The organism is Streptococcus sp. AS20 (assembly GCF_000524255.1).
Classification (GTDB): Bacteria; Bacillota; Bacilli; order Lactobacillales; family Streptococcaceae; genus Streptococcus; species Streptococcus constellatus.
On record NZ_JANS01000012.1, the window covers coordinates 57,672 to 115,342 of the forward strand.

General features: G+C 36.5%; 55 protein-coding genes (2 of these 55 cut by a window edge). 29 read left to right on the forward strand and 26 right to left on the reverse strand.

Translation table 11 applies throughout. The features are described 5' to 3' along the window. A protein-coding gene (locus HMPREF1514_RS07030; RefSeq protein WP_037598301.1) for a helix-turn-helix domain-containing protein crosses the window boundary here: on the reverse strand, nucleotides 1–176 show its 5' portion. It extends 709 nt beyond the left edge of the window; only the first 176 of its 885 coding nucleotides appear in the window; the start codon lies at nucleotides 174–176; the stop codon falls past the left edge of the window. A gap of 306 nt (nucleotides 177–482) precedes the next feature. Here HMPREF1514_RS07030 and HMPREF1514_RS07035 point away from each other — a divergent pair, with 306 nt between their 5' ends. The 6 genes from HMPREF1514_RS07035 (at nucleotide 483) to HMPREF1514_RS07070 (ending at nucleotide 6,118) form a co-directional block, all read left to right on the forward strand. Continuing rightward, nucleotides 483–818: a hypothetical protein gene (locus HMPREF1514_RS07035; protein WP_003071588.1), complete on the forward strand. Its 336-nt coding sequence runs from the start codon at nucleotides 483–485 to the stop codon at nucleotides 816–818. A 241-nt stretch (nucleotides 819–1,059) separates the two neighbouring features. Next, on the forward strand, nucleotides 1,060–1,578 hold the full coding sequence (locus HMPREF1514_RS07045) for a thioredoxin family protein (RefSeq protein WP_006270343.1): 519 nt from the start codon (nucleotides 1,060–1,062) through the stop codon (nucleotides 1,576–1,578). A 277-nt stretch (nucleotides 1,579–1,855) separates the two neighbouring features. After that, entirely contained in the window at nucleotides 1,856–2,614 is a 759-nt protein-coding gene (locus HMPREF1514_RS07050) for a DUF6261 family protein (protein ID WP_037598487.1), read from the forward strand. Nucleotides 2,615–3,254: 640 nt separating this feature from the next. Beyond that, nucleotides 3,255–3,989, forward strand: coding sequence for a polyphosphate polymerase domain-containing protein (locus HMPREF1514_RS07060; RefSeq protein ID WP_037598306.1), 735 nt, complete (start codon nucleotides 3,255–3,257; stop codon nucleotides 3,987–3,989). Next, nucleotides 3,970–4,650, forward strand: a complete 681-nt coding sequence (locus tag HMPREF1514_RS07065; RefSeq protein WP_037598310.1) for a DUF4956 domain-containing protein — start codon at nucleotides 3,970–3,972, stop codon at nucleotides 4,648–4,650. Before HMPREF1514_RS07060 ends, HMPREF1514_RS07065 begins: the two co-directional genes overlap by 20 nt. 13 nt (nucleotides 4,651–4,663) lie before the next feature. Beyond that, the gene (locus HMPREF1514_RS07070) at nucleotides 4,664–6,118 is read left to right on the forward strand and encodes a carbohydrate-binding domain-containing protein (RefSeq protein ID WP_037598312.1); all 1,455 of its coding nucleotides are present in this window, start codon (nucleotides 4,664–4,666) and stop codon (nucleotides 6,116–6,118) included. Nucleotides 6,119–6,346: 228 nt separating this feature from the next. Here the strand turns inward: HMPREF1514_RS07070 and HMPREF1514_RS07075 are convergent, their stop codons facing one another. Genes HMPREF1514_RS07075 through HMPREF1514_RS07085 form a run of 3 tightly spaced genes read right to left on the reverse strand, consistent with a single transcriptional unit; the run spans nucleotide 6,347 to nucleotide 8,288 of the window. Next, the gene (locus tag HMPREF1514_RS07075; protein WP_037598314.1) at nucleotides 6,347–6,964 is read right to left on the reverse strand and encodes an HAD family hydrolase; all 618 of its coding nucleotides are present in this window, start codon (nucleotides 6,962–6,964) and stop codon (nucleotides 6,347–6,349) included. 9 nt (nucleotides 6,965–6,973) lie between these two features. Beyond that, nucleotides 6,974–7,975 carry a DUF4097 family beta strand repeat-containing protein gene (locus tag HMPREF1514_RS07080; RefSeq protein ID WP_037598315.1) on the reverse strand — a complete coding sequence of 334 codons (1,002 nt, stop codon included), beginning with the start codon at nucleotides 7,973–7,975 and terminating at the stop codon, nucleotides 6,974–6,976. Then, the gene (locus HMPREF1514_RS07085) at nucleotides 7,962–8,288 is read right to left on the reverse strand and encodes a PadR family transcriptional regulator (protein WP_037598317.1); all 327 of its coding nucleotides are present in this window, start codon (nucleotides 8,286–8,288) and stop codon (nucleotides 7,962–7,964) included. Before HMPREF1514_RS07085 ends, HMPREF1514_RS07080 begins: the two co-directional genes overlap by 14 nt. A 303-nt stretch (nucleotides 8,289–8,591) precedes the next feature. Here HMPREF1514_RS07085 and HMPREF1514_RS07090 point away from each other — a divergent pair, with 303 nt between their 5' ends. Genes HMPREF1514_RS07090 through dltD form a run of 5 tightly spaced genes read left to right on the forward strand, consistent with a single transcriptional unit; the run spans nucleotide 8,592 to nucleotide 13,039 of the window. Beyond that, nucleotides 8,592–8,723 (forward strand): teichoic acid D-Ala incorporation-associated protein DltX, encoded by a 132-nt coding sequence (locus HMPREF1514_RS07090; RefSeq protein ID WP_003026731.1) that lies wholly within the window; start codon nucleotides 8,592–8,594, stop codon nucleotides 8,721–8,723. A gap of 33 nt (nucleotides 8,724–8,756) precedes the next feature. Further along, on the forward strand, nucleotides 8,757–10,283 hold the full coding sequence (gene dltA, locus HMPREF1514_RS07095; RefSeq protein WP_443030965.1) for a D-alanine--poly(phosphoribitol) ligase subunit DltA: 1,527 nt from the start codon (nucleotides 8,757–8,759) through the stop codon (nucleotides 10,281–10,283). Beyond that, entirely contained in the window at nucleotides 10,280–11,524 is a 1,245-nt protein-coding gene (gene dltB, locus HMPREF1514_RS07100; protein ID WP_003071567.1) for a D-alanyl-lipoteichoic acid biosynthesis protein DltB, read from the forward strand. Before dltA ends, dltB begins: the two co-directional genes overlap by 4 nt. A 14-nt stretch (nucleotides 11,525–11,538) precedes the next feature. After that, nucleotides 11,539–11,778, forward strand: a complete 240-nt coding sequence (gene dltC, locus HMPREF1514_RS07105; protein ID WP_003071566.1) for a D-alanine--poly(phosphoribitol) ligase subunit DltC — start codon at nucleotides 11,539–11,541, stop codon at nucleotides 11,776–11,778. Beyond that, on the forward strand, nucleotides 11,771–13,039 hold the full coding sequence (gene dltD / locus HMPREF1514_RS07110; protein ID WP_037598321.1) for a D-alanyl-lipoteichoic acid biosynthesis protein DltD: 1,269 nt from the start codon (nucleotides 11,771–11,773) through the stop codon (nucleotides 13,037–13,039). The genes dltC and dltD overlap by 8 nt, the downstream gene beginning before the upstream one ends. Nucleotides 13,040–13,167: 128 nt before the next feature. Here dltD and HMPREF1514_RS07115 read toward each other — a convergent pair whose 3' ends face one another. Beyond that, nucleotides 13,168–14,004, reverse strand: a complete 837-nt coding sequence (locus HMPREF1514_RS07115; RefSeq protein ID WP_037598325.1) for a Cof-type HAD-IIB family hydrolase — start codon at nucleotides 14,002–14,004, stop codon at nucleotides 13,168–13,170. 19 nt (nucleotides 14,005–14,023) lie between these two features. After that, on the reverse strand, nucleotides 14,024–14,770 hold the full coding sequence (locus HMPREF1514_RS07120) for a DeoR/GlpR family DNA-binding transcription regulator (RefSeq protein ID WP_037598328.1): 747 nt from the start codon (nucleotides 14,768–14,770) through the stop codon (nucleotides 14,024–14,026). A 259-nt stretch (nucleotides 14,771–15,029) separates the two neighbouring features. Between HMPREF1514_RS07120 and HMPREF1514_RS07125 the strand changes: the two genes are divergently transcribed. Both HMPREF1514_RS07125 and HMPREF1514_RS07130 read left to right on the forward strand, forming a co-directional pair. Further along, entirely contained in the window at nucleotides 15,030–15,626 is a 597-nt protein-coding gene (locus tag HMPREF1514_RS07125; RefSeq protein WP_037598331.1) for a DNA-3-methyladenine glycosylase, read from the forward strand. Beyond that, entirely contained in the window at nucleotides 15,613–16,857 is a 1,245-nt protein-coding gene (locus HMPREF1514_RS07130; RefSeq protein ID WP_037598488.1) for a S41 family peptidase, read from the forward strand. The genes HMPREF1514_RS07125 and HMPREF1514_RS07130 overlap by 14 nt, the downstream gene beginning before the upstream one ends. Before the next feature lie 69 nt (nucleotides 16,858–16,926). Here the strand turns inward: HMPREF1514_RS07130 and HMPREF1514_RS07135 are convergent, their stop codons facing one another. After that, the gene (locus HMPREF1514_RS07135) at nucleotides 16,927–18,096 is read right to left on the reverse strand and encodes a CynX/NimT family MFS transporter (RefSeq protein ID WP_037598334.1); all 1,170 of its coding nucleotides are present in this window, start codon (nucleotides 18,094–18,096) and stop codon (nucleotides 16,927–16,929) included. A gap of 63 nt (nucleotides 18,097–18,159) precedes the next feature. Next, a complete protein-coding gene (locus tag HMPREF1514_RS07140) occupies nucleotides 18,160–18,681 on the reverse strand; it encodes a TetR/AcrR family transcriptional regulator (protein WP_037598336.1) in 522 nt (173 codons plus the stop codon). Between the two features lie 170 nt (nucleotides 18,682–18,851). Between HMPREF1514_RS07140 and HMPREF1514_RS07145 the strand changes: the two genes are divergently transcribed. Continuing rightward, the gene (locus tag HMPREF1514_RS07145; protein ID WP_006269331.1) at nucleotides 18,852–19,721 is read left to right on the forward strand and encodes a cation diffusion facilitator family transporter; all 870 of its coding nucleotides are present in this window, start codon (nucleotides 18,852–18,854) and stop codon (nucleotides 19,719–19,721) included. A gap of 92 nt (nucleotides 19,722–19,813) precedes the next feature. Here HMPREF1514_RS07145 and HMPREF1514_RS07150 read toward each other — a convergent pair whose 3' ends face one another. The 8 genes from HMPREF1514_RS07150 to HMPREF1514_RS07185 form a co-directional block, all read right to left on the reverse strand. Then, on the reverse strand, nucleotides 19,814–21,196 hold the full coding sequence (locus tag HMPREF1514_RS07150) for a hypothetical protein (protein WP_037598338.1): 1,383 nt from the start codon (nucleotides 21,194–21,196) through the stop codon (nucleotides 19,814–19,816). Between the two features lie 257 nt (nucleotides 21,197–21,453). Next, complete coding sequence (locus HMPREF1514_RS07155; protein ID WP_037598341.1) at nucleotides 21,454–22,719, reverse strand: tyrosine-type recombinase/integrase; 1,266 nt, start codon at nucleotides 22,717–22,719, stop codon at nucleotides 21,454–21,456. Between the two features lie 88 nt (nucleotides 22,720–22,807). Continuing rightward, a complete protein-coding gene (locus tag HMPREF1514_RS07160; protein ID WP_037598342.1) occupies nucleotides 22,808–23,059 on the reverse strand; it encodes a MerR family transcriptional regulator in 252 nt (83 codons plus the stop codon). Next, complete coding sequence (locus tag HMPREF1514_RS07165; protein ID WP_037598344.1) at nucleotides 23,046–23,660, reverse strand: replication protein; 615 nt, start codon at nucleotides 23,658–23,660, stop codon at nucleotides 23,046–23,048. The genes HMPREF1514_RS07160 and HMPREF1514_RS07165 overlap by 14 nt, the downstream gene beginning before the upstream one ends. A gap of 210 nt (nucleotides 23,661–23,870) precedes the next feature. After that, complete coding sequence (locus HMPREF1514_RS07170; protein WP_232216485.1) at nucleotides 23,871–24,308, reverse strand: hypothetical protein; 438 nt, start codon at nucleotides 24,306–24,308, stop codon at nucleotides 23,871–23,873. 165 nt (nucleotides 24,309–24,473) lie between these two features. Beyond that, the gene (locus tag HMPREF1514_RS07175; RefSeq protein WP_037598349.1) at nucleotides 24,474–25,562 is read right to left on the reverse strand and encodes a cell division protein FtsK; all 1,089 of its coding nucleotides are present in this window, start codon (nucleotides 25,560–25,562) and stop codon (nucleotides 24,474–24,476) included. After that, complete coding sequence (locus HMPREF1514_RS07180; RefSeq protein ID WP_037598491.1) at nucleotides 25,562–25,876, reverse strand: hypothetical protein; 315 nt, start codon at nucleotides 25,874–25,876, stop codon at nucleotides 25,562–25,564. Before HMPREF1514_RS07180 ends, HMPREF1514_RS07175 begins: the two co-directional genes overlap by 1 nt. 264 nt (nucleotides 25,877–26,140) lie before the next feature. Further along, on the reverse strand, nucleotides 26,141–26,572 hold the full coding sequence (locus HMPREF1514_RS07185; RefSeq protein WP_037598352.1) for a hypothetical protein: 432 nt from the start codon (nucleotides 26,570–26,572) through the stop codon (nucleotides 26,141–26,143). A gap of 302 nt (nucleotides 26,573–26,874) precedes the next feature. Between HMPREF1514_RS07185 and HMPREF1514_RS07190 the strand changes: the two genes are divergently transcribed. The 3 genes from HMPREF1514_RS07190 to HMPREF1514_RS07200 are packed head-to-tail and all read left to right on the forward strand — an operon-like array spanning nucleotide 26,875 to nucleotide 31,079. Next, nucleotides 26,875–27,813: a hypothetical protein gene (locus HMPREF1514_RS07190; protein WP_037598354.1), complete on the forward strand. Its 939-nt coding sequence runs from the start codon at nucleotides 26,875–26,877 to the stop codon at nucleotides 27,811–27,813. A 51-nt stretch (nucleotides 27,814–27,864) separates the two neighbouring features. Further along, on the forward strand, nucleotides 27,865–29,937 hold the full coding sequence (locus HMPREF1514_RS07195; RefSeq protein ID WP_037598357.1) for an HsdM family class I SAM-dependent methyltransferase: 2,073 nt from the start codon (nucleotides 27,865–27,867) through the stop codon (nucleotides 29,935–29,937). 47 nt (nucleotides 29,938–29,984) lie between these two features. After that, nucleotides 29,985–31,079 (forward strand): restriction endonuclease subunit S, encoded by a 1,095-nt coding sequence (locus tag HMPREF1514_RS07200; protein ID WP_232216486.1) that lies wholly within the window; start codon nucleotides 29,985–29,987, stop codon nucleotides 31,077–31,079. A gap of 95 nt (nucleotides 31,080–31,174) precedes the next feature. Here the strand turns inward: HMPREF1514_RS07200 and HMPREF1514_RS07205 are convergent, their stop codons facing one another. The 3 genes from HMPREF1514_RS07205 to rpmF all read right to left on the reverse strand — a co-directional run bounded on the left by HMPREF1514_RS07205 (nucleotide 31,175) and on the right by rpmF (nucleotide 33,509). Further along, nucleotides 31,175–32,659 (reverse strand): RNA-binding domain-containing protein, encoded by a 1,485-nt coding sequence (locus HMPREF1514_RS07205; protein ID WP_037598360.1) that lies wholly within the window; start codon nucleotides 32,657–32,659, stop codon nucleotides 31,175–31,177. A 502-nt stretch (nucleotides 32,660–33,161) separates the two neighbouring features. Then, on the reverse strand, nucleotides 33,162–33,311 hold the full coding sequence (gene rpmG, locus HMPREF1514_RS07210; protein WP_003026692.1) for a 50S ribosomal protein L33: 150 nt from the start codon (nucleotides 33,309–33,311) through the stop codon (nucleotides 33,162–33,164). A gap of 15 nt (nucleotides 33,312–33,326) precedes the next feature. Next, entirely contained in the window at nucleotides 33,327–33,509 is a 183-nt protein-coding gene (rpmF, locus tag HMPREF1514_RS07215; RefSeq protein ID WP_003071531.1) for a 50S ribosomal protein L32, read from the reverse strand. A 226-nt stretch (nucleotides 33,510–33,735) separates the two neighbouring features. On the opposite strand from rpmF, the gene hisS reads away from it, so the two are divergent. The 4 genes from hisS to HMPREF1514_RS07235 all read left to right on the forward strand — a co-directional run bounded on the left by hisS (nucleotide 33,736) and on the right by HMPREF1514_RS07235 (nucleotide 38,090). Further along, complete coding sequence (gene hisS, locus HMPREF1514_RS07220) at nucleotides 33,736–35,016, forward strand: histidine--tRNA ligase (protein WP_037598363.1); 1,281 nt, start codon at nucleotides 33,736–33,738, stop codon at nucleotides 35,014–35,016. A 72-nt stretch (nucleotides 35,017–35,088) separates the two neighbouring features. Then, a complete protein-coding gene (locus HMPREF1514_RS07225) occupies nucleotides 35,089–35,295 on the forward strand; it encodes a hypothetical protein (protein ID WP_003071529.1) in 207 nt (68 codons plus the stop codon). Between the two features lie 118 nt (nucleotides 35,296–35,413). Then, entirely contained in the window at nucleotides 35,414–37,168 is a 1,755-nt protein-coding gene (gene aspS, locus HMPREF1514_RS07230) for an aspartate--tRNA ligase (RefSeq protein WP_037598366.1), read from the forward strand. Continuing rightward, nucleotides 37,155–38,090, forward strand: coding sequence for a YitT family protein (locus HMPREF1514_RS07235; protein WP_003071527.1), 936 nt, complete (start codon nucleotides 37,155–37,157; stop codon nucleotides 38,088–38,090). Before aspS ends, HMPREF1514_RS07235 begins: the two co-directional genes overlap by 14 nt. A gap of 217 nt (nucleotides 38,091–38,307) precedes the next feature. Here HMPREF1514_RS07235 and pulA read toward each other — a convergent pair whose 3' ends face one another. The 6 genes from pulA to HMPREF1514_RS07265 form a co-directional block, all read right to left on the reverse strand. Then, on the reverse strand, nucleotides 38,308–40,383 hold the full coding sequence (gene pulA / locus HMPREF1514_RS07240; RefSeq protein ID WP_037598367.1) for a type I pullulanase: 2,076 nt from the start codon (nucleotides 40,381–40,383) through the stop codon (nucleotides 38,308–38,310). A 13-nt stretch (nucleotides 40,384–40,396) separates the two neighbouring features. Beyond that, complete coding sequence (locus tag HMPREF1514_RS07245) at nucleotides 40,397–41,383, reverse strand: LacI family DNA-binding transcriptional regulator (protein WP_037598370.1); 987 nt, start codon at nucleotides 41,381–41,383, stop codon at nucleotides 40,397–40,399. Between the two features lie 10 nt (nucleotides 41,384–41,393). Next, a complete protein-coding gene (locus tag HMPREF1514_RS07250) occupies nucleotides 41,394–42,206 on the reverse strand; it encodes a maltodextrose utilization protein MalA (protein WP_037598372.1) in 813 nt (270 codons plus the stop codon). A gap of 97 nt (nucleotides 42,207–42,303) precedes the next feature. Then, on the reverse strand, nucleotides 42,304–43,146 hold the full coding sequence (locus HMPREF1514_RS07255) for a sugar ABC transporter permease (RefSeq protein ID WP_003040759.1): 843 nt from the start codon (nucleotides 43,144–43,146) through the stop codon (nucleotides 42,304–42,306). A 1-nt stretch (nucleotide 43,147) separates the two neighbouring features. Continuing rightward, on the reverse strand, nucleotides 43,148–44,443 hold the full coding sequence (locus HMPREF1514_RS07260) for a sugar ABC transporter permease (RefSeq protein ID WP_003026675.1): 1,296 nt from the start codon (nucleotides 44,441–44,443) through the stop codon (nucleotides 43,148–43,150). A gap of 73 nt (nucleotides 44,444–44,516) precedes the next feature. Beyond that, nucleotides 44,517–45,779 (reverse strand): extracellular solute-binding protein, encoded by a 1,263-nt coding sequence (locus tag HMPREF1514_RS07265; protein WP_037598374.1) that lies wholly within the window; start codon nucleotides 45,777–45,779, stop codon nucleotides 44,517–44,519. 327 nt (nucleotides 45,780–46,106) lie between these two features. On the opposite strand from HMPREF1514_RS07265, the gene malQ reads away from it, so the two are divergent. From malQ to nrdI, 4 genes are all read left to right on the forward strand, one after another. Further along, nucleotides 46,107–47,630, forward strand: coding sequence for a 4-alpha-glucanotransferase (gene malQ, locus HMPREF1514_RS07270; RefSeq protein WP_003071522.1), 1,524 nt, complete (start codon nucleotides 46,107–46,109; stop codon nucleotides 47,628–47,630). A 27-nt stretch (nucleotides 47,631–47,657) separates the two neighbouring features. Beyond that, complete coding sequence (gene glgP, locus HMPREF1514_RS07275) at nucleotides 47,658–49,919, forward strand: glycogen/starch/alpha-glucan family phosphorylase (protein ID WP_037598375.1); 2,262 nt, start codon at nucleotides 47,658–47,660, stop codon at nucleotides 49,917–49,919. A 297-nt stretch (nucleotides 49,920–50,216) separates the two neighbouring features. Further along, complete coding sequence (locus tag HMPREF1514_RS07280; protein WP_037598377.1) at nucleotides 50,217–50,726, forward strand: ABC transporter permease; 510 nt, start codon at nucleotides 50,217–50,219, stop codon at nucleotides 50,724–50,726. A 75-nt stretch (nucleotides 50,727–50,801) separates the two neighbouring features. Then, nucleotides 50,802–51,257, forward strand: a complete 456-nt coding sequence (nrdI, locus tag HMPREF1514_RS07285) for a class Ib ribonucleoside-diphosphate reductase assembly flavoprotein NrdI (protein ID WP_003071516.1) — start codon at nucleotides 50,802–50,804, stop codon at nucleotides 51,255–51,257. Between the two features lie 51 nt (nucleotides 51,258–51,308). On the opposite strand, the gene argS is transcribed toward nrdI, so the two are convergent. Then, nucleotides 51,309–52,997, reverse strand: coding sequence for an arginine--tRNA ligase (gene argS, locus HMPREF1514_RS07290; RefSeq protein WP_037598379.1), 1,689 nt, complete (start codon nucleotides 52,995–52,997; stop codon nucleotides 51,309–51,311). Between the two features lie 103 nt (nucleotides 52,998–53,100). On the opposite strand from argS, the gene argR reads away from it, so the two are divergent. The 4 genes from argR to HMPREF1514_RS07310 form a co-directional block, all read left to right on the forward strand. After that, a complete protein-coding gene (gene argR, locus HMPREF1514_RS07295; RefSeq protein ID WP_003071513.1) occupies nucleotides 53,101–53,541 on the forward strand; it encodes an arginine repressor in 441 nt (146 codons plus the stop codon). A 162-nt stretch (nucleotides 53,542–53,703) separates the two neighbouring features. After that, nucleotides 53,704–56,262, forward strand: a complete 2,559-nt coding sequence (mutS, locus tag HMPREF1514_RS07300; RefSeq protein WP_037598381.1) for a DNA mismatch repair protein MutS — start codon at nucleotides 53,704–53,706, stop codon at nucleotides 56,260–56,262. A gap of 424 nt (nucleotides 56,263–56,686) precedes the next feature. After that, nucleotides 56,687–57,418 carry a zinc ribbon domain-containing protein gene (locus tag HMPREF1514_RS09065; protein ID WP_232216487.1) on the forward strand — a complete coding sequence of 244 codons (732 nt, stop codon included), beginning with the start codon at nucleotides 56,687–56,689 and terminating at the stop codon, nucleotides 57,416–57,418. A 39-nt stretch (nucleotides 57,419–57,457) separates the two neighbouring features. Further along, nucleotides 57,458–57,671: the 5' portion of an SPFH domain-containing protein gene (locus tag HMPREF1514_RS07310; protein ID WP_037598384.1), read on the forward strand. It continues 1,094 nt past the right edge of the window; only the first 214 of its 1,308 coding nucleotides appear in the window; the start codon lies at nucleotides 57,458–57,460; its stop codon lies off the right edge, out of view.

Consider the following 57,671-nt stretch of genomic DNA (forward strand, 5'->3'; position numbering starts at 1 on the left):
AAGCTCATGTCAATTTGATTGAGAAGAAATTCCATAGTTTCATAGCTGGGAACGGATTGGTTGCTTTCAAACTTGGAAAGATTGGAGCGCGAAATCCAATCCCCGCAAATCTCTTGCTGGGTGATTCCCTTTGCTTTTCGAATCGTCTTGTAAACTGTGCCAATATCCCAATGCATAGGCGACTCCTTGTGTTAAATATGAAATGTGAAAATAGTGGGCATTTTGTGAATGCCTTTTCATAATATTATATCATAAGGATAAATAAAGACAAGGAGATGAAAATATATGAAAAAATTTAGATTTTTCTCAATACTATCTTTTATTACTGCAATAATTGGTACATTTCCATGGTGGCCACCATTTGGTATATAGTGCTACAATTTAAAGAAAGGGAGGAGTGAAACCAATGTACTATAAGTGTTGATGTAATTAGTATTGTTTTTTTAAAAGAATTTGTCTTTATAAAGAAAAAGGTATATACTATGAAAAAATTATATAAAATTTTCCTTACGATTGCAGCAGCTTTTATGATCGGTGCAACAGTTATACCGTCCTCAACTTCTGTTATTTATGCGAATAGTATGAAATATGAAGAAGTAGTTCCTTTCCGGGATCGAGGTGTATGTGGAGATATGAACAAGAATAGCTATACTTACAAAAGATATTGTTTGAAAGATGGGAGTGCTTCGGCTACTCTTACACCAGCGCAAAGAGATTGTTTATGGGCTTTAGGGCTTGGTGTATTTAGCTTTTCAACCACATGGTATTCTCTGCTTATGGCGTATGGACCAGTAGTATATCAATGCTTAAAAGCATAGCGAAATAGACTTATTATTTCTGTGTTAAAAAAGGAGTGAAAATAATGAAGAAAAAATATTCTTTTGACAAATACTTTTATAAGAAATATCATTTCTATTTTTATACAATTGTATTGATACTGTACTTTTTATATTTCTCACATGATGATGTGATAGGTGATATTCTATTTTTGGGAGCATATATAATTCTGCTTTTAACGACAATAATAAAAAAAATCCCAAAAGATTAAGGAGAATTTTTATGAAATGTATTCGCATGAGTCTATACTTCATTATTATTTGCACAACTCTCTTTTTCCTCTCTGCATGCACCTCTTCATCACAAGCTTCTGAAAGCTCTACAGTTTCAAGTGTTTCTCAGGTTTCAACAAGTGAAAATGAGGTAGAACACGATTTAAAATTGACAAAATTATACAAAGAAATTGTAAAGAGCTTTCAAGAGACGAATGCAGAAAATGTTTTAAACAATAAATTAACAAAGGGAAATTTGCTCTATTTTGGTCGTGAGACGTGCCCGTTTTGTAGAGAATTTCTTCCGGTCTTGAAAGAAACATCAGACTTGTATCATACGCCTTTTAAAATTTATTACTTAAATACAGAAGATTCTCATAAGAATTCTCAAATAAAGAAAGCTATGGAAAAATATAATGTGACTGGTGTACCTACGCTGATTTATTTAAAAAAAGACAATGGTTTTGAAGTCTTGAATGAAGAGCAGACGACTTTACCAGAATGGTTTAATATAATAATGAAATATTGAACTTTTTCAAAAAACACTCCTCTTTTTCAGAAAATTTCCCATTCATGTTATACTAAATGAGATGATTTTTCTGGATTTCGTTGGCTAATGAGGTGAGGCGAGACAATTTTATTTCGTCCGCGGAGCTGACAAGGCAAACTGATTGTCGTTCACTCCGTCCGCCCGGCGGACGAAGTGAACGAAAAGTAGTTGAGGTTATCCGCCGCGCTGACGGAAAAAGGAGAAGTCATTGAAACGGTCGCTTTAAGTGACAAGTAAAAAAGGAAAGAAGGAATTTATGAAGCAAGAAAAGCTCATTGGACTTAAAATTAGTAATCTCCGTCATGCGGAATTCACGCAGTTTATCACTCGTTTTTTATATGATGTGGAGAAAGAAGCGCTCGACTTTAAAAATGAGGATGTCATTACCGCTCTCGTCAAGAAGATAAAGGCAGCTTTGCCTGCTTATCAAGCCTCTCTCGGTCAGATTCGGGCGAGTGAAAAGTCAGCTTCGATTAGTGCGGCTGACGAATTGCGCGACGCTGATTTGCAAGCTCTTCGCGATGCGCTGAAACCTTATCGGGCAGCCAAGCGGGAAGAGGAAAAGGCAGCTTATGCCAGCTTGAAACGCTTGTTTGACCAATACAAAGACGCTCATCAGAAGCATTACGAGGAAGAAACTGCCCTCGTTGTCAGCTTGCTGGACAAGCTAAAGACAGCCCCATATAAGGAGCAAGTGGGGACTTTAGCGCTTGGGAAATTCGTTGAAAATCTGACCGAAAGCCACTCAGCTTTTGAACAACTCTTTGCCTCTCGTTCCCAAGAGAAATTGCAAAAAGTGAGCTATGATGTCAAGCGATTGCGCAAAGAAGTGGCGACGCCTTACCAACAGTTGGCGGACTATGTGGTGATTTTGCACCAAGTCAAAGACGATAGCTTTTATGCGACCTTCCTTTCCGTACTCAATAACAGCCGCAAACACTATGCGGATATCCTTGCCCGTCGCAAGGGCAAAGAGCCTAAAGCAGAAGCAGGAAAAGTAGCAGAAATCAACTAACATTTCTCCTTCATCTTACTTGAAGGTTTTCTGTCAGAGCGGTAGGATAAAGACGAAGAAGAGGAAGAGCAGAGGATTAGAAAGTGTGATGGGATGATAAGATTTCATTTTAATAACGAATTTTGGTTTCGGTGGCGGTTTTATCTGTTGAGCATGATGATATTCTTTTCCTCGGTCGATCCTTATGCGAAATGGGACGTATTCAATGTGATTTATTTTACTGTACTGGGAATATTTTTGCTCTTACAGATCTTTGTGCCAGAGTGTTCTCATAAGCGATCTTATCCAGTAGGTAGCTATCATTTTAACTGGGAATTTTATGATGATATTTCCTTGTATATGATGTTTTATTTTTTACGTACTTTCTCTTCTGGTCCAATAAGCGGTGATACCGTGTGGTACTGGATTTTGCTGATAGCAGATATTCTCGTTATTTGTACTTTTCTTATCAAAAGAGAAAAAGCAGAGAAGAGTGAAGAATAAGATGTTACAACTTCTATTTTCTATTTCATTCTACAGACATCTATTAAACACCTCCAGAAAATGGGGGTGTTTTGTTTTCTTTAAGTTTTCTTTAGCTTTCTTTTAAGGATTTGCCCGTAAACTACGTAGATAAAGAACGACAAAGGAGAGCAATCTCATGGCTAAAAAAACATTTAAAGATAAATTTCAACGGATAGAAACCAAGTATGTCATCTCAAAGGAAACGTTGGCAGATTTGCTAAAGGAGTTTGAAGCGTATATGGCAGAAGACGAGCATGCCTATTCTACGATTGGCAATCTCTACTATGACACGCCGACCTATCAGATGATTCGGGAGTCTTTGGAGAAGCCTTATTTCAAGGAAAAATTGCGCGTGCGGACTTATGACGCTAGCCCTCAGGCTGATAGCCAAGTTTTTTTGGAAATCAAGAAAAAAGTGCGTAAGGTTGTGTACAAGCGCCGGATTGCGACTGAGTTGTTGACAGCAGAGCGATACCTCGCGGGGGAATGCCAGCTTGAGGATTCGCAGATTAAGAAAGAAATCGAATGGCTCTGCAAGCGGTATGGAGGTGTGCAGCCCATGATGTATATTTACTACAACCGCTACTCTTTAAAAGGTTTGGAAGATTTAAATGTGCGGATCACCATTGATGATGATGTCGCTTATCGAACGAAAAAATTAAGTTTGTTAGCAGGAAAAGATGGCAAGAACCTGCTACCTGATAACCATGTTATCATGGAAATTAAGGTACCTGGGGCGTATCCACTCTGGCTGGCAGAAATTTTGGACTGCTACCACGTTTTTCCAAAATCTTTCTCAAAATATGGAGTCGCCTATGAGAAAACAACAGACTATAAAGGAGTAATCAGACATGTTCGATCAGTTATTTAATGACGTTTTTACAGGAACAACAATCAATCCAGCCAGTATGTTTGGTGCGATTGGTGTCGGCCTCGTGCTGGGACTGATATTAGCCAAGGTTTATCAGTACAAAACCGTTTACAGCAAGTCCTTTATGATGACTTTGGTTATGCTGCCGACTTTGATTGCAATTGTCATTTTTTTAGTAAATGGCAGCTTAGGGGCAGGAGTTGCAGTCATGGGAGCTTTCAGCTTGATTCGCTTTCGTTCAGCACCGGGTGGTGCTAAGGAATTGCTCGCAATTTTCCTTGCTATGACGATTGGGATTGCTGTCGGCATGGGCTATCTTATTTTTGCTAGCGTCTTTACAATCTTTATGTCGGTGGTTATGTTGTTGCTGGAAACGGTGAATTTTGGGCAGATGAAGCATTCTATGCGTCAAGTGACTGTTGTCATTCCAGAAAGTTTGGATTATGAAACTGTCTTTGATGACATCTTTCAAAAGGCGACCAACTATGTTGAACTGGCAAATGTCAAAACGTCTGATATGGGAAGTTTGTTCAAGATTAAGTATATTGTCCAATTAAATGGTACGATGACAGAGAAAGAATTAGTGGACGCTCTGCGGACGCGAAATGGGAATTTAGAGATTGCCATTAGCCGCTATGTCACAAAAGAAAATGAACTATAAAAGGAGGACAGCCATGAGAAAATCAACCTCAAAACGAAAACAGTTCAAACGTTTGATTCTGCTTGTCCTATTGACAGTTGCTTTGGGAGCATGTGGTGCGAAAAACGGTAGTTCAACCAGTACTAATTCCTCTAGCACCAGTAAGGTAACGACCGTTAAACTGTCCAATTATTTTACCAAGCGTGACCAAGATGCTTCTTATGATGAATCAAAAGCAACTAAGATTAGTCTGAGCGGTTCATCTGCTAAGGCTTCTAGTTCTGGTGCAGAAGTGTCGGGATCTACGGTGACAATTACTAAAGCTGGGACATATATCTTGTCTGGTTCAAGTGAAAACGTTCAAATCATTGTGAAAGTTAAGAAAAAAGATAAGGTTCAGCTAGTTCTGAATAGTGTCAGGATGACTGGAACAGATGCTGCAATTGTCGTAGAAAATGCAGATAAGACTTTTATCACCCTTGCAAAAGGTAGTAAGAATACGATTTCGGATTCTGCCCATCACAAGAATACAAAGTATGATGCTGCAATTTACAGTAAAGATGATCTCACTTTCAATGGTTCTGGCAGTTTGACGGTAGAAGGCAATTATGGGAATGCTATTGAGTCTAATGATGATTTACGTATTTCAGGCGGAACTTATACGATTAAAGGTTATAAAAACGCCCTTTCAGCTAATGACGCAATCAATATCAAAGCCACAACAATGAATTTGACTGCTACTTATGATGCAATTCATGCAGACAATGATAAAGATACGTCTCTAGGGAATTTCTATATCCATTCTGGCAAGATAACCATTCACGCTGGAGATGATGGTATTCATGCTTCTAATATTGCTCTTGTTGACGGTGGTACGATTAAGGTAGAAAAGAGTGAGGAAGCACTTGAAGGCAAGACTGTGACCATTAATGGTGGGGATTTAGACTTGACAGCTAATGACGATGGAATCAATGTCGCAGACGGTAGCAGTAGTGAAAAGACTCCGGGACAAGCTACTGCTGGTGTCAGCCTGACAATTACTGGTGGTAAGATAAAGATTAATGCACAAGGTGACGGTTTGGATTCTAACGGGGATTTAACTCTTTCAGGTGGGGAAGTCTATGTGGACGGTCCCACAAATGGTGGCAATGGCGCTCTTGACTATGATGGCAATGGAACCATTACTGGTGGCACCGTTGTAATGGTCGGTAGCAATGGCATGGCAATGGGCTTTGGATCAAACTCTGAACAGGCCTCTATCCTTACGAATGTATCTGGGAATGCTGGTGCTAAGGTGACGATTTCTGATTCGTCAGGAAAAGAAATCCTCAGCTACACCGCTGCTAAGAATTTCCAATCTGTTCTGGCGAGTTCAGCTGCTATTAAAGACGGCAAAAGCTACACCATTACAGTCAATGGACAATCCACGACTGCAACAGCTAGCCTAACTACTCAAAATGAAAATGGGATGGGCAGAGGTCGGAAATAGCATAAAAAGAGGCTAGGGGAACCCAACCTCTTTCGTTTGACTTTCACAATAAAACCAATCATACAATTTAAGAATAACACTAAGGAACTGCTTAAACAATTCCCCTTCCTTGGCCTTCAATATAGCACAATAGCAAAAAACAAGTCTATTTTTGAAGGAAAATTTATGATATAACAAAGTTGATAACGTTAAAAAACTAGAGCAAAACAACTCTAGTTTTTTGCATGCTCAGCCTAAAATCTCTAGAATCTCTGTCAAATTATCAACAGTCCAATCTGGTGCTTCTGCTGGATTCGTTATGTGGTTCAAGTGGCTAAATCCCTGTCGGATCCAAATGGTTTGCATTCCAAGTTGTTTAGCCGGAAGAATATCATTGTCCAAACGATCGCCAATCATCACAGCGTGTTCAGCCAAACAGTTCGCTTGTTGGAAAGTTAACTCAAAAATAGCGAAATCGGGTTTTGCCAAGCCAACATCGGCAGAGGAAATCACCAGATCGATCCAAGAATCAATACCAAATGTTCTCAATCTTGCTTGCAAGTTCGGTAACTGGTTGGCAATAATACCAATCTTGTAGTGTGAGTGAAGAGTTTTCAGCACATGTTTGCAGCCAGGATATAGCGTTTCTAAATCAGACTTCCAAGACGGACATCTCAAGCCATAATATTTCAGAGCTTCTACATCGCCTTTTTTATTTTCCATAAAATAGTGGATCATAGTTTGATAAAATGCTGCATAAGAAATATTAGTATCAGCAAGAGCCTGTTTAATCCGATCTTGATAGGCTTTTTCTTCATTTACCAAAGTTGAGCCAACATCAAAGAATAACCAATCAATCTGTTTCATGCTAAACCTCTAATAAAGATTGATGTCTCCGCTGACAGCTTGGATAGCAAGAGAATCTGTAGAAGTTGATACTTTATGATGGATTGTGTTGCCAACAATTTGGTGGCTTGGCTGGAGCTGATCAGAAATAGAAATATCTCCATGTACTGTTTCAATATCATAGCTAAAATCATGGTGCAACAAATGAAGCGTAACATCTCCGCTTGTTGTTTGAATAGAGGTTTTACCAGCAATTTCTAAAGAATGCGTGTCGAGATCACCTGATACAAGAGTAATTTTACAATCTGTTAATTTGGCATGTGCCAGATGGATATCGCCACTAGTAAGGGTCACATCGGTCTGTTGTAATTGACAATGCCGCATGGACAGATCGCCACTTGCAAGTTCAATATCTCCCTTTTGTGTTTGAAGACGAGAGATAGCAACATCACCTGAAGAAGATTGCAAAGAGAAGACTTGAAGAGGGGTTCCACTTGGGATTTGAATGCAAATAGGATGGTGATCCAAACCATTTTTCATGACATGAATAATCCAGTTCAAACCACTAGAGTTTGCTGCTCCTTTTTCTGTAATGTACCATTTCTTGTCACGAACAATCGAGCTTAACTGGTTGCTGCTCTTTCCGTTGTAGTATTTGATATGAAAGAAAGCATCAGGTGAAGGCTCAATTTGAATATCTTTAGTACTCACATCAATATGCAATTCAGAGACGGTTGAGTAATCTTCAAAGATATAAGTGTCGCTAGCATATTGTGAAGGATGAATATTCGGAGATGGTTGTTTTGCTGGATTATCAGAATTTATCTCTTCTGTCGAATGTACTGAAAGCGAGCGAATAATCTCTTCTGCTGCGTCTCTAGGATCTCCTAACTCTTTAATAACTAGTGCTTCATTTTCAGATCCAGCGTCTTCAAAGTATTCCGTAAAATAATCCATCGCTTCTTTATAGTCTGCCTCAGGTAATGTTTTTAAGTATTTCTCTAATGCGGCTAAATAATCAGTTCTTGTCATGACGAACGCTCCCTTCTATAATACCGTTGACTGTCGCTGTATACACTTTCCACTCCTCCTTAAGGGTACTTAGTTGCTCCCGTCCATTTGGAGTAAGAGAGTAATATTTTCGTTTTCGACCTTGATATTCTTGAGAATAAGTTGTTAAGTAACGCTTCTTTTCTAACTTTTTTAAAATAGGATATAAGGTTGATTCCTTGATATTGGCAATCAATTTAATCGTTTGGCTAATCTCATAGCCATAGGAATCTTCACTTTCCAAAATCGCTAGAATGAGAAATTCAATCAGGGTAGAAGATGTTGGAAAATACATGAGTCACCTCCTATGTATAATATTTTTATATATAATTTTTCTATACATAGTATAGTGCTTTTCACTTTCAAAGTCAAGAAAATATATAAAATTTTTATATATTTTTAAAATGTAAGTCTAAAACCATTTTCTTTTCTAGTTTTTTGAGACAGCACATCTGTGATTTCTCTAGGTTTGTTGTAAATAAACCTTAATTCTAGCTTAATTCATTAATTAAAGAATGTTTTGTATTGAAAAATTGCGCTAGAAAATGGTAAAATATACTAAGTCTATCTTAGAGGTAAGACAAAAGTGATGAGTATAATGAAAAAACATAAAATAATTTTTAAATTTTTTGGGCAAACGCTACTTTATTTTGTGATATTTTTAGCCTTGCTTTATTTCTTTAATTATCTTGGCCAAGGTCAAGGTGGTTTTATCTACAATGAATTTTAGGAGCAGATTGTGACCAATTCAGTAATTAATGATATGATTGAAACGATTGAGTATTTTGCTCAGTCTCAACCAAATTTTCCAGTTTACAATGTCCTCGGAGAAGTTCATACTTATCATGATTTGAAAGTGGACTCAGATTCCCTTGCTGCAAAGATTGATAGCCTTGCGCTTCCTGAGAAATCACCAGTAGTAGTTTTTGGTGGGCAAGAATACGACATGTTGGCGACTTTTGTAGCCTTAACGAAGTCAGGTCATGCCTATATCCCGATTGATAGTCATTCTGCCCTTGAACGTGTGACAGCAATTGTGGAAGTGGCACAACCTAGTCTCATCATTGCAATCAATGAATTTCCACTGAAAGATAAATCGATACTAATTCTTGATTTAGCAACAGTTCAAGCAGCTTTTGCAGAAAAAAAGCCTTACCAGCTTACACATTCTGTTAAAGGGGATGATAATTACTATATCATCTTCACTTCAGGAACGACTGGAAAGCCAAAGGGTGTGCAAATCTCGCACGATAATTTGCTCAGTTTCACTAACTGGATGATTACAGATAAGGAATTTGCGACTCCAGAGCAGCCACAAATGCTGGCACAGCCACCGTATTCTTTTGATTTATCGGTTATGTATTGGGCGCCAACCTTAGCACTTGGAGGCACACTTTTTGCGGTTCCATCTGCCATTACGCAAGATTTCAAGCAGCTATTTGAAACTATCTTGAATTTGCCGATTGCCATTTGGACATCAACACCGTCTTTTGCAGATATGGCGATGTTATCGGAAGATTTCAACGCTGAAAAAATGCCAAGCATTACGCATTTCTACTTTGACGGGGAAGAATTGACGGTTAAAACAGCACAAAAATTGCGTGACCGTTTCCCAAATGCGCGTATTATCAATGCTTACGGTCCGACAGAAGCAACGGTGGCTTTATCTGCCGTTGCCATAACAGATGATATGCTAGCAAATATGAAACGCTTGCCGATTGGTTATACCAAACTAGATTCACCAACCTTTGTTATTGATGAAGATGGAAACAAGTTACCAAACGGTGAGCAAGGCGAAATTATCGTTTCTGGACCCGCTGTGTCAAAAGGCTATATGAACAATCCAGAAAAAACAGCTGAAGCATTCTTTGAATTTGAAGGGCTACCAGCCTATCATACAGGAGATGTCGGTACCATGACTGACGAAGGTTTACTTCTTTACGGTGGTCGCATGGACTTCCAAATTAAGTTTAATGGTTTCCGCATTGAGCTGGAAGATGTCTCACAAAATCTGAACAAATCCAAATATGTCGACTCGGCTGTGGCTGTACCGCGATATAACAAAGATCATAAAGTACAAAATCTTTTAGCCTATGTTATCTTGAAAGACGGAGCGAAAGAACAATTTGAGCGTGAGATCGACATCACAAAAGCTATCAAGGACGACTTACAAGATATTATGATGTCTTATATGATGCCTTCAAAATTCCTTTATCGTGAATCTTTACCACTAACACCGAATGGGAAGATTGATATTAAAGGTTTGATTAGTGAGGTTAACAATCGATGATGGATTTCATAAGACAGATTCCTCATTTGGAACCGTACGGGGATCCACAATATTTTGTGTATATCATTTTAGCTGTTTTGCCTATCTTTGTTGGTTTGTTCTTCAAAAAGAGATTTCCCATTTATGAGGCCTTAGTTAGTTTAGCTTTCATCATTTTTATGTTAATTGGACCTAAATTAACGCAAATCTATGCTCTACTGTTTTATGTTCTTTGGCAAATGCTTTGGGTTTGGACTTATAAAATTTATCGAAAAACAAGAGATAGTAAGTGGATATTCTATTTACATGTTGCACTCTCTGTTCTGCCGCTTTTCTTTGTAAAGGTAACGCCAGCTATTTATGGTCATCAATCACTATTGGGCTTTTTAGGAATTTCCTACTTAACTTTCCGTTCAGTAGGAATGATGATTGAGCTTCGAGATGGTGTGCTCAAAGACTTTAGTTTATGGGAATTTTTACGTTTCATGCTCTTTATGCCAACTTTTTCAAGTGGACCGATTGATCGCTTCAAACGTTTTAATCAAGACTATGAAAAGATCCCTGAGCGTGATGAATTGTTGGATATGCTTGAGAAATCAGTGCATTATATCATGCTAGGTTTCTTATATAAGTTTATTTTAGCACATATCTTCGGCTCTATGATATTACCGCCTTTGAAGCAGTATGCATTACAAATGGGTGGTTGGTTTAATCTACCAACGCTAGGAGTAATGTATATCTTTGGACTGGATTTGTTCTTTGACTTTGCAGGCTATTCGATGTTTGCCCTTGCTATTTCCAATCTAATGGGAATTAAAAGTCCGATTAACTTTAATAAGCCTTTTATTTCGCATGATTTGAAAGAATTTTGGAATCGTTGGCATATGAGTTTATCATTTTGGTTCCGTGACTTTGTCTTTATGCGTCTGGTTACAGTACTTATCCGAAACAAAGTTTTTAAAAATCGGAATACCACTTCAAGTGTAGCTTATATCATCAATATGCTAGTCATGGGCTTTTGGCACGGAGTCACTTGGTATTATATTGCTTATGGACTCTTTCATGGTCTAGGACTCGTTATCAATGATGCTTGGGTGCGAAAGAAGAAGATTATCAATAAAGAGCGGAAAAAGAAGAATTTACCTCCCTTGTCAGATAACAAATGGACGCAAGTAGCGGGAATGTTTATCACCTTTAATGTTGTAATGTTTTCATTCTTAATCTTTTCAGGATTTTTGAATGATTTATGGTTTAAAAAATAAAAAGGAGTTCTCTAATGGATATAAAAGCAGAAGTATTGGAAATTATTGATGAATTGTTTATGGAAGATGTATCAGACATGATGGATGAAGATTTGTTTGATGCAGGCGTTCTGGATAGTATGGGAACAGTTGAATTGATTGTTGAATTAGAAAATCACTTTGATATTCATGTTCCAGTATCAGAATTTGGTCGCGACGATTGGAATACAGCTAATAAAATTATTGAAGGTGTAACGGAGCTTCGTAATGCTTAAACGTTTATGGCTTATTTTAGGTCCGGTTATCTGTGCCTTTTTGATGGTTGTAACCTTACTATTTTTCTATCCAACTAAGCAGCAGCATGATTATCAATCAGAAAAACGTTCAGCCGTTACCTTGACAGCAGGAAGTTTCAAAGGAAGAACACAAAAAGTACGTGCTTTAACAGATAAAAAGCATCGTTTTGTTCCTTACTTTGGGTCAAGTGAATGGTTGCGATTTGATAGTATGCACCCTGCTGTTTTGTCTGAAAAATACAAGCGGAATTATCGTCCATATTTTTTGGGACAACGTGGAGCGGCATCTCTCACACAATATTTTGGGATGCAACAAATGCTCCCCCAAATAGAAAATAAAACAGCTGTTTATGTGATTTCTCCTCAATGGTTTACAAAAAAAGGTTACAGCCCTGCAGCTTTTCAACAATATTTTAATAGTGATCAATTAACTAGTTTCTTGCACCAACAAGAAGGAGACATTGCTGCTCAATATGCGGCGAAGCGTCTCTTGCAACTGTATCCGACAGTAGCTATGAAAGATAATGTAAAAAAAGTCGCTGATAATCAGAAACTGTCAAATTTCGATAAACAGTACATTCGCCTTATAAGCCGCTTGAATAACCGCGAAGACGCTCTTTTTAGCTCCCTTTTTTCCGAACATAATGAGAATTATGAAAAATTAGTACAACCTCAGGTCAATCGATTGCCAGATAAATTTTCTTACTCAGATCTAGAGAAATTTGCGACAAGAGATGCTCAGAGGAATACAACAAACAATGACTTAGGAATTGACAATAAGTTTTATAAACATCGCTTGCGAAAGCGCATAAAGAAACTTAAAGGAACGCAAAAAAGGTTTTCTTATACCAAATCTCCTGAGTATAATGATTTGCAGCTTGTCTTGAATCAGTTCGCAAAGTCAAAAACCAATCCAATTTTTGTGATTCCGCCCGTTAATGCGAAATGGACGGCTTATACAGGATTGAGTCAGGAAAAATACCAACAGGCTGTGAAAAAAATTCGTTATCAACTGGAAAGTCAAGGATTCAAGAATATTGCTGACTTTTCAAACGATGGCGGAAAACCTTACTTTATGCAGGATACGATTCATATGGGATGGCTTGGTTGGCTAGCGTTTGATAAGGCTGTGAATCCTTTTATTTCAAATCCAAAACCAGCTCCTAACTATCAGATAAATAATCGATTCTTTAGCAAAGAATGGGCAAATTATGACGGCGATGCCAAGGATTTTAAATAATCATAAAAAGCTGAGATTTCTCTCAGCTTTTTAGAATGGGAGAAAGGGATGATACGACTTGTAAAAAGAGAGGATTTCTCAGTAGTTTTATTATGTCAGAACGTTTATGTTCCAGCACTTTGACAATTTTATTTACATCCAATCAAGATATAATCTTCAATGGCCTTGGCAACACCGTGCTGATTATTGGTTTGAGTAATAGCGGTGGCTTGAACTTTCACAGGTTCAGGGGCGTTTCCCATGGCGACTCCAAAACCAGCTAACTTTATCATCGGAAGGTCATTAAAATTATCTCCGATTGCCATGACTTGAGGAAGCGGAATTTGATAGTGTTGAGCGATTTCTTGGAGGGCATTTTCTTTGGAGACATTCTTAGCAGTGACCTCTAAATAATTATCTTTTGAAAGATAGAAAGCTGTATTGGGAAAATCAAGAGTTTGGAGATAATTGTAGAGACGCTGAATTATTGCAGGTTCATCAATCAAGAGAAGTTTGTGGATTGGGACAAGTACATCTAAGACAAGAATGAGTAGATTTTGAATTGTGGGGACTTCTCCAGTGATGTCAGCTTCAATCTGGATCCACTTATCAAAACGGTCGGCTAGCCAGTTCTTTCCAGAGTATAGATTGATAGAAACTGTTGGAAATTCTTGCTTGATTAATTCAATGAAAGTCCGAATTTCTTTTTTATCCAAAGGGTGTTCAATGATAGTTTCATAATGTTGCGGATTACCTTTAATAACGAGAGCACCATTGTAGCAAGCTAAGGGATTATCACCAAGCCCTAGTTCGTGCGCGATTGGCTTCATACCAAGTGGAGAGCGAGCAGATGCCAAGACAAAGGGAATGTTTTTCTTCTTTAAAAGCGGAATTTGCTCTTTCAGATTTTTGTCAACCTGATGTTGGTCATTTAAGATGGTTCCATCAATATCACTGACAATCAAACGAATACTTTGGTTATTCATAATTGTATCCTCCGTAAATTTAGTAGATGATTTTTAAAGTGTCAGGTAGGAGTGTCTTGATTTCTGTAGTTGGCTTTTGGTCTGTAATCCAATAGTCGAATGAACTGATATCGCTTAAAATATAATTGGAATTTTTTTGCCATTTCTCCTGCTCGGCTAGCAATATTTTTGTTTGGCTATGTTGCATGACTAGTTTTTTAATATAGGCATCTTCAGCATCCTCATAGCTAACTTGTCCATTTTTCAAACTTGCTGCTCCAAAGAAAGCAATATCGAATTGAAGATGTTCTAATAATTCAGCTTCATTTAAGGAATAATAGAAGCGGTTTTTGGGATAGAATTTACCCCCCAACAGATGAAAATCAACTTGTTCATGCCCGCTGATCATGATAGCATTGTCCAAAGAATGTGAATAAATAGTGTTTTTTTGATTCATCACTTGAGCTAATTGCAAGATAATTGTTGAGACGTCAAAATAAAGCAGTTGTTCTTCCTCAATCAATTCGTACGCTTTTTGAGCAATTTTTCTTTTTTCCTTGGTAAATTTTTGGCTACGATCATTGAAGGATAGAATTTGTTGTTTGTTTTCTAAAGGAAGGATTCCGCCATGAGTCCGTTGTACGAGCTTACGCTCATTTAAAATAGCAAAATCCCTGCGAATGGTATCTTTAGAAACGTGAAAATAGTCAACCATTTCCTTTGCAGAAAGCTGTCTTTTCTCTGCAAGTAATTCTAATATTTTATTTAATCGTTGTTCTTGATACATACTCTTCCTCCTATGATTTCATTTTAACATAGGACATAAGTTATTTCAAGTTTTTTTAATGATTTATAAGTTTTTTTGTAATGAGATTCAACTGTAAAGCCTTAAGGCAAATTTAAGTTAACTTTCTTATACTATAGATAATCCTAAAAACCTTTTCTCATACTAATCTCCTAAAGAAAAAAGCAATCGATTGTACGGCCTTCAAAAGTTGGACAAATACGATTGCTTTTTTGTGTGAAATTCATGTTATAATAAGACCATGATTTCAAAAGAATTTCAAGAGCTGATGCGAGTAGATACAATTGCCACAGCAAAAGCCTTGCTTGGCATGCAACTTTGTTTGGATGGAAAACCCGTAGGAAGAATTGTTGAAACGGAAGCTTATCTGGGTGCAAAAGATAGTGCTTGCCATAGTGCGCATGGTAAACGCAGTCCGAAAAATGAATCTATGTATTTATCAGCAGGGCATTGGTATGTCTATCAGATTTACGGTCATCAGATGCTGAATTTAGTGACGAGGGCTGAAAATATAGCAGAAGCCGTCTTGATTCGGGCCTTGGAATTACCAGATGGTACATTACTTGCTAATGGTCCGGGGAAATTAACCAAATTTGCAGGGATTAGTAAAGCCTTTGATGGGAAGAATTTGCAAGAATCACGTTTGCAACTGGCAGCCGATGCACTTCCTTTGCAAATTAGTTCACGTCCACGAATCGGCGTCACCTGTACAGATCATTGGCGAGAAGAGCCACTTTGCTTTTATGTAGCTGGTAATCGTCATGTGTCAAAAATTGCAAAAATAGGGTTATTACCAGATGAAGAAACATGGAGGAGAACACTTGATAACGAAAATTGAAATTTTTGAACAGGTTGTGGCGATGATGAAACAGGATTCGTCAACCAAAAAGGATCTAAAAGGAGCAGATCCAGACATGTATCGCAGGCAAATCACAAACGAGATGAAGGATGAGGATTTTCTTTATCAAATGCGGTGTTATCTGGCAAGTTTTGGAATCATTAGTCACGTTAGTTTTCATCCCAAACGTCGGCAGGCACTAGGGTTTCGGCTGAGAAAATTTGAGAATCGACTATATGTACTGAATGCAAATCCTGATACGGACTTACGCGTTGCAGACCAGATAATTTTGATAGATAATCAAACAATTCCAGCATTTTATCAAGTGTATCGTGATTATTTTGTCAGTGAGACAGAAGAGCGCCAATATATGGAGTGGGCCTACTTTGTGGCTAAATCTGATACGGTGACCTTGCTGCGAAATGGGCAGGAGCAGACAATTTCAGTACAGGAAACAAAATTGACTACACACACTCCTGCTTTTGAATATAAACAATTATCAGAAGAAACTCTATATTTGAAAATGGAAAATTTCTTTGATGAAGAAGCCATTGCAAACTTATACCAAGAAAGTAGCTCGGCTATTAGCACAGCAAAGAATGTTATTGTTGATGTGCGTGTTAATCATGGTGGATCGGATTCGTTGTATTTTCCTTTATTGCAATATGCACTTTCTGATGGCAAAAGTTTTAAGGACGTGACTTTTTCTGATGATGGTATGGAAATTTTATATACTAAGCGTAATGTAGAACTGCGTTTACAAGATTTTCAAGCAATGCTAAGGCAAGAAGATATTTCGCCTGAAACTCGAAATATGCTGGAGCAGTTTATAACTGAATTGGCTGTCAATAAAGACAAGGGGTATGTACTTTATGATCAATCAGATGAAGCGATTTTACCAGATGTGACTGGACAAGCAAAACCAGAAAAATTGTTTATTTTGTCGGATGTCTACTGTGGTTCATCAGGGGATAATTTCGTTTCGATGATGAAAGCATTTGACAAAGTTACCGTGATAGGTAGACCAACTCTAGGAATTTTAGATTATTCTAATTGCTGCACAGTGGATTTTGGCGATTATGAATTTGTATTTCCGACTTCACGGAGCCTTGCCGTTGATAAAGGACAAGGAATGAATGATAAAGGAATGATACCAGATATTTTCATCCCTTGGACACCGGAGCATTTAGAGCAAGATATTGATTTAGAAGAATGTCTCAAACTTTGTTAAAGAAAAAAGAGAATGAAGCCGAACGTGTGATTTCATAGAAATCTAGTTTCGAATTTCATTCTCGTTTTTTTATAAAATTTTATCAGATTTTTCTACATAAAAGAGCGCAATAATCATAATGACTGTAAGAGCAAGCAAAATGATAATAGCTGGTATCCAAGAGCGGAAAAAATCTGCACTGTAACCAAAGAGAGCTGGACCAAAAGCGGCAAGGACATACCCGCCTGTTTGTGCTAATCCAGATAGCTGTGCGGTTTGCTCAGGACTGCTAGTTTTCATTGAAAAAGTAACCATAAGATAAGGGAAGAGTGCACTTACGGCTGTACCAATTAGAATGTTGATAATGAGCCAATACATAAAATTATTTGTCTGTATCAGTAACATGCTAATGCCGATAAGAGCGGATGATGATATTAGACCAAGCATGATGAGGCGATAACGAGGAGAGAGTCGAGTTGTCAAGCTGGGAATGGTCATTGAAAATGGCAGACTAATCAGATTAAAAACAGAAGCTAAAAATCCAGCAGAAGCATTTGAAATGCCAGCTTGTATGGCCATCGTCGGCAACCATGTTAGGCAAGTGTAAAAGAGTAGTGACTGCAAGCCGCCAAAAATGATAATAGCCCAGACTTTTTTATTTTTCCAAATAGTATTGCCTTGACTTGATTTGTCTTTGCTGACTAAGTAGTGATTGTAGGAAGTATTTGGCAACCAAACTAAAAATGCTAAAAGACAGATGGCTGTCAGACAAAGTACCAACCCTTTCCATGAACTGGCTTCTGTTATGGGCACAGCAATAGAGGAAGCGATAGCTGTTGATAATCCCATAGAAGTGATATACATCGTTGTCAATAGCCCGATCCGATGCGGTTGGTTGGCTTGGATGACGCTTGGAAGTAATACGTTAAGCACTGCAATGGAAGCTCCAATAAGAATGGTTCCCATATAAAGGAGTGGTAGATTAAAAATCCGAATTAAAGAGCCGATTGTAAGAAGGGCGAGGACAAGAGCAAACAGTTTTTCTAGCCCAATTTTACTTGCTAAACGCGCTGAAAATGAAGAACAGAGAGCGAACATGATCAAGGGCAGACTGGTCAAAAGACCAAGTGAGCTCACCGAAACATGAAGCCCACTAGCAATGTTCGTTAAAACAGTTGGAAGCGTTGTAAAAGGCGTCCGCAAAGCGACACCCACCATGATAATTCCTGGTAATAAAAAGATAGAATGTTGTTTTTTCATAAATACTCCTAAGGGGTTCTTAGAAAATTATACCATAGAAATAGCTGAAATTATAGCTCTATATTAGTGCATGAGCTCCAGATAGTAGGATGTAATAGTGGCTTCTTCAATTTTATTTCGTTGTCCTAGCCACCAAGTAACTGTTTCGATAAAAGTTGTTGTGACATAGTTTTTTAAAAATGGTTCTGGTAAATTAGATTTTTGTGTCAATAGCTTTTCGCGAATGAGAGGAAAGAGATAGTGTTCTAGCTCTAATTTTAAACGATTAATAAAATAGATATTTTTAGATAATAATAAAGTGGCTATTTTATCTTGATTTTTCCTGAAATGGTAAAAAATATGAGCTGTTGCATCAAAAAGCTCACTTGCTTGGTATCGTTCGACAAATGTATGTTGGAACAAATCTTGACACATTTCTTCAAGTAGTGCTTCTTTTGTCTCAAAATGAGCATAGAAAGTCGATCGACCTACATCTGCAAGGTCGATGATTTCTTGGACTGTGAGGCCTTCATAACTCTTTTGATTTAAAAGAGTGATGAAAGCCTGATAAATGGCTGCGCGTGATTTTTTAACTCGTCTATCCATCGTTTCCGAACAAATCTCCCTAAATGTACGCTATCAAACGAAGCATTAGATTTGTTTCTTGTTTCCTCCATTAAAATAGTAGATAATATAAGTGAACAAAGTGTTTTGTTTTGAATACATTATACAACAAATAAAATGAAATCTCAATGTGCAATTAGAAGGAGAAGATCATGAAATCAAGTAAAAATGTCTGGATTGCATTTCTGTTAAATTTTTCTTTTGCAATTATTGAATTTACCTTTGGTGTTCTTTTTAATTCTAGTGCTGTGCTAGCAGATGCGGTGCATGATACGGGTGATGCCTTAGCGATTGGCTTATCAGCATTTTTTGAAAGAATTTCCAATAGACGAGGTGATAGAAACTATACATTAGGCTATAAACGGTATAGTTTACTGGGAGCCATGTTGACCTCTACCATTTTAATAGTGGGTTCTATTCTTATTCTGGTTGAAAATGTTCCTAAATTATTTGCACCTGAACGGGTGAACTACGACGGTATGCTTGTCTTAGGCATTTTTGCAATTGTGATCAACTTTGCAGCTAGCAGAGTGGTTAGTCATGGACGTACACACAATGAATCTATTCTTAGTCTGCATTTCCTAGAAGATATTTTAGGTTGGTTGGCTGTTATTTTCGTATCCTTTATTCTTCGTTTTACAAACTGGTATTTTCTTGATCCGTTGCTTTCGCTCATCATTTCGACCTTTATCTTAAGTAAAGCACTACCAAAGTTTTGGGAAAATGTTCAAATCTTTCTTGATCACGTACCGAGTGATGTGAATTTGAACGATCTTTATGCAGAAATTCAAACAATTGAGAATATCCAAGCAATAACTCAGTTAAATGTTTGGACAACCGATGGACTAGAAAAATTTGCGATGATTCATATTTGCATGAAACATCCCGAACAACAAGCAGAAACTCAACAGCTTATTCGCCAACATCTTAAAATATATGGAATTAAAAAAGTCACCATTCAAGCAGATGAAAGTTTAGATGAGCATGAAGAATGCTGTATTGGTGGAGAGAATGAGGAATGAGGAGAAAAAAATGGAGCATTCCGCTGTTAAGGAGTTGTTGAAAAGTGTTAAATCTGTTATCAACAAAATTATTATAATCAGTTAAAATTCAGCTATTTTAGATTTCTTGATATGATTATAAAAATAGAAATAACAATAAGACTAGCTAAACTTATCAATAAAATCTCAATGTTATTAGTAAAGATATTTATTACTTGAAGAACAGATACGGAAGCAATAATAAAAAGTATTGCTTCCATAAGTTTAGTATTTCGTAATTCATTAAATTGATATTTTTCTTTAATTAAGTCATATTCCTCTTGCTTTACTTTTTCTACATATTCATCGTGAGTGAAATCAGAGTGCTCTTTAAGATGATTAAAAAGTTCAAAAATAGGTCTATAATTAAGTCGGTACATAAAAATATATGATTTTTTATAATTGTGAGCCCATTCATTAAAATTAATAAGATGTTTTTCGTTTGAGAGGTGGAATTTTTCAAGTCCGTCCATAATAGTTTCTTCAAGGCAAACTAATTGAAAAAACGGGGTAGCAGAAGCCAAAAAGAAACTAGCTTGTTGTAGAAAATTGAACTCAAAATTATTAGAATCATTGTTATTCCAAATGATATAATTAGCGCCTTTGTTTATGTAGTTAATGTATTCTAAATCAAAATAGTCTGCTATGTAATATTTTGATTTATTCATAGAGGATAGAGCATGCGAAGTATATGGAGCATTAATCATCCAAGTATACAATTTGTCTTTTTTAAAGAATTCTAATTTATTCATATCTTTCATATTGGTAATGAAGTGGAGTGTAAAAAAACGTTCGCTTAATTGAATTCCTCCGTTTATTGAAGATAATTCTTTTTTTATATAATTTAAAATATCATCTAACTGTTGAGAAGAGTTCAAAGAGTATGCTTTATTTTTATTTTTAAAATCAGGAAAGAGTTTGGCTATCATTTTGGTATACGGGTGTAGAAAATCGATGTTATAAAAAGAATCTCTCAAATCTTCAAATAAATCAATTACTATTGCCCCATTTTGATATACGGTAAGTGTTACAAAGTAGAGGTATATTTCGCTCTTTTTACCAAATTCTATAAGAGGAGTGAAGATAAATTTAATAAATTGATTACCTTCTGCGTTATTTAACCAATTTTGCTTTTCCTTCTCAAGTTTAATAAAGTATAAGTCAAGATAGTCATTAGTCTTTTCATCAATCGCTTCTTTCAAATGATGTATCTCAGAGGGAATATTCCAAAATTCATTTTTTTTAGCAATAAGTTGACCATCTTTGGTACCTATTAAAACCATTATTGTGGCTGGATGATTTTTAAATTTTTTAGTAATAATTTGTGTTAATTTTTTATTATTAATTTTATATAAGTCTGTACTTAACATATAAAAAGAAGTTATTTTAAATTCTTTGATTTGTTTAGAGACTTCAGAAATTTTTTCTCCCCAATTATTATTTATAGGCTTCTTCATATTAAGCTCCTTAATGTTTTTCAAAATAATTATATCAAAAACATTCCCCTATTTGATATGAACAATCATAATCAGTTAAAATTCAGTTATTTTGCTAAACTTAAAAGAAAAAGCCTTAGAAATGTTGATTTCATAGGCTTTCTGTATGTTATATTATTTTACCTCTGTAAGGGTTAAATAATCGACCTATATACCCTATATTATCAAGGATTGTAGAGCTTTAAAGTTTAAAGGTAGTGATGAAGGTAGTGATAAAATCAGCTTGCTAGTTCTTCTATCTTATTTAAGAAAATATCCACTGCCTCGAACTTCTTTGTAGGTGCTAATTCAGCGTATGTATCCATAGTTGTTGTGATGGATTTATGTCCCATTCTATGTTGCAGTTCTTTCCAGTTCATACCAGCATTTAACATCATAGACGCGTGTGTATGACGAAACAGATGAAAGCCATAGTCTGGTAGTCCTAAAGCAGATAAACGTTTTTTTAGGGTTGCACGTTCGTTTCTGTCGCACATGTAGTTGCCATATATGGTTGGAAAAACAAGTGGGGATTTTGGCAACTCATGCTTTTCAAAATAAGCACCCATCTCCTCATAAAATTCCTTGAGTTTTTCCATGATTGACAGTGGGATGGGAACCCTACGGTTTCCAGAATCGGTTTTTGCAGTTGGTTTACAAATCATCTCACCTTTGATACCTAGTTTCTTATCTGCACTTTTCCACGTTAGGGTTTTACTGACAATAATTTCATTAGTTTCAAAATCTAGGTCAGATATTTCTAACGCCAATAACTCGTTTATTCGTAATGCAGATGCTAAAAGTGTGTTACAAATAATTTTAAACCGCCTATTGGCTCGGGTATTTTCCAATGTTTCAAGATAGGATAACCAATGTTTTAGGTCGTCATCATGCAATACCATGATACGCTCTTTGTTAGCTTTGGGTTTAGAAGGAATCTTGATTGCTTTAGCCGGGTTAAACGTCAAACCACAATTTGTAATTCCAAAATCAAAGATATCACTAACTTTGTGTACCATTGCTCCAAAGTCCTTCGCGCTTCCTTTTGGAGCACGTTTTACACCAGATTCAACGGATTTCTTTGCTTTTCTAGCTAGTTTGTTTACCCAAAGTTGAATATCAGCCGGTTCAATCTGTTCTGGGTTGTAGTCACCGAAATGAGGAATAATGTATGTATCAAGATAGCCTCTAACTCGGTTTATAGTATTTTGAGAAGAAACCCATACTTTAAAATTATCGAACCAAACCTCAGCCAAATTTTCAAAGTTGTCTATTTGGATAGTTTCTTTTATAGTGGAACCAGCACTCTCAAACTGAATTTTCGCTTCAATAATTTTTCTATCTAAAGCTTTTAATGTTTTAGCTGTGATAGTTTTTGTAATGCGTTTTCCAGTCTTTGTATCAGTTCCGATATAAACACCCTTTATGGAGTAACTAATATCACCGTTTTGCCTGGTGATTTTAGTTATTTTTTTATTGTTGTGTCGAATGATTTCTTTACTCATATTAGCCTCTTTCCACGGACAATTAAAAGGCTAGAACAGAACCCTCACATTCTTTATTTGATAATTCTATTCTAGCATATTTTTGAAGTTAAATGGTTAAAAACTCAATGACATCCCCCATTTTGTAATAAACAGTCCGTGCCCCTTCGATTGGAGGTTCAAGTCGTTTTAACCCTCTATTTTCCCATGATTTCAACGTGTTAGGAGAAATCTGCAAAATTTTCAATAGTTCTTTCTGAGTGACGATTCCGTGAGAACTATTATTATCTATTCCTTTCTGGATGATAGCAATAAGTACATTAAGTAACTTTTCAATTTGGTTTAATTTAATCGTGTCCATCGACTGTTCCTTCCTGGTCTTCAATAACTTTTTCTAGTCGTTTTGGATTATGTCGACGTGAATCCAAATAACGAGCGAAAAAGTAGGTTCGTTCAATGATTAGTCCAAGCAAAGCGGTGTTATTATCCCGTGCATACCAAACCAGTTCTTCAAATTCTGTAAAGTCATTTTGTTCAATCGTATCAATCACTTCTGTCATGAAATCATCAGAATTTTGCTGTACTAAAAATTGGTCAAGGTTAAACCCGCAGCCACATTCAATGTCTTTAATATCATAAGGGCTTTTCTCAGGATTCTCTGCATGAGTAAAATAGTCATACATTCCTTTTGGTGAGATGACAGGTTCAACGTGAGCTGGACCGCTGAGTTTGTCTTTGATAAGTTCTGACACTTGAGCGTAACTTTTGAGAGAATCAAAATAGAATGCTCCATGCTTATGTGCTTTCTTAAACTCTCCTGTTTTTTTGTTTACATCCTTATCATGCCACGGTGACAGAACAAATGGAACATGAATTTCTTCAAGGATTTCCATATAGTTTTCGGGCGCACTTTCCTTATAGAATAGAAAAGCCCACTTATTTGAACGTTGTTCTTTTGCCATCAATAGAATTCTACCTTTCTTAATTTATCGTCCTATCTATTAGGAGATTGAAGAGCTAAATTCGGAGTTTTTTTAAGAAAAAATTTTTCTGATTATTGATTATTGGATTAAGTGGGGGTCGTAGTAACCCCACTTAATTCCATAATCATAACAACTAAAAACGGCGCTGTTTGGCTTTCACTACGTGAGCCACAGCACCGTTCTTTTTATCTATTCTCGTTTAGTACCGGTAAATTTCAGCCACTTCCCTTTTCGCTCAGGTCGTGAGAAGTAGTAATCAGGATTACGATTGGCTATTTCTTCGCTGATAAGCATTTCTATATCTTTTAGAATTTTTGTTGCCTGTTGAGTTCTAGGAATCCGAATCAACAGTGTAACTTTATCTTCTCGAATGTCTACAATTGCTTTTCGCACCGCTCGGTTAAAGTATTTGTTAATGGGGTTATAGTGAATTGTCTTCTCTTGTTCTATGGTTGTTACAGTTTCAGAGTGTTCACTTTGTTTTAAAAAGATACGCATCGTAAATGTCTGATAAACAGATTTCCATAGGTTTGTTAACCTGTCTTCTTTTAATCGTGAGAACACTTCATAATAAATAAGTATTAGAAAAAGAAAGAGTGAGAAAACAGCAACAAGTAAATTGCTCATATAAAGAGCACTTACAAACTGGTAAAAGAAGGCTAAGTAGGAGATGCTATGTAATGTGTTCATGATGATACTAAATACAATCGAACTGACAGAACACAGAACAATTAGAGTCAAGAATAAGGTACAGATATTGAATATCTGTTGATAATAATTTCTTTTCATTGGCTAGAGAATACCTTTCTTTGTGTAGTATGTGGGGCAGAGTAGAGGCAAAACCTGATAAGGGTGCTCATTATCAATAACTTGGATAAGTCCTGTTCCTTTTCCAATGGGAATGACAATGCCTTCGGGGTCAAGGTCTGGAAATAAAAACTGCGTGGTTTTTTTGTTAATGTTTCCAATTTGAATAAGTACATTGAGTTGCTCACGTACAGATATAGGAATTGTATTGTGGTCAAATCGTTGACTGACAAGGAGCAAATGAACCTTTGTTGCCCGCCCTAATAAAGCAATTTGAGACAATAAGGAGAAGAAGGAATCCTTGATATTTTTATTGACTCCCTCAGATAAGGCGAGTACTTCATCAATGACAATAGTTAGATGTTTAAAGTCGTGTCTAGGGTTTTCAAAAAGTATGGCTTGCCTTTTATGAATGATGGTCAAACACTGGCTCAAACTTTCGTTAATTTCTGATACAAAGTCTGATTTGGAGCGGTTTTCATGTGGATGAATGACGGGAATTTGGTATTCTTTTGCCCATCGTGAAGGAGTATCGAATTTTGGGTCAACGATAATCAAATCAGAAATATTTTTTAATGCGCTTAACAAATACGTCAAAGCATAACTTTTCCCACTTCCTGAGTTACCAGCAATTGCGATAGATGTTACCTTATCATAATTAATGACTAGATTTTCCATGATAGGAACAGCGTCTCCTTTGATTGATGATGTAAACTGTTCAAGGTCTGAAATCACTAGACGTTGAGAAATTCCTTTCTTCCACGGAAAAAATAATCCGCGTTGTACATGGATGTCATCTGTTTTTAATGCGACAAAGTACGAAGAATTTTGCTTTAGTAATGTATACTGTGGATATAATGACGCATTAGCAATTAAAAAAATTTTCTGATATAAGTCATCATCAATAATGAAACCGCAAGGAAGGCGTGGAATAAAGATAAATCCATCTTCTTTAACTGCAATATCGAATGAGTTGGTATAAGATGTTTCACCTTGAAGAACAGAGCCTAAACCCATGTTCAGACTCTGCAACAGGTATTGTTCCAACTCTCTTTTAATGAGAGATTGAAGCATTATTTCACCTCCTTCAATCCGTCAGCTTTGAAGTAAACATTATAGTTAACTTCACATGCCTGTAAGTTATCAAAGGTGACAAGAGAAAGATATTCGGGAAGGTCAGGCTGTTCAATAAATTTCACCTGAAAAGGAGGTAACCCTTTTTGCCCAAACCATATTTTGTAGGCGACAACTTCACCTGTCGGCTTTCCATCCTCAAATTTCTGTTGTGCTTCAATCTCATCACTTAGTAAGTAGACAGGTGCTTGAAGGTCAACATATTGTTCGGCTGTTTGGTTAGAGTATCCGCCTTTGCGGTATTGTGGCTTCATTTTCATTTTGAAACACCTCTTATGTTCTATTTTGTTCACAAAAGTATAGTTGACTTGCTCGGTTTAAAGTCAGGAGCTGGACTTATTAATTTTTCCTTTCTATCTTATAGGAGATTCAGGATACGATTTTCGGAGAGTTTTTAAAAAATTTTTGAAATTTTTATTGCTTTGTTTTTTATCTAATGTATAAAGAAATTTTTAACGTAAAATTTAGAGTGCTTTCTACAAAAAAACTGGCAATCATATAATTACCAGTTTCGGAGACTATCTATAGTCTTTTAAAATATCTTGTAACACTTCTTGGTGTCTTTTAAAGTGATTTGTCACGGTTTTGTCACTACATTCTACAATTTTAGACAGTGCAGACGATGAGATTGGCTTATCTCTTAATTTTCCAATCATAATAATTTGGTCGTTTTTAGGAAGGGTAGATATGTAATTATGCACAGTTTCTAATAGTTCGTTATAGAGATAAGCTTGTTCACCATCTAACGAATCACTAGCGATTAAATCATATCTATCTGTTTGACGTCCTTCGTTTGAAATGTTTTCATCTAAACTTCTAAGATTATGGTATCTATCTCTTCGTTTAGCATTTTCGAAAGACTTATCTTCATCTTTCAGTATCTTATCCCATTTTTGGATATCTATATAATCCTGTGGAGTGAGACGGTCGTTAAATGTTTTTATTGGCATGATAGCCTCTTTCTAAGTCCATTTTTAGGACGGAAAGAAACTTTAATGAGCCATACTGAATACCGATAGATGTGAAAAAGGCACACCAAATAAACGGATAAACAGATATATGTAGAACTCGACCATTATCGTCTGAGTTTTCATATTCGTTTCAATCCGTCCGTTTGATGCGCATCAATAAGGACTTTAAATTTATTTACAAGTTTCCTTGTATGTTTAAAGTATAATTCATTTTGTTATGCAAAAGTAGTGCATTTTGATATAATATAATTACGCAAATACATAAATAGAGGTATTAAAAGATGAATGAAGATTTACAGAGTTTTTTCTGTGTGAGGGCCTCAGAAAGAATAGAGAAAATGATTTCAAGTAGGAAGTTGAGTTTTTTTGAAATTTATCCTGAAAACTCAAATATCATTTCATGGATTGTAGCAGGTAGAAGAACCAAAAGAAATCCATATTTACTTACTGATACAGCAGTCCAAAGAATTAATGAGACACTCAATGGCCAAGAACTACCAAATAAGGAGAATAGATACCATTGTAGAGTGATATATTGGGGAGACAACGATGAGATTGAAAATTACATTCCTGAAATGATGGCATTGATTGTTAAAAATCTGACAGAACAACAGCAATTAATTTTTGATGAAACGCTAATGGATGATATTTATTTTGCTGAGACAATAGCTTATACAGAAATTCTAAATGAGCATAATTCCTACTTTTTAGATGTAGATATGGAGCAACTATATACAGAACATGTCCCTATTTCTCGACATTTAGCTGAGATGGAATTGCTAGAAACGATTGAGGAAGATTTTCAAAATGAATTTATAAAATTTCTTGATTCATCAAAATACGTAAGGACAAAAGTAAATGGAAAAGATGAGTATGTAAACAAGGGAGTTACATTTAAAAATCAATTTGGTTGTGATGATATTGTCAATCTATTTTTGAAGGTTGTGAGGGAACACAAGTTACCAATTGAAGAATCAATCGGACATAGAGTATATTCTATTGTGAAAAAAGATGTATCCCAATTAGATTCTTTAATAGAACGTGAATTGTTATATGATACGGTTTATTCTCCGTATAGGGAGGACAAAATTTTTAAGACAGAGTTAAAATTTCAACATGGCATTATTAAAGCTGGGCAAGATTATATAAAGTCTTTATATGATACACATAAACATAGAAATGAAACCTGGAACAAACTGAGAGAGGAAGGTGAAATATGATATAATTATGTAGTGTAGAAAATATTTTAAAAATTAAAACGGAAAGAACCAATGGCAACAAAACAGAGTAAAGAAGTAAAAATTCAACGTGAAGTAGAGAAGTGGTTGACTTCCTACGGTATGGAATTTGTGACACAAAATGAAAGTGTGAATCCAGAGATTGACAAAGCGTTATTAAAAGCTCCCTCTAAAACAGGTGGTGAGGGAGCAAACTTAGTTGATGTCAAGCTATTATTGAAGGATAGCAAACTAGACTATTACCCAATCATGATTGAGCTTAAATGGGGTAGCAACAAACTTGAAAAGCTAGATAAAGAAGACCATGTCGCCAATACGAAAACAAGCGGTAAAGAAAAGGGTGAGCCTAACTATACCAATATCAACGGTTACGCGGTAAATGGGGCGGTTCATTATGCCAATGCTATCCTGCAATATTCTAGTTATACAGATGTCATTGCTATTGGGATTACAGGAGATGAGGACGAGGCAGGCAACCTTGAAACACGTTTTGGTGTTTACTATGTTTCCAAGTCTAACTATGGTATCGGTCAAAAGGTTGGTGAGTATTCAGATTTATCTTTCTTAAAGCCTGAAAACTTTGATGAGTTTACGGAAAATGTAAAAGAACTACAATTGTCAGAAGTTGAATTACGTTTGATTCACCAAAAGCGGGAAGACAGGATTGAAGACGCTCTAACAAAGATAAATGAAAGTCTCTTTAATAAGCAGAAAAATATTAGTGCCTTGGCACGTATCCATCTAGTGGCTGCTAGTATCATGGCAAACTTAGGGGTTGCAGGTAAGGTGAAGCCCTTAGAACCAGCAGATTTAAAATCTTCTGACGAAGAAGGTGATACAGATGGAGATATTTTAATCCGTAAAATCAAGGCGTTTCTGAAAGAAAAGAACTTACCACAAGCCAAACAGAAACAAATCTTACGTCACCTAGAGCCTACGATTCTTGAATCTAGCTTTTCAGACCCAAGGAATGGGGTGTCTCTTCTCAAAGAAATCTTTACAGAAGTGATTGACGACTTAGGTTATTTTTACAAAATCGGAGTGGATACGGACTTTACAGGGAAGCTCTTTAATATCATGTTTAGATGGTTGAGTTTTGCAGGAGATGACCAAAATGACGTGGTGTTAACTCCTCGGTACGTGGCACTTCTGATGGCGAAACTAGCACGAGTAAATAAAGATTCCTATGTCTGGGACTTTGCGACTGGTTCAGGTGGTCTGTTGGTGGCTGCCATGAATCTGATGTTAGATGACGCTAAAAAGGAAATTACAAGCCCTGATGAACTCAGAGAAAAGGAAGAGAAAATCAAGGCGGAACAAATTCTTGGGATTGAAATTCTTCCAGAAATCTACATGTTGGCGGTTTTGAATATGATTCTTATGGGAGATGGTTCAAGTAATATCTTGCAAGATGATAGTTTGAAGAAATTTGATGGGAAATATGGTTACGGTAAAGACAATGAGCATTTCCCAGCAGATGTTTTCCTCTTGAATCCTCCTTACTCTGAAACAGGAAATGGGATGAACTTTGTCAAGCGTGCCTTGTCTATGATGAAAGGTGGTTATGCTTCTATTATTATCCAAGACTCAGCAGGTTCAGGAAAAGCCAAAGAAATCAATCAGAAGATTTTAGAGCACAACACGCTATTAGCGTCTATCAAAATGCCAATGGATATCTTTATTGGTAAGTCTAGCGTTCAAACCTCTATCTATGTTTTTAAGGTTGGGGAAAAACACGAAGCTAAGCAGCGAGTAAGATTTATTGATCTACGCAATGATGGTTATAAACGTTCGAACCGTAAGAAATCAAAAGCTAGCACAAACCTACAAGATGTCGATAATGCGGTAGGACGTTATGAAGAGGTGGTCAATCTCGTTAAATTTGGTAAAGATGAGTTGAACATTTTCACAGAAAAAGAGTACATTGAAGATGTTATTGCTCTATCTGGTGAAAAGCATGGTGAAGATTGGAATTTTGACCATCACGTTCAGTTAAATACGATACCTACAATAGATGATTTTAGAAAAACTATATCTGATTATCTAACATGGGAGGTCGCTCAGCTAATCCAGAATAGAGGAGAAGATAACTCAAAAAAATCATAAGCCCTCAACTTCAAGAACTTAATAAAGAATTTGAAGATAGTGGGGGCGTGTGGAAAGAGTATCGGATAGTAGATATTTTTGAAGTGAAAAATACTCATAATATCTTGAGCTCTTGGATAACAGAAAATAGTGGTTCTATTCCGTATGTGACAGCAACTCAGAACAATAACTCTGTATCAACTTTTATATCATATGATAAAGAAATGATTGATGAGGGAAATTCTATATTTATTGGTGGGAAAACACTTGTTATTTCTTATCAAGAAAAAGATTATTTTTCAAATGATAGTCATAACTTGGCACTGTATTTCAAAGATGAAATACATAGGACGAAACCAATTCAGCTTTATATGATTTCTGCTTTGTATAAATCCTTGAAACCTTTATATAGTTGGGGAAACTCGATTTCAAAACAAAAAATTCAAAATGATTTTGTTTCATTTCCAACCCTCAATAATAAAATAGCATTTTCATATATGGAAAATTACATAAAAGCGCTCGAGGCGTATCTATTAGTAAGTGGTTTTAAAGATTACCAACTAACCCAAGATGAAGAAGACGCTTTAGAGGTATTTGAGAATCAACAATGGCAAGAGTTTCGCATGGGTGATTTATTTGATAGAGTCAAAACCAAGAAATTACCTTATAAAGCAAAAGAATTGCCAAAAGAGCCACAAGGAGAGTTCAGCTTACCAGCCTTGACCTCTAGTTTTATGAATCAAGGGTTAAACTATTACGTTCCTGAAGAAGGAGCAACCGTCTTACAAAATGTTATCTCTATCCCGTCTAACAGCGATGTTTATAGAGCTTACTTCCAATCGCAAGAATTTACCGTCTTGTCTGACGCTTATGCCATTGATTGGATTGGTTCGGATAAACAACTAAGATCGAATGACTATCTCTTTATCGTTCCGAGTATCAATAAAGTTACAGACCTACCAATTTACTCCTATAAAAACAAATTAGGTGGTTGGAACGTAGTCAAGGATAAACTGATGAAATTACCAGTCAATAAAAAGGGAGAAATCCATTTTGATTACATGGCAACCTTGGTACAAGCTATTAAAAAATTAGTTATTAAAGATGTTGTCTTGTACGCTGATAAACAAATCAAAGCAACAAAAGAAGTTGTGACAAAATAAAAAACGCAGGCTGGGTTGAGCCTGCGTTTTGAATTCCACAAATTTTAGAAAAGACTACGCTATTTCAAAAATTTTTAGGAATGAGAATAAAAGATTTAATATTTGGTCATGAAATCTCCAAGACTTTTGATTTGTTGTTTAATAATGTGGTATTGTTCAGTTGAACTTTTAGGGAGAACATATCTTGTAGAACGTCCCTTACCTTCTATTTCAATATACTTTTTATTTTGTAGAGATTTCAAGTTTTCTCTAAATTTATACTCAGTCATTAGAGAATTTTCAAGGATATCATTTTTAGTAATGCTGCCATTTTTAATGATATATTCAAGTATAATCTTTTCAATATCTGATGTATCTGCATAAGAAGATAGTAAATCTACTTTCCAGATTGTAACAATAGTACTATCAAAAGTTGTACTTACTTCAGGAATTTTTAGTTTATATTTTTCGGAAATATCAAAAATTTTTGGTCCACCTGACCCAGCTTTTTCTGACATCCCAATTCTACGGAATAATGAAGAGATTGTACTATTTCGCGTTTTGGAAGTTCCACCATGTATAAATTCGGGAATAGAAATTTTCATCTTACCTGGATTTTTAAATTCATAGAAGTCTTGGTATGCTGTAATAACTATAGGAGAATCAAAATCATAGTAAGCATGCATTAAGCAGTTCACTAAAGCCTCACGTATAGATTCAGATAGGTCTTTCTTGAATGGTAAACGATGAGCAGATTCGTTACTGAGCTCAAATCTATCATTTGTTGTAGTGGTTAATTTATTATATGCTAAATTGAAAAAGTCAAACATGTTCAAATCAGGGTACATCATATCACCTGTTGAAATTCTATCGTTCCACCTAGTTGAAAGAGATGTATCTTTTTCAAAATAGTCTAATTGGAATTTGGGATAACGAGAAATGATAGAATTATACTTTCCAAAGAATATCAGTCCTCCTGCGGTTAATTTATATATATTATCTGTCCTATCTTTTTTAAATACACCAATTTCGATTAGAAAATCTCTCAAAGAAATGCTATTGTATTTGGTTTTACCAGTAAGTTCAATTAATAATTGCTTATAATGTTCTATTGTATCTAAATTTAGGTCATTTTCGTCAAAATTATTAAGTAACTCACTATCAATATCATCATGTGAACTAGTCATAAGATATTTGAGTTCTTCTTTATCAAGTTGAACGTCGCCTTCGCCTAACCTTTTATATGATTTACGATAATCATTTTTAAGATGAACGGGTTTTTGGTCAGGATTAGCTTCTCTTACAGTGACTACAATAAGCTGTTTATTTTTGTTTGGGATATTAACGTATTCGATATCGTTGTCGGTAAGTAGATTACAACTGACTTTTTGTTTGTTTGCGACTAAAGCGAATAGATTATCTCGTATTTTTTGAGGATTGTTAACTCCTTGGTAGGGGTCAATATTTTTTTCGTCTATCCCGAGAATTATTTTTCCGCCATTAGTATTTGCAAATGCTGAGTAGGTTTCCCAGAAGGATTCTGGAAGACTGTTTTTAGCTTTTTTGTATTCTAAATCAACTCCTTCAAATTTTAAGTTCATATTTTTCCTTTCTAAAATATAACGTTACTTAAATTTGCTTTTAAACGATTGTCACGCGAAAAAGAAAATTTTAAAGGAAATTAAAATCCTTGATTTCATCGTATTTCTGGGACTTTATCTTAAACAGTTACGCGAAAATCACGCGAAAATCACGCGAATATTGTTCATCAAAAGTCAGTTAAAGAATTGTAGAATATAGAATAGACAGATTTAATTAAAAATTTTTTGATGAGATTTTTAAAACCATACGCATGAATTTGTAATCTATTCCATTATAACACAACGATAAGAAAAATAGATGGTGGAGCGAGAATATAAAAAGAGAAACCTCATAATGAAGTTTCTCTTGCTTTTAATCGTCCGAATCTATATTCTTATTTCAAAAAAAGGTAGTGAAAAAGGTAGTGATTCGGTTGATTTTTATTGCAATGTACTGAAATTTAAAATTTCGAGAATCGCATAAAATCAAAGTTTCTAACGTCTATTGACGTGTAGTGAATCTCTATTTCACTTCTGTAAACACAACGTGTTTGCGAAGTTTTGGTGAGTATTTTTTCAATTGAAGACGGTCTGGAGTGTTACGTTTGTTTTTAGAAGTAAGGTACAAGCGTTCACCAGATGCTTTGTGTTCAAGTGTAATATTTACGCGCATGATATCTCCCTTCTATTATTCAGCTGCAGCAGCTTTAGCGATTTTACGTCCTTTGTAGTATCCTTTAAGTGATACGCGGTGAGAACGTGAGTAATCTCCAGTAGTTTCATCAAAAGTTACAGATGGAGCTGTAATTTTGTAGTGAGTGCGACGTTTGTTTTTTTTCGCTTTTGAAGTGCGACGTGCAGGTACTGCCATTTTAAATTCTCCTTTTAGTTTTTAAAATCTATTCAATGATGATTTTCATCAACTTTAGTAGTATATCAAATTTTTTTTGTAAAGTAAAGTTACTTGACAAATTTTTGGACAAACTAGCCAGTTTTTTCAGTAAAGGGAAGTTTTCTATGGGAAATATTTTCAAATGTCCCGCAAAATAACGGACTTGTGGTACAATAATTATATTATATAAATTCGAGGAAAGACTATGAAATTACAAAAACCAAAGGGAACACAAGATATTCTTCCAAAGGATTCTGTCAAATGGCAATATGTAGAAGAATTTGCTCGCAAAACATTTAAAAAATATCATTACGCAGAAATTCGCACCCCACTATTTGAGCACTATGAAGTGATCAGTCGCTCTGTTGGAGATACCACCGATATTGTGACGAAAGAAATGTATGATTTTTACGATAAAGGTGATCGCCATATTACCTTGCGTCCTGAAGGGACAGCACCTGTCGTACGTTCTTATGTGGAAAATAAGCTATTTGCACCAGAAATCCAAAAACCGGTAAAACTTTACTATATGGGTTCAATGTTTCGATATGAGCGTCCGCAGGCTGGTCGTTTGCGGGAATTTCATCAGATTGGTGTAGAGTGTTTTGGCTCAAACAATCCTGCGACAGATGTGGAGACGATTGCTATGGCAGCCCAATTTTTTAATGAAATTGGTATTCGCAATGTGACGTTACAGTTGAACAGTCTAGGGAATGCGGAGAGTCGTGCCGCTTACCGTCAGGCTTTGATTGATTATTTGATGCCATTGAAAGAAAATCTGTCTAAAGATAGCCAACGGCGTTTGGAAGAGAATCCTCTTCGCGTGTTAGACAGTAAGGAAAAAGAAGATAAACTTGCTGTTGAAAATGCACCGTCTATTTTGGATTATCTAGATGAAGAAAGCCAAACTCATTTTCAAGCTGTGCGGTCGCTGTTGGAGGCGCTGGAAATTCCTTATATCATCAATACCAATATGGTTCGTGGATTAGATTATTATAATCATACGATTTTTGAATTTACCGCAGATGTAGCAGGTAATGAACTGACAATTTGTGCAGGTGGTCGATATGATAGCCTTGTTGCTTATTTTGGTGGGCCAGAGACAGCTGGATTTGGCTTTGGAATGGGTGTGGAACGCCTCCTCCTCGTTCTTGAAAAGCAAGGTGTGGAATTGCCGCTAGAAGATAGCTTAGATGTTTATATTGCAGTTTTGGGAGAAGGTGCTAATAATAAAGCATTGGAAATTGTGCAAGCACTTCGCAAGCAAGGGTTTACAGCTGAGCGTGATTATTTAAATCGTAAGTTGAAAGCGCAATTCAAGTCAGCAGACACCTTTGGTGCTAAAGTGTTAATAACTCTTGGCGAAAGTGAAATTGAAAGCAAACAAGTCACTATCAAAAACAATCAAACGCGTGAAGAATTAATTGTCGATTTAAATCAGATCCAAGAAGATTTTCAAGTAATTTTTAAGCAAGTAGGATTTTAGTTGAGAAGTGCAAAAGCTAGGTACCAGCTTTCTGCTATTATTTGTGTAAGGTGAACAGAGGTTGAATAACTGATGAAAAAAATTGTCATTCCATCTATACTTCAATTTATAATAGTTTTTTTAGTAATAGGTGGTATTGCTTATTTTGTGAGAGGAGACTTTTTCTTTCGATTTTTAGCACCGATTTTTGGCTTAGCGGCAGGACTGTTGCGCTTAGCCTTAAGTTATGTTGTTAAGGTTTTGCATCCTGAATTATATGAAAGAGAGATTAAGAAATGAAACTTAGTCTCCTTTTTATGAGAGATTAGGTTAAGATAAGAAGTTTTTGAAAAGCGGACTTCTTTTTCATCTCTTTTGTGGTAAAATAGTAAAAGAATTAAAAGTTTGGAGAATAAAAATGAGACGTTCAATGTATGCTGGACGTGTTCGTAGTGAACATGTCGGTCAAGAAATCACTTTAAAAGGTTGGGTATCCCGTCGTCGTAACTTGGGAGGCTTGATTTTCATTGATTTACGTGACCGCGAAGGCATTATGCAGCTGGTTATCAATCCTGAGAATGTAACTAAAGAAGTCATGGGAACTGCCGAAAGGTTGCGAAGCGAATATGTTATTGAAGTGACTGGAAAAGTAGAAGCACGTACGCAGGCAAATGATAAACTTGCAACAGGAACTGTTGAACTGCATGTGGAGACTTTGACAATTCTCAATACAGCCAAAACAACTCCATTTGAAATTAAAGATGGTATTGAAGCGAACGATGATACGCGCCTTCGTTATCGGTATTTAGATCTTCGACGTCCTGAAATGTTGGCAAATTTGAAATTACGAGCTAAAGTAACACATTCAATTCGTAATTACTTAGATGAGCTTGAGTTTATTGATATAGAAACTCCGTTTCTTACGAAATCAACTCCAGAAGGTGCGCGTGATTATTTGGTGCCAAGTCGAGTGAACCAAGGACATTTCTATGCATTGCCACAAAGTCCTCAGATTACAAAACAATTGTTGATGAATGCTGGTTTTGATCGTTATTATCAAATTGTGAAGTGCTTCCGTGATGAGGATTTGCGTGGAGACCGTCAACCAGAGTTTACACAGGTTGACTTAGAAACTTCTTTTCTTTCTGACCAAGAAATCCAAGATATTACAGAAGGCTTGATTGCTCGAGTGATGAAAGAAACGAAGGGAGTTGATGTTACGCTACCATTCCCACGAATGACATATGATGATGCGATGACTTTATATGGAAGCGATAAACCAGATACTCGTTTTGAAATGCTTTTGCAAGACTTGACAGATATTGTCAAGGAGGTTGACTTTAAAGTTTTTTCAGAAGCACCAGTAGTTAAAGCTATTGTTGTGAAAAATGCTGCTGATAAATATTCTCGTAAAGATATTGATAAGCTGACAGAGCAGGCAAAACAATATGGTGCAAAAGGACTTGCTTGGGTCAAAGTGGTCTCAGATGAATTAAATGGTCCAATTGCTAAATTTTTGAAAGACTTGACAAGTGAGTTGACGGATGCTTTACAGCTTGAAGAAAATGATTTGGTTCTCTTTGTAGCTGATACTGTAGAAGTTGCTAATGCAACTTTGGGTGCACTTCGTGTCCGTTTGGCAAAAGAACTAGGCTTGATTGATGAGTCGAAATTTAATTATCTTTGGGTAGTGGATTGGCCAATGTTTGAATGGTCAGAAGAGGAAGGACGTTATATGAGTGCACATCACCCATTCACCCTTCCACAAGCAGACACAGCTCATGAGTTAGAAGGTGATTTGAGTAAAGTTCGTGCTATTGCTTATGATATTGTCTTGAATGGTTATGAATTGGGTGGTGGAAGTCTTCGTATTAACCATAAAGATTTGCAAGAACGAATGTTTAAAGCCCTTGGTTTTTCTAAAGAAGCAGCTACTGATCAGTTTGGTTTCTTGCTAGAAGCTATGGATTACGGTTTTCCACCACATGGTGGGTTGGCTATCGGACTAGATCGCTTTGTCATGTTGCTAGCTGGTGAGGAAAATATCCGTGAAGTGATTGCTTTCCCTAAAAATAATAAAGCAAGTGATCCTATGACACAGGCGCCAAGTCTAGTTGACACTAAGCAGCTTGAGGAATTAAGTTTACAAGTAGAAACTCATGAAGAAAACTAAGATTTATAAACGATTTCGTTATTATTTGCGCCGTTTGGCTTATAATTTTAAATTGATACAAGTGCTTAAAAGTATCTCCCGCAAGAAGTATGATGAAAAAATATCTGCTTCACTAATCTATGGTTTTTTATCTGCAGTTGCAGTTAATCTCTTCTTTCAACCAGGGCATGTGTACTCAAGTGGGGCGACGGGATTGGCACAGATTTTAGCCGCTTTAAGTACACGTTTTTTGGGATTTGCCATTCCTGTTTCTGTAACTTTTTATCTCATCAATATCCCACTAATGATCTTGGCTTGGTATCAGATTGGGCACAAGTTTACGGTGTTTACTTTTATTACGGTTTCCATGAGCTCACTGTTTATCCAGTTTGTTCCTGAAGTGAGTTTAACAAATGACCCAATTATCAATGCATTGTTTGGTGGGGTCATTATGGGAATGGGGATCGGCTTTGCTTTGCGTTCCAATATTTCTAGTGGTGGGACAGACATTGTCAGTTTGACAGTTCGGAAGAAAACAGGCAGAAATGTCGGAAATATTTCTTTTATTGTCAATGGGATGATTATGATTATTGCGGGTGTTACCTTTGGGTGGAAATATGCGCTTTATTCGATGATTACGATTTTTGTTTCGAGTCGGGTGACAGATGCCGTCTTTACCAAGCAAAAGAGGATGCAAGCTATGATTATTACCAGTTATCCTGAAGCCGTTATTGAAAAAATCCACAATAAGTTGCATCGTGGTGCAACGATTATCAATGGTGCAGAAGGTACCTACAATCATGAGAAAAAAGCAGTTTTGATTACAGTTATTACGCGTGCTGAATTTAATGAATTCAAGCATATCATGCGAAAAGTAGACCCGCATGCTTTTGTATCGGTAGCGGATAATGTTCACATTCTTGGACGTTTCGTGGAAGAATAAAACCATCAGATTAGCTGAATTAGCTAATCTGATGGTTTTTTGTTAGACACCTTTAAGACTGTCTGCCTTTTTTTAAGATCAAAATCAATAGGAAGTGAGCCAAAGAGTTTTTGTTTTAAAGTATAGAATGAAGTAAATCAATGATACAAGAGCTGGGTTCAAAAAGCACAGCTTTGAAAAGTGGGCAGGGCTGACAAAGCAAGTCTTCTTTCCATAATTATTTAAGTGCGAGAACTTGTTTTCCAGGGACAATATAGTAATCTTTGTTAGCATCGAGAGGAGTATCAAGGCTGATTTTAGGATAGTTGATAAACACAGCTTGTTTATCCTGATTTGGATAGATAAATGAATTGTTCCCAAAGTTAATGAGGATAGTGATTTGATTTTCTTTTTCTTTGATTTTGTATTTGACTATAGATTCATTCAGCCATTGGGCAGAGCAACAATTTTTGATTTCTGTACGTGTTTTCAAACGTAAGAGTGGATGTTTTTTTCTGAATTGAATGAGCTGACAGATAAATGCCACATCTTTCTCATATTCAATTGAGCGTAGCCAATCTAGACGGTTAATAGTATCTGGAGTATTATAAGTATTCTCAATGAGATTTTTGCTACGGAAAAATTCTTGACCACTATGAATGAATGGTACTCCTTGTGTCAACAAAGAGAGATGCAGAGCAAGTCGAGCATTGTCAAGTCGCTCTTTTAAATCAATCTTGGGATTTTGTATCGCAAAATAGTCAAAAGCAGTTGCATCGTCATGGCATTCTACATAGTTGATTGCTTGTTGCGGTGCGATAAAGTGTTCAGTACCTGTAAAACCAATATTGGCAGTTAAAATATTCTCTATAGAATTTATGGAATTTGTTTTTTGTATTTGTTCGCCTTTTGCGATGGTTGCTTTTATTGTATTGCGAAAATGATCATTGAAAAAACCATAACTTGGTAATTTGTCAGCATTGAACTGGTGAGCCAGTCTATTGTTATCTAGCCCCGTATTCATACGCCAGCCTTCTCCGTAAAGATAGACGTTCGGATAGAGAGATTGCAACTCCTCTGCAATCTGTTTCATGGTTTCTATATCTAAAATCCCCATGAGGTCAAAGCGGAATCCATCGAATCCGTAAATCGTTAACCATTGTTTGAGGGAATGCTTAATATAGCTACGAACCATTGCTCGTTCACTTGCTACATCATTTCCACAAAATGTACCATTTGTTAAATTACCGTTGTGATCGTAGCGGAAAAAATAACCTGGAACGATTTTTTCAAAAGCATAGGCTTTAGGATCGTAGACATGATTATAAACAACGTCCATGATAACGCTAATATCAGCTTTGTGGTAAGTAGTGATGGCTTCTTGCAATTCAACGATTCTTGCATATGGATCATGTGGATTAGTTGTAAAACTGCCGTCGGGAAGGTTGTATTGCATAGGGTCGTATCCCCAGTTATATACGAGCTCTGGATGATTTTCATCAACGCTGCCAAAATCATACAAAGGCATGAGCTGAATGTGAGTTACACCTAATTGTTTGATGTACTCCATCCCTAAAGTATGTTTTTGCAACTGCGGAGACTCTGTCAGAGATTTGAATTTACCAGGATAAGTAAACTTAGCTTCTTTTTGCATGGAAAAATCTCGCACACTCATCTCGTAAATAATGGCCTCTGTCATTGACATTTGTGTCTGTGCTCGATGGATAGGATGAGAAATTTTCTCTAAGTTAATTATGTAACTAGCTCCAGAATTACTTTCGGACGATAGAGCATAAGGGTCGTGAACTTCTACCCAGTGACCATTTACTTTGTGTAGATAGTAATAAGCAGCTCCATCAAAATTTCCGAATACTTCTGTTTGCCACACTCCCTTTTCTCCGAGAGTCATTGGGTAAACAGTATTTTGTAAATGAAGTAATACTTGTTCAGAAATTGGTGCCCAGAGCTTAAAAGTTGTTGCTTCCGGGGTATAATGAGCTCCTAAATCGTTTTCGTTGTAAGCAAACGTCTGGTCAAAAATTGGCTTTCTTACAATATGGCGAAATTGTAAGAACGTTTTATTACGATCTTGGTCGTAAATCCAATAATGTTCAGTTAAATCTAGCGGTTTTAGAGGAGTAAGGCTGTATTGCACGAAGTCGTCTTGTTCTTCCAGAGCTCTTATCTGTAAAATTTGTGGGCTATCGACCGTTTCGATTGTAAATTGTAATTGTTCAGTATAAAATTGTTTTTCTAACTCGATAGTGATGAGACTTTGGTCATCTAAGTAGGCTTGGAATATTCGGAAAGCCATAAACTTCCTTTCTTTATTGTTCGATAATGCGATGTGGAATTACTTGGCGATAACAAATTTGTCGATTTTCTTTGGTATCATTGATAATTTGCAGGATAGTTTTAAAAGAAATCCGCCCCAGTTCTAGCGTATTAATATCAACATAAGCTGTCAAGTCAAGTTTGGGTTTAATAGAGTCAAAAGCTAGAGTAGGAACAGATAATTGATTTTGATTTAAATAGTTGCAGACCCCTTCTGCTAGCATGCTATCTGTTGTGATAATCGCATCAATTTTTGAATCATGATTTAGAAGATGTTTTGTGAATTGATATCCTTTTTCTTCCAAAAATTCATTTGCAAATGCTGTGTTTTGAGGATCAAGCTCTAAGTGGTAATCTTCCAGCGCTTTTTGATACCCTTTATAACGATCTTGCGTTACAAATAGTCTTTTACTACCACCGATAAAGGCAATATTGCGGCAGCCTTTTTTGATAAAATATTCTGTTGCATCATATCCAGCTTGGATATTGTCATTATCCACCAAAGGAATAAACGGAGAAAGAGATTTTCCTAAAATTAAGAAAGGAAATTGTTCCTCACTAACCATTTTCACTAATGGATCATTTTCCTGAGAATAGAGAAAAATGAGCCCGTCCACACGTTTCCCTAGAACCATTTGGGAAATAGCTTCCATGCGCTCTTTTTCATTTTTCCCGGTCGCAATTTGAATAGCGTAGTGAAATTCAGAAGCTACCTGAGCAATCCCACGAAATACTGAAGGGAAAAATGGATTTTGATAAAAAGCATCGGAATCATCAGGTAAAACAACACCAATGACTTGTGTGTAACTGCTAACAAGACTACGTGCATTGAGATTAGGATGATAATTCAATTCCTTCATAGCTTTACGGACTCTTTTTTTGGTCTCATCGCTGATGCTGGATTTATTTTGGACAACACGGGTAACGGTAGAAGGCGAAACTCCTGCCAATTTAGCAACTTCTTTAATAGTAACTCGCATAAAAAACCTCCTACTTTTTCATTTTTTCATCACGGAAATGTGTCCGATAGAAAATAATGACGAGATAAAGAACAAAAAGAATGTTTTGAATGGTAATCATAGTGGTCATGGCTTGACCGAACAATAACCCTGCTGCAACAGCAATCAAAGTTGGCAAACCTAAACAATTCAAAGCAAAATGATAGCATTCTTTGACGGTTTTAAAAGAAAAAAGACGTGATTTTTTCGTTAAATAAAGGAAAAAGGTAGCTCCTAAGATGATGATGAAGAAATTCAGTGTCAAAAGACCGCCAGAAAGGAGAACGAGAAATAGACCGACTGTCACACGATTTTGTTGAAACCAATCTTGTGAAATGGCGGCACTGAGCGACTTTTTATTTTTTAGAGCAGCTTGATTGATATGCTGATATTGAATGTTTGCCAGTTTTTTTCCTTTTTTGCTGATAATCAGTTGTTTGGATCCAAAAGCAAGTGTTAGTTTTTCTCCTAAGGTAGACTGTTCTTTCCCTAGAAGGACAGTTCCTGCTTTGCTATTGTGAGTTGATTGCTGACCAGCATAGCTGAATTGATGATTTTCTATTTTAGCATTCTCTGTGATATCGTCCATTACTTCCTTTGTAACAGGGTCAAAAACACCATCTACAAAAGTAGTGAGTGGATAAGTCTTGAGAGACGCGTTTTGCACAGCAACTGGTATCATGGATAAGGAAATTAAAAAGATGCTTGTGAAAATCAATTGAAACCAGATCAGTAATTTTCGGTTGGCAAAAGGCTTTTTAAAACCGTAAATACTAGAAAAATAATTAAATGGATAAGGTAGCATAAGACACTCTTTCTAAAAATTTATAATCAGGTAATGGCTAATAAAGCAAAGTTTATTAGCTATCATACAACTATAAATAAAAGAGGGTGGGACAAGATTATCCCTTGTCGCCACCACTTGTTAAACCAGATACAAAGTTCTTTTGTAGGAAGAAGAATAAGATACAGATTGGCAAAGCAATCAGGATAGCGCCTGCTGAGAAGTAAGCAATCTTCAAATTCTTCACATCACTAACAAAGGTTTGTAAACCAACAGCAACTGTATAGAATTCTTTTTCACGAAGTAAGAAACTAGATAAGATGTAGTCTCCGAATGGTCCCATGAAAGCCCAGAGAGCTTGTACAGCAATCATTGGACGAACGAGTGGCAGTACAATTTGCCAGAAGCGTCTGAAGTGACCAGCACCGTCCAATTTAGCGGACTCATCAAGCGAGATAGGCACAGTATCAAAATATCCTTTCATGAGCCAAGCGTTCATTGGGATACCACCGCCGACATAAAGGAAGATGAGGAACCAACTGTGGTTGAGCGCATTTAACATCAAAGCCATAACGAAGAAGGCGGTCAGGGCAGCCATTGTTGGCACCATTTGAATGATTAAGAAGAAGATCAGACTTTGTTTTCTAGCTAGGAAATTATAACGACTATAAGCGTAACCAGCTAGTACAACTATACTTGTTTGGATAATCATTGTCAAGATAGCAATGATTAAAGTGTTAAAGTACCAAGTCCCATAAAGAGTTTCAGTAAAAAGCTTGCTAAAGTTTTCTAGGCTAAAATTAATATCTGTATCTAGCTTAAACGCAAGGACATTCCCTGTCTTGAAAGCAGACATAATCGTAATCAAGAGAGGATAGATAATGATAATAGATAAAGCCACTAGATAGAAATAAGTTAAAAAGTGGTTTAAACGGCGTTTAAATTTAATAGAATTATTCATCTTACACATCCTCCATATCAAATGCATGTAGTTTCTTGAACGCAATCATGGAGATTGAAATCACAATAAGAGAAATGATAAGTGTTACCGCAGCAGCCATTGAGTATTGAGGAGCTGCACCTGTCGTTAAACGATAAATCCATGAAATGAGGATGTCAGTCGAACCTGCACCACCACCAACTGTACCAGGACCGCCATCATTAAAGAGGTACATGATAGAGAAGTTGTTGAAGTTGAAAGTATACTGACTGATGAGTGTAGGAGCAGCAACTGCTAAAATCATTGGGAAAGTGATATTGCGGAATTTTTGCCATGCATTTGCACCATCAATGTAAGCTGCTTCGTAAAGATCGTTTGGAATGGATTGCAAGATACCAAGTGTCAATACATAAATGTAAGGGAAACCAAGCCAACCTTGCATCATAATTAGAGCAATTTTAGTCCAGGTCGGATCTGTTTTCCAAGGAATCAGATGTCCATTTAAGAATGGCAATACTTTACCAAGAAGCGGAATGACTTGGGTATTGATTGCACCGATACTATCGTTGAACATGTTACTGAAAGTTAAGATAGTGATGAATGCTGGGACAGCCCAAGGCAGTAAGAAGATAACGCCGAAAATGCGTTTTCCTTTAATAAATGGTTGGTTTGCAATAATAGCGGTAAAAATACCAATAACGATTTGGACAGTTGAGGCAGCCAGTGCCCAGATAATAGTCCAACCAAGAACGGCTCCAAAAGCAGAACGGAAAGTGCTAAGTCGCCAAATATTAGTGAAGTTTGTCACGCCAACCCAATCCAAGAGCTTGGTTGGAGGCAAATGTTGGAAATCATAGTTTGTAAAGGCGATTAAAAGAGTAACCAATACAGGGAAAATGATAGCAAAAGTCATTGCAATATATGAAGGAATAATCAATAGGTAAGGAAAACCATTAGCGTAAATTCCTTTTAACATATCTTTGAAAGTCGTAGGAACTGGATAATCATTATTCCAACGTTTCGCAATAGTATAAGCATCTTTTAGATTGAGAGCATAAAAGATGAAATAAACAATGACAAGAATAAAGTGGAATGCACCACGAATCAGCATGAAAAGAGAGTTATCGCGTCCAGGCACCTCACCGAGAGTAATTAAGTTTCCTAACTCAGGAGCAGCAATGGCGAAAAAGTAAATCAAAAATAAAATGGTAACTCCTAAAAAGATAGCCCCTTTTGCTTTTTGTTTATTATAAATTTGCCCAAGTCCTGGGATGAGGGAGAGCAGCAATGCTTTACGTGGCTGTTGTTGTGTAGTCATCAGAGCCTCCTTTGTCTAAAATATAGAACTCGACTGGTGCTGCCAATCGAGTTCTATCCTACCTCAATCTGTTTTATTTTTTACCAAATTTTTGATTGATAGTATCTTTAATCAATTTAACGGCATCATTTACAGCGGTTTTAGTATCTTTTTTACCACTTACAGCATCAAAGAGCATACTTGCTGCTGGATCCCATACAGTACTCATTTCAGAGATATTTGGCATAGGTTGAGCAGATTGGAATTGTTTAATAACAGCTGAAGTCAATTCATCATTCTTTCCTTCAGCGTATTTACGAGCCTCTGTGTTTGCAGGTACTTCGTTTGTAGCATCATAGAAAGCTTTTTGTTGTTCAGTCGAAGTCAAGAAGTTAACAAACTTTTGAGCTGTTTTGGCATTTTTAGATCCTGCAGGGATGACCCAAGCTTTACCACCACCAAAGGTTTGATAGTTTTTACCATTTGGAAGTGTAGGAATAGTGGCAACACCATAGTTCACTTTAGCTTCTTTGAATGATGCGGCTTTCCAAGGGCCTTCAATGATAGCAGCTGTTTTACCTGATTGGAATTGAGTTTGAATTAAGTTTGCGGCACCTTTAGTATCTTGCATTCCTTTTGGCCATTTTGCATACCAAGTTTTAGCGTATTCAACACCTTTGATAGAACCGTCATTTGCAAGTCCAATGTCTTTAGGATCGGTACCGTTCTTACCAAAGACATATCCACCATTACCAGCTAGCAGACCATAAGTGTAGTAGAAGTTTGTCCAGTCAGCAAGGAACCCAGTTGTTTTGCCATTTTCGTTAGCAAAAGCATATTTGCTGTCTTTTGCAAGTTCTTCTAATTCAGCAAAAGTAGTAGGTGCTTTAGAAACAAGGTCTTTATTGTAGTACATTACTAATGTTTCGATAACAGCAGGTGCGCCATAAGTCTTACCTTTTGTAGTTACGAGTGCTTTTGTTGTGTCATCAGTCATTGAACCTTTGTCAAGTTTCACTTCTGAAAGTTGGCCGTCTGAACCGAGACTACCTACGCGGTCATATGGAGACATCATAACGTCTGGAGCCTTGCCAGATTGGTTGTCAAGTGAAAGATTTTCAAGACCTTTAAGTTGGTCTCCAGTTTTAATAGTAACTTTTGTTCCACTTTCTTTTTCAAAAGCTTCAGCTGCTTTCTTTACATATTTTTCGTATTGTTTTTCTACGTAAATAGTGAGGTTTTTACCATCACCAGAAGAAGCTGATTTATTATTTTTGCTACCGCAAGCTACTAGTAACAAACTAGCTAATCCTACAGTTCCAAGAACTGCAACACTTTTCAACACTTTATGTTTCATGATTTATTCCTCCTAAAGAATAAAATAATAAGATGATAATTTAATTAGTTTACGCAAACGTTTTCTTAAACTGAGATTAGTATACCATAAATAGAAAACGGTTGCAACACTTTTTTTAAAAATCTTAAAAATTTTTTATTTCTCACTCAAAAATGTTGACAGAATATAGAAGAAAAGGAGAGGATTGTCCAAAATATTTTAAAAAATAATAAAAAAAGCAGAAAAATGGTTGCGTCCATTTTGGAATTAAGTTATAATCAAATCAACGCAAACGTTTTCGTTAAATGAATGCAAAATTTAACAGAAAAATTTATTGAGGTGAAAAAGATGAAAGAGCGTCAAAGTGGTGTTCTCATGCATATTTCTTCTCTGCCAGGAAAATATGGAATTGGTTCATTTGGGAAAAGTGCTTACGATTTTGTCGATTTTCTGGTGAGAACTAAGCAACGTTACTGGCAAATATTGCCACTAGGAACAACTAGTTATGGAGATTCTCCATATCAATCTTTCTCTGCATTTGCGGGAAATACACATTTTATTGATTTTGATCGATTGATTGAAGAAGGATTGCTTGTGCAAAGTGATCTTGAAGGGTTAGACTTTGGTCAGGATCCAAGAAAAGTAGATTATGCGAAAGTGTTTAACAATCGCAGACCTGTTTTGGAAAAAGCTGTGAAACGTTTCTTAGAATGTGGAGATTTGGCAGCCTATGAAAAATTTGTGGCTGACAATTCATCATGGCTTGAAGTATTTGTTGAATACATGGCGATTAAAGAATATTTTGACTTGAAAGCTTGGACTGAATGGCCAGATGCGGCTCTTCGGCGTCGTGAAGCAGCTAGTTTAGCTCATTATCGTGAAAAATTAGCTGACAGATTGACTTATCATCGTGTAACGCAGTATCTTTTCTTTAAACAATGGTTAGAATTAAAAGCGTATGCCAATGAACATTACATTGAAATTGTCGGCGATATGCCAATCTATGTAGCAGCTGATAGCTGTGATGTTTGGGCACAACCACACTTCTTTAAAACAGATGAGCTAGGGCAGCCTACATGCGTAGCGGGATGCCCACCAGATGAATTCTCTGCAACTGGCCAACTCTGGGGGAACCCAATTTATGACTGGAAAGCAATGGATAAAGATGGTTATAGTTGGTGGATTAAACGCCTACGTGAAAGCTTCAAGATTTATGATGTAGTGCGTATTGATCATTTCCGTGGATTTGAATCTTACTGGGAAATCCCTGCTAGTTCCGATACAGCAGCTCCTGGTAAATGGGTTAAGGGACCTGACTATGCTTTGTTTAAAGCAGTGAAAGAAGAGTTAGGTGATCTGAATATTATTGCTGAAGACTTGGGCTTTATGACCGATGAAGTGATTGCTTTACGTGAAAAGACAGGCTTCCCTGGTATGAAAGTGACTCAATTTGCTTTTAATCCAGACAGCGAAAGCATTGATAGTCCACACTTAGCACCTAACAATTCTGTCATGTATACAGGTACGCACGATAATAATACTGTTCTTGGTTGGTATCGCGATGAAATTGATGATGCTACACGTGAATATATGGCTCAATACACCAATCGTAAGGAATATGAAACAGTACCTCATGCTATGTTACGGACTATCTTTGCTTCTGTCAGCTTTATGGCAATTGCAACCATGCAAGATTTGCTTGAATTAGATGGTTCAGCTCGCATGAACTATCCATCAACTATTGGTGGAAATTGGTCCTGGCGTATGACAGCAGATGAATTGAATCCTGTGGTTGAAGCAGAGTTATATAGCTTGACGAAAACATATCGTCGTGTAAATAAAAAATTATTAAATCATGAAAATGAACTCTAGTGTTTGTTTTCTAGTCTAGGAGAAAAAATGTCAAACTTACAAGAATATATTAAGAAAAATTATCAAAAAGGAATTGCTGAATGTAGCAATGAAGAATTGTATATTGCCCTTTTAAACTATACAAAATTAGCTAGTGCACAAAAATCAGTTAATACTGGTAAAAAGAAGCTTTACTATATTTCTGCCGAGTTTTTGATTGGGAAACTTTTGTCAAACAACCTAATTAACCTTGGCCTTTATGACAATGTTAAAAAAGAGTTAGCAGACGCTGGTAAAGATCTAATTGAAGTTGAAGAAGTAGAATTAGAACCTTCACTTGGAAATGGCGGTTTGGGACGTCTGGCTGCTTGTTTCCTTGATTCAATTGCGACTCTTGGTTTGAATGGAGATGGTGTTGGACTAAATTATCACTTTGGTTTGTTCCAACAAGTCTTGAAAAATAATGAGCAAACAACAGTTCCAAACTTCTGGCTAACTGAACAAAATTGGTTGGTAAAATCAAGCCGTAGCTATCAAGTACCATTTGCTAATTTTACATTAACATCAACTCTTTATGATATTGATGTGCCTGGTTACAAGACGGCTACTAAAAACCGCCTTCGTCTGTTCGATCTTGACTCAGTTGATGCAAGTATCATTGAAGATGGGATTGACTTTGATAAGACAGATATCGCTCGTAATTTGACTCTATTCCTTTACCCAGATGATAGTAATAAGCAAGGTGAATTGCTTCGTATCTTCCAACAATACTTCATGGTATCAAATGGTGCGCAATTGATTCTTGATGAAGCGATTGAAAAAGGGAGCAATCTTCATGACTTGGCTGACTACGCAGTTGTGCAAATTAATGATACTCACCCATCAATGGTCATTCCTGAGTTGATTCGTCTCTTGACTGCACGTGGGATTGAGCTTGATGAAGCAATCTCAATCGTTCGTAATATGACTGCTTATACAAACCATACTATTCTTGCAGAAGCATTGGAAAAATGGCCGCTTGAATTCTTGGAAGAAGTTGTTCCACACTTGGTTCCAATTATCAAAGAATTGGATAAACGCGTAAAAGCAGAATATGCAGATCCGGCTGTTCAAATTATTGATGAAAACAATCGAGTACACATGGCGCACATGGATATTCACTATGGATATAGTGTAAATGGTGTTGCAGCACTTCATACAGAAATTTTGAAGAACTCAGAGCTTAAAGCTTTCTACGATGTTTATCCAGAAAAATTCAACAATAAGACAAATGGTATTACGTTCCGTCGTTGGCTCATGCATGCAAACCCACGTTTATCAAATTATATCGATAGCTTGATTGGGCGTGATTGGCATCATGATGCTTCAAAATTAGAAGATTTACTTGATTTTTCTGACAAGGCTGATGTAAAAGCTGAACTTGAAAAAATCAAAGCTCACAACAAACGGAAATTGGCTCGTCATTTGAAGGAACACCAAGGTGTTGAAATCAATCCAAACTCTATTTTTGATATCCAAATCAAACGTCTTCACGAATACAAACGCCAACAAATGAATGCTCTTTATGTTATTCATAAATATTTGGACATCAAGGCTGGGAATATTCCTGCACGTCCAATTACGGTCTTCTTTGGTGGTAAAGCTGCTCCAGCATACACAATCGCTCAAGATATTATCCATTTGATTCTTTGCTTGTCAGAGGTGATAGCTAATGACCCAGAAGTTTCTCCATATTTGCAAGTCGTCATGGTTGAAAATTACAATGTTACTGCAGCTAGCTTCTTAATTGCAGCTGGTGATATTTCTGAGCAGATCTCTCTTGCTTCTAAAGAAGCTTCAGGTACTGGTAACATGAAATTCATGTTGAATGGTGCATTGACACTTGGTACTATGGATGGCGCTAATGTAGAGATTGCTGAATTGGTAGGCCAAGACAATATCTACATCTTTGGTGAAGATTCTGAAACAGTTATTGATCTGTATGCGAAAGAAGCGTACAAATCATCAGATTTCTATGCTCGTGAAGCAATCAAACCGTTGGTTGATTTCATTGTTAGTGATACGGTTCTCGCAGTTGGTAAGAAAGAACGCTTAGAACGTCTCTATAATGAATTGATTCATAAAGATTGGTTCATGACGCTTCTTGACTTAGAAGATTATATCAAAACGAAAGAACGTATGTTTAAGGATTATGAAGACCGTGATGTTTGGCTTGAAAAAGTTCTGATTAACATTGCGAAAGCAGGCTTCTTCTCAGCAGACCGTACCATTGCCCAATATAACAATGAAATTTGGCATTTGAACGCTTAGTTTAAAATCTGGGATTTTCCCAGATTTTTTATTTATGTGGCTTTCATTTCTTCTTATTCTGATAAGTGTAAGGCAAATAAGGGAATAAGACGAAACCACAAAGCAACGCTTTGAGTGATCACTTACTAGCCTGCTCGTATATCAACAAGAGTAGTTTGATATTGTCCCAGACTCCATGATTTTTGATAGTATAAGCAGAATGACATTTTCTGTAACTTTGTTTATTTTTGTTGCCTTTTTTTACTGCTTACGTTATAATAAATAAAACTGAAAACTCTTTTAAGCAGGAGGCTTATTGTGAAAAAACGACCAATTTATTTATATGTATTGCTGACGGTATCAGCCATTTTATCATCGTTTACATTCATAGGAACTTTTTTTGGCAGTGAAAAAATAACGAATACAAGTTCCTACAAAGGTTTATCTGAAACAGTTGTAAAACAAATAGTGAAAGTGACTGAAAAGAGTCTTGTCTTTCTTCATAATGGTCCCCATAAATTATTAACTATCCTTTCTATTCTGTTGTTGATAGCTGCTGTTGTTTTCATTGTTAAGAAAAACATTTTATACGCTAATTTTGCCTATATTGCCTATGTATTATTAGGAATTATTGGAACAATTTACAATTACGTAGGTGGGATGCCGCTAAACTATCTTTATCAAGATCAAACGATGCGTGCTACAGCAATTTCATCGACAAGAATTCTGACTATTATCTATTTTGCTTTTAATATTCTTTTCCTTGTTATTGTCTTTTTCAAGATGAAACGGCAGCAACAAGACTTAGCAAAAAAAGAATTGCAATAGTTGACAAAACATATCTATCAGCTTAAAATTTTAAGAGAATGATAGATATGTTTTAATTTTAGAAAGAGAGAAACTATGAAAATTTCCTTAGTTTATATTAGTTTGAGTGGAAATACAGCGAGTTTTATCAAACGCTTATCTGCATTTTTGCAAGAGAGACATGAAAGCGTTGAGATTGAGCAAGTGGATATAAAAGATATGGTGAAAGCAGGACGACCATTTTATGCCATGTCTCAGCCTTTTATAGCTTTTTTGCCAACTTACTTAGAAGGTGGAAATGGTCTGGACAATGGCGATGTCGAAATTCTTACCAATGATTTAGGTGATTTTATTGCTTTTGAAGAAAATTATAAGCGTTGTTTTGGCATTGTTGGCAGTGGTAATCGTAATTTTAACCACCAATATTGTTTAACAGCTAAACAATATTCAGAACGATTTGGCTTTCCAGTCTTAGATACATTTGAGCTTCGTGGCTTGAATGAAGATATTAAACGAATTGGTCTAAAAATCGAAGAATTATACGGGCTATAAGACAAAAACCTATCGATATATCGATAGGTTTTTATGATACCATTAAAATAATTACATTTTTTTTGGAGCGTCAACACCGAGAAGACGAAGAGCTTCTTTTAGAACAACAGCTGTTGCATAGCTGAGAGCTAAGCGGCTGTCACGTTCAGGACTTTCGTCCAAAATACGCGTATGAGCGTAGAACTTGTTGAATGCTTGTGCAAGGCTGATAGCATATTTTGCAATGAGTGATGGATCATAATTGTCAGCTGCACGTTTAACAACACGGGCGAAATCTTGCAGCAGTTTAATGATTTCCCAGCTTTCAGCATCTTTAAGGCTATATGTTGCTTCAACACTTGGCTTAAAATCAGCTTTGCGAAGGATGGATTGGATACGCGCATAAGCGTATTGGATATATGGACCTGTTTCTCCTTCAAAGGACACCATTGCTTCCAAATCAAAGTCGTAACCGTTGCGGCGGTCTGTTTTTAAATCGTAGAATTTGACAGCTCCCACACCGACAGCACGAGCAACAGTATCTTTGTTTTCAAGATCAGGATTTTTAGCTTCAATTTGGTTCTTCGCACGACTGATAGCTTCTTGAAGGGTTGGTTCAAGCAGAATGATATTACCTTTACGTGTAGACAATTTTTGACGGTTCTTTGTCACCAAACCAAAGTCTACATGAATCATATCGTCGCTCCAGCCGAATCCCATTTTCTTTAAAACAGCTTTCAATTGTCTAAAGTGGTTAGCTTGTTCTTGACCCACAGCATAAACATTTTTGACGAAGTTATAAGTACGGGCGCGGTACATAGCTGTGGCAATATCACGGGTAATGTAGAGAGTAGCACCATCAGATTTTTTAATCATAGCTGGCGGAAGGTTGACATCATCAAGATTGACGATGCTTGCTCCTTTAGATTCTTCTAGCAATCCTTTTTCTTCAAGGAGCTTAATTCCTTCGTCCATCTTGTCATTATAGAAGGCTTCACCGGCTAGGCTGTCAAATTCAACACCAAGCAATTTATAGATGCGGTTAAATTCTTTCAGACTTTCATCACGGAACCATTGCCATAATTCCGTAGCTTCAGGGTCACCGTCTTCTAATTTTTTGAACCAAAGACGTCCTTCGTCATCAAGTTCAGGATCGGTTTCAATTTCCGCATTGATTCGGACATAGAGTTTTAATAACTCGTCAATTGGACTGGCTTCAACAGCTTCTTTGCTGCCCCATTTTTTATAAGCGACCATCAGAAGTCCGAATTGTTTACCCCAGTCACCCAAGTGGTTGATTTTAATGGTGTTGTAGCCTAGTTTACGGAAAATATTAGAGAGAGCATCTCCGATAACGGTGGAGCGCAAATGACCAACTGAAAAGGGTTTTGCAATGTTAGGACTGGAGAGGTCAATTGTGATGTTTTCTCCATGCCCTTCATCTTGTTGCCCGTAGTTATTTCCTTCTTTTACAATTTCTTTAATAACTTGAGCTGAAATTTTTGATTTATCAAGAAAGAAGTTTACATAAGGACCTGTTGCTACCACTTTTTCAAAGTTTGTCGTATCAATCTTTTCTGCAATATCTGTAGCAATGATTTGAGGAGCTTTACGTTCTACTTTTGCTAAAGAGAAGGCAGGAAAGGCAATATCGCCTAACTCTGAGCTTTTTGGTTGTTCTAGTAAATTAAAAATAGCATCTTGGTCTAAGCTGTCAATGACCTTAGCCAATTCGCTTGCAATCAATTGTTTATTATTCATGGTTTCTCCTTTGGTCTTTTACTAGTATTTTAACATATTTTTTGACGAATCTTCAATTTTTTTGATATAATTTAGAGTATAAATATACATTGTTGAGGATAAAATGAAAAAAACTGAGCGTCATAAACTGATCAAGAAAATAATTAAGGAAGAGAAACTAAGCACACAGAAAGATATTCAGGATCGTTTGAAAGTACAAGGAGTTATTGTCACACAAACAACACTCTCTCGAGATTTACGAGAAATTGGCTTGACGAAAGCCAAGAAAAACCATGAAGTTTATTATGTTTTAGCGGATGAAACAAACAAGATTGATCTGGTTGAATTCTTATCTTATCATTTGCAGGGAGTTTCTCGGGCTGAATTTTCCTTGGTTCTTCATACGCGCTTAGGAGACGCTTCTATTTTAGCTAACTTCGTGGATGCTAATAAAGGAGAGTTGATTTTAGGAACGGTAGCAGGAGCCAACACGCTCTTAGTGATCTGTCGTGATACAGCAGCTGCTAAACAAATGGAAGAGCAGCTCCTTGAGAAAATGGATTAAGAGGAGAAGATGATGAAGCTGAGATAGAAGCGCTCAGCTTCCTTTATTTATATAGTTCTAATGACAAGATGTAGTGTGAGTGGGATGACGAAATTAAGTGTCTCCGAAATATTTAATTTCTGTCCGACTCTCATTGCTATTTAATAAACGGAAAGGTTGAGAATGACAAAAGAAAAACTATCTCCGGGAATGCAACAGTATTTAGATATAAAAAAAGATTATCCGGATGCTTTTTTGCTATTTCGCATGGGAGATTTTTATGAATTATTCTATGAAGATGCGATCAATGCAGCACAGATTTTAGAAATTGCTCTGACTAGCCGTAATAAAAATTCGGAAAATCCAATCCCGATGGCAGGAGTTCCCTACCATTCGGTGCAACAGTATATTGATGTTTTAATTGAATCGGGCTATAAAGTAGCGATTGCAGAGCAGGTGGAAGATCCTAAAAAAGCAGTTGGTGTAGTCAAACGTGAGGTGGTACAAGTCATCACACCGGGGACAGTCGTTGATTCTTCAAAACCAGATAGTCAAAATAATTTCTTGGTAGCTTTAGATAAACTAGAAAATTTATATGGGCTGGCTTACATGGACTTGGTTACAGGTGAATTTCAGGTCACAAGTCTTAGTGACTTTAACATGGTCTGTGGAGAAATTCGGAACTTGCGAGCGCGTGAAGTGGTCTTAGGATATGAATTACCTGAATCAGAGCACCAAGTGTTGGCAAATCAAATGAATTTGTTATTATCACAGGTGGGAACTGCTTTTGAAGATGTTCAGCTATTAGGGGATGAATTGTCTCGCTTAGAACATCAAGTAGCTGGAAAACTGTTAGAATATGTTCATCAGACGCAGCTGCGTGAGCTTAGTCACTTAAAGCGAGTTCATCATTATGAAATCAAGGATTTCTTACAGATGGATTATGCAACCATGGCAAGTCTGGATTTAACAGAGAATGCACGTACAGGAAAGAAGCACGGTAGTCTGTATTGGCTGATGGATGAGACCAAGACAGCTATGGGGACGCGACTTTTAAGAAGATGGATTCAGCAGCCCTTGATTGACAAAGAGCGAATCCTTAAGCGGCAGGATGTCGTGCAGGTATTTCTAGATTATTTTTTTGAGCGCAGTGATTTAGCAGATAGTCTCAAAGGTGTGTATGACATTGAGCGTTTAGCCAGTCGTGTTTCGTTTGGAAAGACCAATCCGAAAGATTTATTGCAGTTGGCGGCAACATTGAGCAATGTCCCTCAGATTAAGGGAATTTTACAAGGAATTGATCATCCTGTTTTGGGACAGTTGATTGAAAACTTGGATGACATTCCAGAATTGGCAAACTTGATTCAGTCGGCAATTTCTCCCGATGCTCCAAATGTTATTACTGAAGGGAATATCATTCAAACTGGTTTTGATGAAACCTTAGATAAGTATCGAGTGGTTATGCGAGATGGTACGAGCTGGATTGCTGATATCGAAGCGAAAGAAAGGGCGGCTAGTGGGATTAATAATCTAAAAATTGATTACAATAAAAAAGATGGTTATTATTTCCATGTTACTAATTCACAGTTGGAGCACGTACCTAGCCACTTTTTCCGAAAAGCAACGTTGAAAAATTCAGAACGATTTGGTACAGAGGAATTGGCTCGTATTGAAGGCGAAATGTTGGAAGCGCGTGAAAAATCTGCTAATTTAGAATATGAGATTTTTATGCGTATTCGTGAAGAAGCTGGCAAATATATCAAGCGTCTGCAATCCTTGGCACAAACTCTGGCAACGATTGATGTATTACAAAGTTTTGCAGCAGTTGCTGAAAAGCAACACTTTGTACGCCCAGAATTTATTGAACATCCTTCCATTGAAATTGATAAGGGACGGCATGCGGTTGTAGAAAAGGTCATGGGTGCACAAACCTATATTCCTAACAGCATTTCAATGGATGAAAATGTCAACGTTCAGCTAATTACAGGTCCAAATATGAGTGGGAAGTCAACCTATATGCGTCAATTAGCGATTATTGTTATTATGGCTCAAATGGGTTCCTATGTTTCAGCTGAGAGTGCTCAATTACCAATTTTTGATGCCATCTTCACTCGAATTGGTGCGGCAGATGACTTGGTATCTGGACAATCAACCTTTATGGTAGAAATGATGGAAGCAAATCATGCTATTTCTCAAGCAACAGAACACTCTCTTATTCTTTTTGATGAGTTGGGAAGAGGGACAGCGACATATGATGGGATGGCTCTTGCTCAGGCGATTATTGAATATATCCACAATCGAACAGGGGCAAAGACCCTTTTTGCCACACACTATCATGAGTTGACAGACTTGTCAACTAGCTTGACACAGTTAGAAAATGTTCATGTGGCAACTTTAGAAAAAGATGGGCAAGTGACCTTCCTTCATAAGATTGAGGCTGGTCCTGCGGATAAATCTTATGGGATTCATGTGGCAAAAATTGCAGGTTTACCAAATGATTTGCTGATGAGAGCAGACCAGATACTAGCAAAACTAGAAGAACAAGCAAATGAGAAACCATCTCTCAATCCTTCTAATAAAGGAGCTAATGATAGCAAGGAAAATCAAGTATCTGAGCAAATATCTTTATTCACAGAAACAACTGAATCACCTATTTTAGATGAACTACGTCAGTTGGATATTTATAATATGACCCCAATGGAAGTGATGCTAGCTGTAGCTGAGATGAAAAAGAAGTTGTGAAATGGTGGAATCAGAGTTTGACGAGATAATCAAGCTCTGATTTTTATTAATTTTCGCTACTACAAAAGGGTATCAGAGCCGACCGAAAATCTGACAGTTCGCTTTAAGTGTTCGATCTGCAAGCAAACAACTACACTTTTTCCTTGGCCTTGAAAGGTTAACTAAGCTTAGATACGCTTCCTTTGACCGCAGCAGCGCCTGTCAGTCAAAGGAAGCATTGCTTTCTGTTTGCTCAAAAGTAGTCAGAGATGACATCCATCTCTCGTTATACTAATCGAAGCGATAATCTGCTTCCAAATGCATATTATTTTTTTGTAATTGCTTAAAGGCTTGTTGCTGAGGCAATAATTTATATTTACATGGTGGTGGGAATGTTGTATAATGAGGCTATATAGCTTAAGCTACATTGGTGTTAAATAGGAGAATGGAGAAAAAGAAAATGGAATTTTGTACAAATTGTGGCCAAATATTTGCCGAAGGTGCACATTTTTGTAGTAACTGTGGTACAGCTAAGGGAGAAACTGATACATCGCAACGAAAAACAGTATATGATGGGGAATTATATAAATGTCCGAATTGTGCTGAGATGCTAAACTCCTTTATGTCTTCGTGTCCAAGCTGTGGATATGAGCTAAGGGGATCAAAGAGCAAGAGCAGAGTGGATGAATTAGCAACCAAATTAGAGTTGGCTGAAAGTGCAGAGCAAAAAATTAGTATCATTCGAAATTTCTATATTCCAAATACAAAAGAAGATATTTATGAATTTGTCATTCTAGCGACTTCAAATATGAATTCGTATGATTATGATTATGAAGCTTGGGATACAAAGTTGGAACAAGCCTATCAGAAAGCAACTCTTTCCTTTGGGAATACTCAAGAATTTCACTATATTCATCAGTTGTATAATCAGGCTCAGAAACATAAAAGATTAAAAGCTTTTGTCAGAACTATTAAAAACTCTAAAAAATTGCAATTTATTTTATCTTTTGGAATTGGGCTGGGATTAATGCTTATTGCTAGCGTTATAGAAAAAGAAATAGATAGCAATAATTTTATAGGGCGCATTATTATATTTTTGGGAGGTATTAGTGCGTTACTTGGCTTAATTTTACTATTGGGATCATTTCTACTTCTTCCTTGGAGAAAAAGAAAATAAACAACGTGTTTAAATATTGAAAAGTTATAGGAGAAGGATATGAAATTATTTGGTATGAATAAAACAGGCGGTTTCATGGATGAAATTCGTTGTGATGAACCGTCATATTTAATATGGAAATGGCATCCTAGAGGGGTTCCACAAGGTGCAGGCGATCGAGAAAATGCTATCCGCTGGGGGTCCTCGTTACGTGTTAAAGATGGAGAAGTTGCCGTCTTTGTATATAAGCAAAAAGACGGGACGATACAAGATT

Coding starts and splice junctions, on each gene's coding strand:
- HMPREF1514_RS07170 (WP_232216485.1), bottom strand. CDS start 24,308: ATGAGCAATTTACTTGTTGCTGTTTTCTCACTCTTTCTTTTTCTAATA.
- HMPREF1514_RS07190 (WP_037598354.1), top strand. CDS start 26,875: ATGAATGAAGATTTACAGAGTTTTTTCTGTGTGAGGGCCTCAGAAAGA.
- HMPREF1514_RS07265 (WP_037598374.1), bottom strand. CDS start 45,779: ATGAAACATAAAGTGTTGAAAAGTGTTGCAGTTCTTGGAACTGTAGGA.
- HMPREF1514_RS07260 (WP_003026675.1), bottom strand. CDS start 44,443: ATGACTACACAACAACAGCCACGTAAAGCATTGCTGCTCTCCCTCATC.
- HMPREF1514_RS07050 (WP_037598487.1), top strand. CDS start 1,856: ATGAAGCAAGAAAAGCTCATTGGACTTAAAATTAGTAATCTCCGTCAT.
- rpmG (WP_003026692.1), bottom strand. CDS start 33,311: ATGCGCGTAAATATTACACTTGAACACAAAGCATCTGGTGAACGCTTG.
- HMPREF1514_RS07115 (WP_037598325.1), bottom strand. CDS start 14,004: ATGAATAACCAAAGTATTCGTTTGATTGTCAGTGATATTGATGGAACC.
- HMPREF1514_RS07160 (WP_037598342.1), bottom strand. CDS start 23,059: ATGGACACGATTAAATTAAACCAAATTGAAAAGTTACTTAATGTACTT.
- HMPREF1514_RS07125 (WP_037598331.1), top strand. CDS start 15,030: ATGATTTCAAAAGAATTTCAAGAGCTGATGCGAGTAGATACAATTGCC.
- dltD (WP_037598321.1), top strand. CDS start 11,771: ATGCTTAAACGTTTATGGCTTATTTTAGGTCCGGTTATCTGTGCCTTT.
- malQ (WP_003071522.1), top strand. CDS start 46,107: ATGAAAGAGCGTCAAAGTGGTGTTCTCATGCATATTTCTTCTCTGCCA.
- HMPREF1514_RS07185 (WP_037598352.1), bottom strand. CDS start 26,572: ATGCCAATAAAAACATTTAACGACCGTCTCACTCCACAGGATTATATA.
- HMPREF1514_RS07135 (WP_037598334.1), bottom strand. CDS start 18,096: ATGAAAAAACAACATTCTATCTTTTTATTACCAGGAATTATCATGGTG.
- HMPREF1514_RS07235 (WP_003071527.1), top strand. CDS start 37,155: ATGAAGAAAACTAAGATTTATAAACGATTTCGTTATTATTTGCGCCGT.
- HMPREF1514_RS07085 (WP_037598317.1), bottom strand. CDS start 8,288: ATGTATTTTCCAACATCTTCTACCCTGATTGAATTTCTCATTCTAGCG.
- dltB (WP_003071567.1), top strand. CDS start 10,280: ATGATGGATTTCATAAGACAGATTCCTCATTTGGAACCGTACGGGGAT.
- HMPREF1514_RS07080 (WP_037598315.1), bottom strand. CDS start 7,975: ATGACAAGAACTGATTATTTAGCCGCATTAGAGAAATACTTAAAAACA.
- HMPREF1514_RS07070 (WP_037598312.1), top strand. CDS start 4,664: ATGAGAAAATCAACCTCAAAACGAAAACAGTTCAAACGTTTGATTCTG.
- HMPREF1514_RS07090 (WP_003026731.1), top strand. CDS start 8,592: ATGAAAAAACATAAAATAATTTTTAAATTTTTTGGGCAAACGCTACTT.
- dltA (WP_443030965.1), top strand. CDS start 8,757: ATGATTGAAACGATTGAGTATTTTGCTCAGTCTCAACCAAATTTTCCA.
- pulA (WP_037598367.1), bottom strand. CDS start 40,383: ATGGCTTTCCGAATATTCCAAGCCTACTTAGATGACCAAAGTCTCATC.
- rpmF (WP_003071531.1), bottom strand. CDS start 33,509: ATGGCAGTACCTGCACGTCGCACTTCAAAAGCGAAAAAAAACAAACGT.
- HMPREF1514_RS09065 (WP_232216487.1), top strand. CDS start 56,687: ATGGAGAAAAAGAAAATGGAATTTTGTACAAATTGTGGCCAAATATTT.
- hisS (WP_037598363.1), top strand. CDS start 33,736: ATGAAATTACAAAAACCAAAGGGAACACAAGATATTCTTCCAAAGGAT.
- HMPREF1514_RS07180 (WP_037598491.1), bottom strand. CDS start 25,876: ATGAAGCCACAATACCGCAAAGGCGGATACTCTAACCAAACAGCCGAA.
- HMPREF1514_RS07245 (WP_037598370.1), bottom strand. CDS start 41,383: ATGCGAGTTACTATTAAAGAAGTTGCTAAATTGGCAGGAGTTTCGCCT.
- nrdI (WP_003071516.1), top strand. CDS start 50,802: ATGAAAATTTCCTTAGTTTATATTAGTTTGAGTGGAAATACAGCGAGT.
- HMPREF1514_RS07140 (WP_037598336.1), bottom strand. CDS start 18,681: ATGGATAGACGAGTTAAAAAATCACGCGCAGCCATTTATCAGGCTTTC.
- HMPREF1514_RS07150 (WP_037598338.1), bottom strand. CDS start 21,196: ATGAAGAAGCCTATAAATAATAATTGGGGAGAAAAAATTTCTGAAGTC.
- dltC (WP_003071566.1), top strand. CDS start 11,539: ATGGATATAAAAGCAGAAGTATTGGAAATTATTGATGAATTGTTTATG.
- HMPREF1514_RS07035 (WP_003071588.1), top strand. CDS start 483: ATGAAAAAATTATATAAAATTTTCCTTACGATTGCAGCAGCTTTTATG.
- HMPREF1514_RS07250 (WP_037598372.1), bottom strand. CDS start 42,206: ATGCTACCTTATCCATTTAATTATTTTTCTAGTATTTACGGTTTTAAA.
- argS (WP_037598379.1), bottom strand. CDS start 52,997: ATGAATAATAAACAATTGATTGCAAGCGAATTGGCTAAGGTCATTGAC.
- HMPREF1514_RS07165 (WP_037598344.1), bottom strand. CDS start 23,660: ATGGCAAAAGAACAACGTTCAAATAAGTGGGCTTTTCTATTCTATAAG.
- HMPREF1514_RS07060 (WP_037598306.1), top strand. CDS start 3,255: ATGGCTAAAAAAACATTTAAAGATAAATTTCAACGGATAGAAACCAAG.
- HMPREF1514_RS07225 (WP_003071529.1), top strand. CDS start 35,089: ATGAAAAAAATTGTCATTCCATCTATACTTCAATTTATAATAGTTTTT.
- HMPREF1514_RS07045 (WP_006270343.1), top strand. CDS start 1,060: ATGAAATGTATTCGCATGAGTCTATACTTCATTATTATTTGCACAACT.
- HMPREF1514_RS07065 (WP_037598310.1), top strand. CDS start 3,970: ATGTTCGATCAGTTATTTAATGACGTTTTTACAGGAACAACAATCAAT.
- argR (WP_003071513.1), top strand. CDS start 53,101: ATGAAAAAAACTGAGCGTCATAAACTGATCAAGAAAATAATTAAGGAA.
- HMPREF1514_RS07075 (WP_037598314.1), bottom strand. CDS start 6,964: ATGAAACAGATTGATTGGTTATTCTTTGATGTTGGCTCAACTTTGGTA.
- HMPREF1514_RS07205 (WP_037598360.1), bottom strand. CDS start 32,659: ATGAACTTAAAATTTGAAGGAGTTGATTTAGAATACAAAAAAGCTAAA.
- aspS (WP_037598366.1), top strand. CDS start 35,414: ATGAGACGTTCAATGTATGCTGGACGTGTTCGTAGTGAACATGTCGGT.
- glgP (WP_037598375.1), top strand. CDS start 47,658: ATGTCAAACTTACAAGAATATATTAAGAAAAATTATCAAAAAGGAATT.
- mutS (WP_037598381.1), top strand. CDS start 53,704: ATGACAAAAGAAAAACTATCTCCGGGAATGCAACAGTATTTAGATATA.
- HMPREF1514_RS07195 (WP_037598357.1), top strand. CDS start 27,865: ATGGCAACAAAACAGAGTAAAGAAGTAAAAATTCAACGTGAAGTAGAG.
- HMPREF1514_RS07155 (WP_037598341.1), bottom strand. CDS start 22,719: ATGAGTAAAGAAATCATTCGACACAACAATAAAAAAATAACTAAAATC.
- HMPREF1514_RS07255 (WP_003040759.1), bottom strand. CDS start 43,146: ATGAATAATTCTATTAAATTTAAACGCCGTTTAAACCACTTTTTAACT.
- HMPREF1514_RS07175 (WP_037598349.1), bottom strand. CDS start 25,562: ATGCTTCAATCTCTCATTAAAAGAGAGTTGGAACAATACCTGTTGCAG.
- HMPREF1514_RS07145 (WP_006269331.1), top strand. CDS start 18,852: ATGAAATCAAGTAAAAATGTCTGGATTGCATTTCTGTTAAATTTTTCT.
- HMPREF1514_RS07120 (WP_037598328.1), bottom strand. CDS start 14,770: ATGTATCAAGAACAACGATTAAATAAAATATTAGAATTACTTGCAGAG.